General features: G+C 40.4%; 56 protein-coding genes and 1 rRNA gene (1 of these 57 running past the window's edge). 43 read left to right on the plus strand and 14 right to left on the minus strand.

The annotated features are described in order from the left end of the window. The first annotated feature begins 70 nt into the window (after positions 1-70). From rrf to hisC, 9 genes are all read left to right on the plus strand, one after another. Positions 71-185, plus strand: a 5S ribosomal RNA gene (rrf, locus tag B9T23_RS11860). Between the two features lie 177 nt (positions 186-362). After that, positions 363-803, plus strand: coding sequence for a hypothetical protein (locus B9T23_RS11865; RefSeq protein WP_086194231.1), 441 nt, complete (start codon positions 363-365; stop codon positions 801-803). Between the two features lie 601 nt (positions 804-1,404). Further along, on the plus strand, positions 1,405-2,859 hold the full coding sequence (locus B9T23_RS11870; RefSeq protein ID WP_086194232.1) for an RNA polymerase factor sigma-54: 1,455 nt from the start codon (positions 1,405-1,407) through the stop codon (positions 2,857-2,859). Positions 2,860-3,031: 172 nt separating this feature from the next. After that, on the plus strand, positions 3,032-3,364 hold the full coding sequence (gene hpf, locus B9T23_RS11875; protein WP_086194233.1) for a ribosome hibernation-promoting factor, HPF/YfiA family: 333 nt from the start codon (positions 3,032-3,034) through the stop codon (positions 3,362-3,364). Between the two features lie 138 nt (positions 3,365-3,502). Continuing rightward, positions 3,503-3,754, plus strand: a complete 252-nt coding sequence (ibaG, locus tag B9T23_RS11880) for a BolA family iron metabolism protein IbaG (protein ID WP_004650949.1) — start codon at positions 3,503-3,505, stop codon at positions 3,752-3,754. A gap of 6 nt (positions 3,755-3,760) precedes the next feature. Further along, positions 3,761-5,017: a UDP-N-acetylglucosamine 1-carboxyvinyltransferase gene (murA, locus tag B9T23_RS11885; RefSeq protein WP_086194234.1), complete on the plus strand. Its 1,257-nt coding sequence runs from the start codon at positions 3,761-3,763 to the stop codon at positions 5,015-5,017. Then, the gene (hisG, locus tag B9T23_RS11890) at positions 5,017-5,712 is read left to right on the plus strand and encodes an ATP phosphoribosyltransferase (protein ID WP_086194235.1); all 696 of its coding nucleotides are present in this window, start codon (positions 5,017-5,019) and stop codon (positions 5,710-5,712) included. The genes murA and hisG overlap by 1 nt, the downstream gene beginning before the upstream one ends. A gap of 194 nt (positions 5,713-5,906) precedes the next feature. After that, positions 5,907-7,208, plus strand: a complete 1,302-nt coding sequence (gene hisD / locus B9T23_RS11895; protein ID WP_086194236.1) for a histidinol dehydrogenase — start codon at positions 5,907-5,909, stop codon at positions 7,206-7,208. A 200-nt stretch (positions 7,209-7,408) separates the two neighbouring features. Then, positions 7,409-8,500: a histidinol-phosphate transaminase gene (gene hisC, locus B9T23_RS11900; protein WP_086194237.1), complete on the plus strand. Its 1,092-nt coding sequence runs from the start codon at positions 7,409-7,411 to the stop codon at positions 8,498-8,500. A 139-nt stretch (positions 8,501-8,639) separates the two neighbouring features. Here the strand turns inward: hisC and pabB are convergent, their stop codons facing one another. Beyond that, entirely contained in the window at positions 8,640-9,977 is a 1,338-nt protein-coding gene (gene pabB, locus B9T23_RS11905; RefSeq protein WP_086194238.1) for an aminodeoxychorismate synthase component I, read from the minus strand. A 259-nt stretch (positions 9,978-10,236) separates the two neighbouring features. Between pabB and filA the strand changes: the two genes are divergently transcribed. From filA to filF, 6 genes are all read left to right on the plus strand, one after another. Beyond that, entirely contained in the window at positions 10,237-11,181 is a 945-nt protein-coding gene (gene filA / locus B9T23_RS11910) for a putative pilus system protein FilA (RefSeq protein ID WP_086194239.1), read from the plus strand. 193 nt (positions 11,182-11,374) lie between these two features. After that, entirely contained in the window at positions 11,375-12,214 is an 840-nt protein-coding gene (filB, locus tag B9T23_RS11915; protein WP_086194240.1) for a putative pilus system C39 family peptidase FilB, read from the plus strand. A gap of 50 nt (positions 12,215-12,264) precedes the next feature. After that, positions 12,265-13,503, plus strand: a complete 1,239-nt coding sequence (gene filC / locus B9T23_RS11920; RefSeq protein ID WP_086194241.1) for a putative pilus system protein FilC — start codon at positions 12,265-12,267, stop codon at positions 13,501-13,503. Between the two features lie 12 nt (positions 13,504-13,515). After that, positions 13,516-15,180, plus strand: coding sequence for a putative pilus system OmpP1/FadL family transporter FilD (gene filD / locus B9T23_RS11925; protein ID WP_086194242.1), 1,665 nt, complete (start codon positions 13,516-13,518; stop codon positions 15,178-15,180). A 31-nt stretch (positions 15,181-15,211) separates the two neighbouring features. Further along, complete coding sequence (filE, locus tag B9T23_RS11930) at positions 15,212-16,429, plus strand: putative pilus assembly protein FilE (protein WP_265733412.1); 1,218 nt, start codon at positions 15,212-15,214, stop codon at positions 16,427-16,429. A 23-nt stretch (positions 16,430-16,452) separates the two neighbouring features. Beyond that, complete coding sequence (gene filF / locus B9T23_RS11935; protein WP_086194244.1) at positions 16,453-18,465, plus strand: putative pilus system protein FilF; 2,013 nt, start codon at positions 16,453-16,455, stop codon at positions 18,463-18,465. Positions 18,466-18,531: 66 nt separating this feature from the next. Here the strand turns inward: filF and B9T23_RS11940 are convergent, their stop codons facing one another. After that, positions 18,532-19,080, minus strand: a complete 549-nt coding sequence (locus B9T23_RS11940; RefSeq protein ID WP_086194329.1) for an NUDIX hydrolase — start codon at positions 19,078-19,080, stop codon at positions 18,532-18,534. 126 nt (positions 19,081-19,206) lie between these two features. On the opposite strand from B9T23_RS11940, the gene B9T23_RS11945 reads away from it, so the two are divergent. The 7 genes from B9T23_RS11945 to fghA all read left to right on the plus strand — a co-directional run bounded on the left by B9T23_RS11945 (position 19,207) and on the right by fghA (position 25,204). Continuing rightward, entirely contained in the window at positions 19,207-19,824 is a 618-nt protein-coding gene (locus B9T23_RS11945) for an NUDIX hydrolase (protein ID WP_086194245.1), read from the plus strand. Positions 19,825-19,842: 18 nt separating this feature from the next. Then, positions 19,843-20,373: a gamma carbonic anhydrase family protein gene (locus B9T23_RS11950; protein ID WP_086194246.1), complete on the plus strand. Its 531-nt coding sequence runs from the start codon at positions 19,843-19,845 to the stop codon at positions 20,371-20,373. 131 nt (positions 20,374-20,504) lie between these two features. Next, complete coding sequence (gene tsaB, locus B9T23_RS11955) at positions 20,505-21,170, plus strand: tRNA (adenosine(37)-N6)-threonylcarbamoyltransferase complex dimerization subunit type 1 TsaB (protein WP_086194247.1); 666 nt, start codon at positions 20,505-20,507, stop codon at positions 21,168-21,170. Between the two features lie 12 nt (positions 21,171-21,182). Next, the gene (locus B9T23_RS11960; protein ID WP_086194248.1) at positions 21,183-22,007 is read left to right on the plus strand and encodes an undecaprenyl-diphosphate phosphatase; all 825 of its coding nucleotides are present in this window, start codon (positions 21,183-21,185) and stop codon (positions 22,005-22,007) included. Next, positions 22,001-22,819 carry a class I SAM-dependent methyltransferase gene (locus B9T23_RS11965; protein WP_086194249.1) on the plus strand — a complete coding sequence of 273 codons (819 nt, stop codon included), beginning with the start codon at positions 22,001-22,003 and terminating at the stop codon, positions 22,817-22,819. Before B9T23_RS11960 ends, B9T23_RS11965 begins: the two co-directional genes overlap by 7 nt. 123 nt (positions 22,820-22,942) lie before the next feature. Further along, positions 22,943-24,355, plus strand: a complete 1,413-nt coding sequence (locus tag B9T23_RS11970; RefSeq protein ID WP_086194250.1) for a C13 family peptidase — start codon at positions 22,943-22,945, stop codon at positions 24,353-24,355. A gap of 12 nt (positions 24,356-24,367) precedes the next feature. Next, positions 24,368-25,204, plus strand: a complete 837-nt coding sequence (gene fghA / locus B9T23_RS11975; RefSeq protein ID WP_086194251.1) for an S-formylglutathione hydrolase — start codon at positions 24,368-24,370, stop codon at positions 25,202-25,204. A 41-nt stretch (positions 25,205-25,245) separates the two neighbouring features. On the opposite strand, the gene B9T23_RS11980 is transcribed toward fghA, so the two are convergent. Continuing rightward, entirely contained in the window at positions 25,246-25,521 is a 276-nt protein-coding gene (locus B9T23_RS11980) for a DUF2218 domain-containing protein (protein ID WP_086194252.1), read from the minus strand. Between the two features lie 189 nt (positions 25,522-25,710). On the opposite strand from B9T23_RS11980, the gene rpe reads away from it, so the two are divergent. The 7 genes from rpe (at position 25,711) to B9T23_RS12015 (ending at position 31,864) form a co-directional block, all read left to right on the plus strand. Further along, a complete protein-coding gene (rpe, locus tag B9T23_RS11985; RefSeq protein ID WP_086194253.1) occupies positions 25,711-26,397 on the plus strand; it encodes a ribulose-phosphate 3-epimerase in 687 nt (228 codons plus the stop codon). 396 nt (positions 26,398-26,793) lie between these two features. Next, positions 26,794-27,246, plus strand: coding sequence for a hypothetical protein (locus tag B9T23_RS11990; protein ID WP_086194254.1), 453 nt, complete (start codon positions 26,794-26,796; stop codon positions 27,244-27,246). 45 nt (positions 27,247-27,291) lie between these two features. Next, entirely contained in the window at positions 27,292-29,190 is a 1,899-nt protein-coding gene (locus tag B9T23_RS11995; RefSeq protein WP_086194255.1) for a copper resistance system multicopper oxidase, read from the plus strand. After that, positions 29,177-30,088 carry a copper resistance protein B gene (locus tag B9T23_RS12000; RefSeq protein ID WP_086194256.1) on the plus strand — a complete coding sequence of 304 codons (912 nt, stop codon included), beginning with the start codon at positions 29,177-29,179 and terminating at the stop codon, positions 30,086-30,088. The genes B9T23_RS11995 and B9T23_RS12000 overlap by 14 nt, the downstream gene beginning before the upstream one ends. A gap of 234 nt (positions 30,089-30,322) precedes the next feature. Next, positions 30,323-30,640, plus strand: a complete 318-nt coding sequence (gene sugE / locus B9T23_RS12005; RefSeq protein WP_086194257.1) for a quaternary ammonium compound efflux SMR transporter SugE — start codon at positions 30,323-30,325, stop codon at positions 30,638-30,640. Positions 30,641-30,675: 35 nt separating this feature from the next. Next, positions 30,676-31,155 carry a methylated-DNA--[protein]-cysteine S-methyltransferase gene (locus tag B9T23_RS12010; RefSeq protein WP_086194258.1) on the plus strand — a complete coding sequence of 160 codons (480 nt, stop codon included), beginning with the start codon at positions 30,676-30,678 and terminating at the stop codon, positions 31,153-31,155. Between the two features lie 55 nt (positions 31,156-31,210). After that, positions 31,211-31,864 carry a nuclease-related domain-containing protein gene (locus B9T23_RS12015; RefSeq protein ID WP_086194259.1) on the plus strand — a complete coding sequence of 218 codons (654 nt, stop codon included), beginning with the start codon at positions 31,211-31,213 and terminating at the stop codon, positions 31,862-31,864. A 36-nt stretch (positions 31,865-31,900) separates the two neighbouring features. Here B9T23_RS12015 and B9T23_RS12020 read toward each other — a convergent pair whose 3' ends face one another. From B9T23_RS12020 to B9T23_RS12035, 4 genes are all read right to left on the minus strand, one after another. Beyond that, positions 31,901-32,836, minus strand: coding sequence for a tRNA dihydrouridine synthase (locus B9T23_RS12020; RefSeq protein WP_213033040.1), 936 nt, complete (start codon positions 32,834-32,836; stop codon positions 31,901-31,903). A 551-nt stretch (positions 32,837-33,387) separates the two neighbouring features. Continuing rightward, positions 33,388-33,834: a hypothetical protein gene (locus B9T23_RS12025; protein WP_086194261.1), complete on the minus strand. Its 447-nt coding sequence runs from the start codon at positions 33,832-33,834 to the stop codon at positions 33,388-33,390. Positions 33,835-33,929: 95 nt separating this feature from the next. After that, on the minus strand, positions 33,930-34,172 hold the full coding sequence (locus B9T23_RS12030) for a DUF7946 domain-containing protein (protein ID WP_456049119.1): 243 nt from the start codon (positions 34,170-34,172) through the stop codon (positions 33,930-33,932). Positions 34,173-34,477: 305 nt separating this feature from the next. Then, positions 34,478-35,284, minus strand: coding sequence for a cytochrome C assembly family protein (locus B9T23_RS12035; protein WP_067726540.1), 807 nt, complete (start codon positions 35,282-35,284; stop codon positions 34,478-34,480). Between the two features lie 138 nt (positions 35,285-35,422). Here B9T23_RS12035 and ffh point away from each other — a divergent pair, with 138 nt between their 5' ends. From ffh to B9T23_RS12050, 3 genes are all read left to right on the plus strand, one after another. Beyond that, the gene (gene ffh / locus B9T23_RS12040; RefSeq protein ID WP_086194263.1) at positions 35,423-36,829 is read left to right on the plus strand and encodes a signal recognition particle protein; all 1,407 of its coding nucleotides are present in this window, start codon (positions 35,423-35,425) and stop codon (positions 36,827-36,829) included. A gap of 210 nt (positions 36,830-37,039) precedes the next feature. Continuing rightward, entirely contained in the window at positions 37,040-37,600 is a 561-nt protein-coding gene (locus B9T23_RS12045; RefSeq protein ID WP_228145926.1) for an RBBP9/YdeN family alpha/beta hydrolase, read from the plus strand. Positions 37,601-37,782: 182 nt separating this feature from the next. Continuing rightward, positions 37,783-38,349, plus strand: coding sequence for an RBBP9/YdeN family alpha/beta hydrolase (locus tag B9T23_RS12050; RefSeq protein ID WP_086194264.1), 567 nt, complete (start codon positions 37,783-37,785; stop codon positions 38,347-38,349). On the opposite strand, the gene B9T23_RS12055 is transcribed toward B9T23_RS12050, so the two are convergent. Together B9T23_RS12055 and B9T23_RS12060 are read right to left on the minus strand one after the other, a co-directional pair. Then, positions 38,331-39,071: a type III pantothenate kinase gene (locus B9T23_RS12055; protein ID WP_067726530.1), complete on the minus strand. Its 741-nt coding sequence runs from the start codon at positions 39,069-39,071 to the stop codon at positions 38,331-38,333. The two genes, B9T23_RS12050 and B9T23_RS12055, sit on opposite strands and share 19 nt — an antisense overlap. A 9-nt stretch (positions 39,072-39,080) precedes the next feature. Beyond that, complete coding sequence (locus tag B9T23_RS12060) at positions 39,081-39,839, minus strand: biotin--[acetyl-CoA-carboxylase] ligase (protein ID WP_067726528.1); 759 nt, start codon at positions 39,837-39,839, stop codon at positions 39,081-39,083. Between the two features lie 30 nt (positions 39,840-39,869). Between B9T23_RS12060 and B9T23_RS12065 the strand changes: the two genes are divergently transcribed. From B9T23_RS12065 to ligA, 5 genes are all read left to right on the plus strand, one after another. After that, complete coding sequence (locus B9T23_RS12065) at positions 39,870-40,679, plus strand: sulfite exporter TauE/SafE family protein (protein WP_086194265.1); 810 nt, start codon at positions 39,870-39,872, stop codon at positions 40,677-40,679. A 199-nt stretch (positions 40,680-40,878) separates the two neighbouring features. After that, on the plus strand, positions 40,879-41,574 hold the full coding sequence (locus B9T23_RS12070) for a GntR family transcriptional regulator (protein WP_086194266.1): 696 nt from the start codon (positions 40,879-40,881) through the stop codon (positions 41,572-41,574). Between the two features lie 10 nt (positions 41,575-41,584). Further along, positions 41,585-45,037, plus strand: coding sequence for a chromosome segregation protein SMC (smc, locus tag B9T23_RS12075; protein ID WP_086194267.1), 3,453 nt, complete (start codon positions 41,585-41,587; stop codon positions 45,035-45,037). A 1-nt stretch (position 45,038) separates the two neighbouring features. Further along, positions 45,039-45,986: a cell division protein ZipA C-terminal FtsZ-binding domain-containing protein gene (locus tag B9T23_RS12080; protein ID WP_086194268.1), complete on the plus strand. Its 948-nt coding sequence runs from the start codon at positions 45,039-45,041 to the stop codon at positions 45,984-45,986. A gap of 91 nt (positions 45,987-46,077) precedes the next feature. Beyond that, positions 46,078-48,117, plus strand: a complete 2,040-nt coding sequence (ligA, locus tag B9T23_RS12085) for an NAD-dependent DNA ligase LigA (protein ID WP_086194269.1) — start codon at positions 46,078-46,080, stop codon at positions 48,115-48,117. A 67-nt stretch (positions 48,118-48,184) separates the two neighbouring features. On the opposite strand, the gene B9T23_RS12090 is transcribed toward ligA, so the two are convergent. Then, entirely contained in the window at positions 48,185-49,252 is a 1,068-nt protein-coding gene (locus tag B9T23_RS12090) for an SDR family oxidoreductase (RefSeq protein WP_086194270.1), read from the minus strand. A 471-nt stretch (positions 49,253-49,723) separates the two neighbouring features. Between B9T23_RS12090 and ftn the strand changes: the two genes are divergently transcribed. Next, positions 49,724-50,188 carry a heteropolymeric bacterioferritin subunit Ftn gene (ftn, locus tag B9T23_RS12095; RefSeq protein WP_086194330.1) on the plus strand — a complete coding sequence of 155 codons (465 nt, stop codon included), beginning with the start codon at positions 49,724-49,726 and terminating at the stop codon, positions 50,186-50,188. A 108-nt stretch (positions 50,189-50,296) separates the two neighbouring features. Here the strand turns inward: ftn and B9T23_RS12100 are convergent, their stop codons facing one another. After that, positions 50,297-50,869 carry a peroxiredoxin gene (locus B9T23_RS12100; RefSeq protein ID WP_171263095.1) on the minus strand — a complete coding sequence of 191 codons (573 nt, stop codon included), beginning with the start codon at positions 50,867-50,869 and terminating at the stop codon, positions 50,297-50,299. 151 nt (positions 50,870-51,020) lie between these two features. On the opposite strand from B9T23_RS12100, the gene B9T23_RS12105 reads away from it, so the two are divergent. The 5 genes from B9T23_RS12105 (at position 51,021) to bioD (ending at position 55,718) form a co-directional block, all read left to right on the plus strand. Beyond that, positions 51,021-51,749, plus strand: a complete 729-nt coding sequence (locus B9T23_RS12105) for an alpha/beta hydrolase family protein (protein WP_086194271.1) — start codon at positions 51,021-51,023, stop codon at positions 51,747-51,749. Between the two features lie 86 nt (positions 51,750-51,835). Continuing rightward, the gene (gene bioA / locus B9T23_RS12110) at positions 51,836-53,146 is read left to right on the plus strand and encodes an adenosylmethionine--8-amino-7-oxononanoate transaminase (protein ID WP_086194272.1); all 1,311 of its coding nucleotides are present in this window, start codon (positions 51,836-51,838) and stop codon (positions 53,144-53,146) included. Then, the gene (locus B9T23_RS12115; RefSeq protein WP_086194273.1) at positions 53,143-54,300 is read left to right on the plus strand and encodes an 8-amino-7-oxononanoate synthase; all 1,158 of its coding nucleotides are present in this window, start codon (positions 53,143-53,145) and stop codon (positions 54,298-54,300) included. The genes bioA and B9T23_RS12115 overlap by 4 nt, the downstream gene beginning before the upstream one ends. A gap of 6 nt (positions 54,301-54,306) precedes the next feature. Beyond that, positions 54,307-55,080 (plus strand): malonyl-ACP O-methyltransferase BioC, encoded by a 774-nt coding sequence (bioC, locus tag B9T23_RS12120; RefSeq protein ID WP_086194274.1) that lies wholly within the window; start codon positions 54,307-54,309, stop codon positions 55,078-55,080. Then, a complete protein-coding gene (bioD, locus tag B9T23_RS12125) occupies positions 55,077-55,718 on the plus strand; it encodes a dethiobiotin synthase (protein ID WP_086194275.1) in 642 nt (213 codons plus the stop codon). Before bioC ends, bioD begins: the two co-directional genes overlap by 4 nt. 71 nt (positions 55,719-55,789) lie before the next feature. On the opposite strand, the gene rluB is transcribed toward bioD, so the two are convergent. The 3 genes in view from rluB to B9T23_RS12140 are tightly spaced (at most 41 nt apart) and all read right to left on the minus strand, a layout consistent with a single transcriptional unit that may run on beyond the window. Then, the gene (gene rluB, locus B9T23_RS12130; RefSeq protein ID WP_086194276.1) at positions 55,790-56,932 is read right to left on the minus strand and encodes a 23S rRNA pseudouridine(2605) synthase RluB; all 1,143 of its coding nucleotides are present in this window, start codon (positions 56,930-56,932) and stop codon (positions 55,790-55,792) included. 41 nt (positions 56,933-56,973) lie between these two features. Then, positions 56,974-57,564 carry an SMC-Scp complex subunit ScpB gene (gene scpB / locus B9T23_RS12135; protein ID WP_086194277.1) on the minus strand — a complete coding sequence of 197 codons (591 nt, stop codon included), beginning with the start codon at positions 57,562-57,564 and terminating at the stop codon, positions 56,974-56,976. Beyond that, on the minus strand, positions 57,561-57,671 hold the end of the coding sequence (locus tag B9T23_RS12140; RefSeq protein ID WP_086194278.1) for a segregation and condensation protein A. The gene runs 684 nt beyond the window's last position; 111 of the gene's 795 nt are visible here — the last part of the coding sequence; the start codon falls outside the window, past its right edge — the gene reads right to left on this strand; it ends in the stop codon at positions 57,561-57,563. The genes scpB and B9T23_RS12140 overlap by 4 nt, the downstream gene beginning before the upstream one ends.

The raw sequence follows: 57,671 nt of genomic DNA on the forward strand, positions 1-57,671 counted from the left end.
ACTCTTTTGACCAAAGCTAGGCATACACCCAGTGTAAATAAGACCATAGCGAGTAATCATAAACAGTTGTGCTGGCGACAATAGCAAGAGTGAACCACCTGATCCCTTCCCGAACTCAGAAGTGAAACCTCTTTGCGCTGATGGTAGTGTGGGGTTACCCATGTGAGAGTAAGTCATCGCCAGCTCATTATTCCGAAAATCCCCCTCCGCTATAAAGCAGAGGGGGTTTTTTATGCGCGGAATATTTATTTTGAAAATTTCTTTTGATGAATTTAAATTATTCTAATTAGTGATAAGAAATAAAATAAAAGTTTAAAGAATTTGCAGATTTAGAATATGAATCCATTGATGAAGTTAAGGATGTGAAATTCGAAGATCAAAAAGCAGATTATTTTGCTTTTGATAGAAATTGGATATTAGAAGTTAAACCTTTAGAGACTGATAGAGATGTAAAGGATAATGAGCGCATAAACGCATATGCTGATAACTACCCAAGTTTTCCAGAGTTTTATGGAACTATACATATTGAAGAATTGATCAGACAATATGGTGATCTACAGGGATTTAGGAATGAAATATGTGGTTATGGTGCTGGAAATTTAAAAGATATTTATTCAAAAGCAGATAAGCAAATTTATCAAACAAAAAAATCTCTGAATAATTATGATTGTGTTGGAATATTAGTATTATTAAACGAAAGGGTTGGAGTCTATGATAATGAATTTATCTTTCAAGAATTGGATAGATTATTAGAAAAAAAGAAAAATGGAAAACTTGAAAAGAACAATATTCAAGCCATATAGTTTATAAATGAATATGAGGAAAATGATAAAAAAACAGACTTGTTCTAATTTTTATATGGGTTCTGCAGCGGATATGAAATCAAGCAAATCGTTATTAAACTTTTTACATATGGATTGCTTACAATGGATATGCTTTTATCTCATCAGATTTAGATCCTTGGTGAATTTAGTGTCAAGTGTGAAATTTAATTCAATCTCCCTAATCCCTGAAGATGGAAAATAAAATTTCCTGAAACTTTTAAAGCTTAAATCTGCAAATATATTCATTCATTTTTTGCATTCTATAAAAATCAAAAAATAAATAGAAAATTAGATATAACGATCCTCCATTCATCATATTTTTATTAAAAAGTGCATTGTCTGACAAATTTATTTCAAATTTTAAAAATATTTTATAGTTTTTGATCTAAATAAAAAATCAGTAAATTTAATCTTTTTTATAATTAAATAAATGAATTGATTTAAAATTTATGAAAAATTGAGCTAAATAAAAAATAAATTAGGTTTGTTGATTGTATGAATTTTGATTTTTCTGTGTTATAAAATTTAAAAGCGGCATAAAAATTGCTTATAAGCCGCAGGATTATGAGGAATTCTAAGAATGAAGTTATCGGTTGGATTAAGAGTTGCGAACTCCTTGTCGTTGACACCGCAGTTGCAGCAGGCCATTCGTTTGCTTCAATTATCGAGTTTAGAGCTTGAGCAAGAAATTCAAATTCAACTCGATAGTAATCCTTTATTAGAAAAAATAGAAGAACAGTCGAATATTGAAAGTCTATCTTCTTTGGAAGAACAAGAACGTGACAATAAAGACTTAACCAATGAATTAAATGCCAATACTTTACCGGATGATTTACCAGTTGATACCGATTGGGATGATGTTTATACACATCAGCCAACGAGTCTAGGTACACCTGAATATGAAGAGCGTGAAGATAATCGTCAAGGTCATTTAGGCTTAAAAGAGCATATGCTTGAACAGATTAATTTATTGCATTTTTCACAGGTCGATAAACTGATTGCGCATTGTATTGTTGATTCTTTGGATGAAAAAGGCTTTTTGGATGCAGAAATTACAGAAATAACCACATCTGTTCAGCATTTATTGGAATCTATGGATTACGACGATGAAGTTGAAGATGATGAAGTGGTGGCAGTTTTAAAACATATTCAGCATCTTGATCCTCCCGGTGTGGCATCACGTAATTTAGCTGAATGTTTATTGGTGCAATTAGAAAGTTTAGCTGAGCAAACAGCCTATCGTCGTGAAGCCATAACGTTATTGAATCATTATGAATTATTGATTTCCAATGAATTACCGAAACTGGTTAAACAAACCGGTTTAAATCCAGATCAACTGAAGTGTGCGGTTGATTTGTTGAAAACGTTAAAAGCCTATCCGGGCATGGAGTTTGAGGAAAAAGATTCAGACTATCAAATTCCAGATGTGGTCGTAATGAAAAAAAATGACCATTGGCAAGTGCAGTTAAATCCCGACATCATGCCGAAATTACGGATTAATTCTTTTTATGCCAATATGATTAAGCGTGCTGATCAAAGCACTGATAATCAATATTTACGCAATCAAATGCTGGATGCCAAAAATTTTATTAAAAGTGTAGATGAGCGGCATAAGACTTTATTAAAAGTTGCAAGCTGTATTGTTGAACATCAAAAGATGTTTTTAGAAATTGGTGCAGAAGGGATGAGGCCTTTGGTGCTGCGTGATATTGCGGAAGAAGTAGAGTTACATGAATCTACGGTTTCACGTGTAACCACCAATAAATTTATGCTTACACCACGCGGTTTATTTGAGTTGAAATATTTCTTCTCAAGTCATGTGGCAACTACTTCTGGTGGGGAAGCATCTTCTATCGCCATTCGTGCCAAAATTAAAAAGTTGGTTTCTGAAGAAAATCCACGAAAACCGTTATCAGACAATATTATTGCCAATTTATTAAAAGAAGACGGGATCGATGTAGCCCGTCGAACTGTTGCTAAATATCGAGAGTCGTTACATATTCCGTCATCTTCTGAACGAAAAGTCTTGATCTAAATTTTAAAGTGTGGCTATTCTAGAGATTCATTATGACAACATAATGAATCTCTTTTTACTTAAGGAATAGTCTAAATGATTTAATGTTAAATTTGCAGGATTGTATTTTTGCTGTCATTAGGTCGGCTTGGCTATTCTTTTCTAATCCTAAAAGAAGGTGAGGGATAGAACTATGCAAATAACAATTCGTGGTCACCATTTAACGATTACCCCTGCAATTGAAGAAAATATTCGCCTTAGATTTTCGCAAATGATAAAAAATTTAGATCAAGTAAATAGTATGCAGGTTAAACTTTCAAAAGATCATCAAATAGATAAATTTTCTAAAAAAGGCAGTGATAATCATATTGCTGAAGCCATTATTCGTTTACCCGGGATAGAGATGTTTGCTCAAGCCAGTGCCGATGATATGTATACTTCAATTAAAAAATTAACAGAAAAGTTAAAAAGACAATTACATAAACATCGGAAAATGCAGATGGAGTATTCACCTTTGCTTGTATAGTTTGATTTTTAAACAAAAAGAGGTTTTTTAAAGACCTCTTTTTTTATGTATAAAATGTTATGCGTTAATGATTTATTTTTCATATTTATAGTAAAATGGCAGGTTTTTACACCGTTGGTCCTATAAGAGGTCTTTGTGATGAATAGTGAACAGCTCACTGAAATTTTAAAAGCTGCTTTTCCAGAGGCTGAAGTTGCAGTTAGTGGGCAAGGCGGTAAGTTTGATCTTCGAATCGTCGATGAACAATTCGAAGGCAAGCGTCCAGTCGCACGTCAACAAACGGTTTATGCTCCGTTAAATTCATATATTGCCAGCGGTGAAGTACACGCGGTAACTATTCGTGCAATGACCAAAGAAGAATGGCGTAAAGCAAGCTTATTCGGAGCTTAGAACTAAATGGATAAATTTTTAATTCAGGGCGGTGTTAAGCTCGAAGGTGAAGTGCGTATTTCTGGTGCAAAAAATGCAGCATTGCCTTTACTTGCAGCGATGATTCTTGCTGATACGCCGACCACATTAACCAATGTGCCCAACCTGAAAGACGTGAATACGCTCGTGCAATTGATTGGCGGTCTGGGTATTCAAATGTCTTATGAAGGCGACACGGTTAAAGCTGATACTTCTACATTGAACAATCAGTTTGCACCTTATGAACTCGTAAAAACCATGCGTGCTTCAATTTTGGTGCTTGGTCCATTACTTGCGCGCTATGGTAGTGCACAAGTATCGCTTCCAGGGGGTTGTGCCATTGGTTCACGTCCTGTCGATCAACACTTAAAAGCATTAGAGGCTTTGGGTGCTGAAATTGAAGTGGAAAATGGTTATGTGCATGCCAAGGTTAATGGTCGTCTAAAAGGTGGCGAAGTCATCTTTGATATGGTGACTGTCGGTGGTACTGAAAATATTCTCATGGCTGCAGTTTTAGCGGATGGCGTCACCACCATCCGCAATGCTGCGCGTGAACCAGAAATTACTGACCTTGCGCAAATGCTCATTAAAATGGGTGCAAAAATTGAAGGTCTAGATACGGATACATTGGTTGTGACTGGTGTTGAAAGCTTGCATGGCTGTGAATATGCCGTGGTTGCTGACCGTATTGAAACAGGTTCGTACTTGGCTGCGGCTGCAATCACTGGCGGTAAAATCAAAACCACACATACCGATCCATCATTACTCGAATCTGTTTTAGACAAGTTTGAAGAAATGGGTGCGGAAGTCACCCGTGGTGATGACTGGATTGAGCTCGACATGATGGGTAAACGTCCGAAAGCAGTTAGCTTCCAGACTTTGCCACATCCAGAGTTTCCTACAGATATGCAAGCGCAGATCATGGCGGTAAATGCCATTGGTCGTGGTTTTGCTACCATTTCTGAAACGATTTTTGAAAACCGTTTTATGCATGTGCCTGAGCTTTCTCGTATGGGAGCAAATATTCAGGTTGAAGGTAATGATGCTGTTGTGACGGGTGTAGAAAAACTTTCTGCAGCACCGGTCATGGCAACCGATTTACGCGCTTCATTCTCTTTGGTTCTTGCTGCTTTAGCTGCAGATGGGGAAACATTGATTGACCGTATTTATCATATTGACCGCGGTTATGAAGATATTGAAGCGAAGTTACAGGGTTTAGGTGCCCAAATTAAGCGAGTAAGTTAATGAGTGATATGAGAAACGATGATCCAAACTTTGACGTAATGGGCAATTTTGATCATGGTTTGACTTTAGCATTAAGCAAAGGGCGTATCTTAAAAGAAACTTTACCATTGCTTGAAACAGCAGGAATTAACTTACTGGAAGATCCAGATAAATCACGTAAGTTGATTTTCCCAACCACACATAAGCAAGTCCGTATTTTAATTTTACGTGCTTCGGATGTTCCGACTTATGTGGAAAATGGGGCGGCTGATTTAGGTGTTGCCGGTAAAGATGTGCTGATGGAACATGGCGCACAAAATGTGTATGAACCGCTCGATTTAAAAATTGCCAACTGTAAATTAATGACAGCCGGTAAAGTCGGGATGGAGCGTCCAAAAGGCCGTTTAAAAATTGCAACTAAATATGTGAACTTAACCCGTCAATATTATGCGAGCTTGGGTGAACAGGTTGACGTGATTAAACTTTATGGTTCGATGGAGCTTGCACCATTGGTTGGTTTGGGGGATTACATTGTCGACGTCGTTGATACCGGTAATACTTTACGTGCCAATGGTCTTGAGCCACTTGAAGAAATTTGCAAAGTTTCATCTCGCTTGATTGTGAATAAAGCCAGCTTTAAACGTAAGCAAACTTTATTGAACCCGATTCTTGCACAGCTTGAAAAAGCAGTTGAAGAACGCGAAAGCAAAAAATAAGCATCTCTGTATGCAAATTTGAAAAACCGTCACCCAGTGGCGGTTTTTTTATGCCTGAGAAAAACTGTAAACATTCAGTGTTTTCATCAATCTTGGCAAAAGTTAATTTCAATAAAACTGATACTGATACCGTATTATAGCTACCGACAAAGCGCATGAAAACAGGTAAACTAAAGCCTTCGAATTCAAACCTTATGGGTAAATTGATGCGACGTTTATCGACCCAAGATCAAAGCTTTAAGCAAGCATTTGCTGACTTGTTGGCTTTTGAGACTGTGAATGATCCTGAACTTTTAAAAACTGTAGACCAAATCATTGTTGATGTGCGTCAGCATGGTGATGCTCATGTTCTTAAACTCACTCAACAGTTCGATCGACATCCAGCGCATCAGTTTTCAGATCTCGAACTTACCCAAGAGCAACTCAAAGCGGCTTTTGAAGGGTTAGATAACGATGTTCGGGAAGCTTTAGAATTGGCTGCAAATCGAATTCGTGAATTCCACCAAGCACAAAAGCAAGATGGTTGGACTTATGTTGATGCTTTGGGCAATACACTCGGTCAAAAAATTACACCGCTTGATCGTGTTGGGATTTATGTGCCGGGTGGCTTGGCTTCTTATCCATCTTCAGTGTTGATGAATGCTGTACCTGCTCATGTTGCGGGTGTTGCTGAAATTATTATGGTGGTTCCGGCACCTAATGGTGAATTGAATCCATTGGTACTCGCTGCTGCGTATCTAGCAGGTGTGACTCGTGTATTTACCATTGGTGGAGCACAAGCGGTAGCAGCATTGGCTTACGGTACAGAAACTGTTCCAGGCGTAGATAAAATTACAGGTCCAGGGAATCGCTTTGTTGCAGCGGCAAAACGTGCGGTATTCGGTCAGGTTGGTATCGACATGATAGCCGGTCCTTCTGAAATTCTGGTTTATGCAGAAGGTGAAAATAACGCGAAATGGCTTGCGATGGATCTATTGTCTCAAGCTGAGCATGATACTGTGGCTCAAGCTGTGTTCATTACACCCGATGAACAGCTTTTAAATGAAGTTGAGCAAGCCATTGAGGAACATTTAGCGACATTGCCTAAAGCAGAAATTGCACGTACGTCTATTGCTAATCGTGGTGCTTTAGTTTTGGTGAAAGATCGTCAAGAAGCCATTGATTTAATTAATCAGGTTGCACCAGAACATTTAGAACTTTGCTTGGATGATGCTGAAGCAATGGCTGAAGATATTCGCCATGCAGGTGCGATCTTCATGGGACGTTATACCCCAGAAGCAATTGGTGACTACTGTGCAGGTCCAAATCATGTATTACCAACTTCAGGTACAGCACGTTTCTCATCACCACTTGGTGTCTATGATTTCCAAAAGCGTTCAAGCTTGATCATGTGTTCACAAGAAGGTGTGAAGACTTTAGCGAAAACTGCAGATGTATTGGCACAACAAGAAAACTTGGATGCCCATGCGAGATCAGCAAGATATCGTTATCAATAATATAAAGTGAAGAACTCTCCATTCAGTAATGAATGTTCCTCTCCGAACGAGCTTTAAAGCAAAGTGCAAGAGAGGTGAGGAGAGGGCAAAGAATTTAATATTCATTTCGGTTTGGGATTAAGTTTGACCTCTCCCAAACCCTCTCCTAAAAGGAGAGGGCTTACATGAAGTAAGTTGAGTGCATTAAAGAGATAAAAACAATGTCTACCATCACGACACAACAAATGCGTTTTTGGAGTCCTGAAGTACGTGAACTAGAACCCTACGTGCCAGGTGAACAACCCAAAATTCAAAATTTATTGAAGCTTAATACTAACGAAAACCCGTATCCACCCTCTCCGAAAGTGGTCGATGCGGTACAAGCGGTATTAGAAAATTCAGCAGACGTATTACGTTTATATCCAGATCCAGATGCTTCTGCATTAAAGCAAGCCATAGCCGCTCAACAAAATGTTGATACAAGCAATGTCTTTGTCGGAAATGGTTCAGATGAAGTGCTAGCACATATTTTTAAAGCATTTTTTGTTCAAGAATTACCTGTGCTTTATCCAGATATTACCTACAGTTTTTATCCGGTTTATAGTCAATTTTTTGGGGTGAAAACTAAAATTTTACCGCTCAATGATGACTTTGAAATTGTGGTGGATGATTATAAACAAGCCAATGGCGGCATCATTATCACCAACCCGAATGCACCAACCAGTATTGCATTAGGATTATCTGCAATTGAAGAAGTGCTGCAGTCAAATCCTGATTCAGTCGTGGTCATTGATGAAGCTTATGTTGATTTCGGTGCAGAATCAGCAGTGAGTTTAGTTGAAAAATACGAAAACTTAGTCGTGTGCCAAACCACATCTAAATCACGTTCATTGGCAGGTTTGCGGGTTGGTTTTGCCATTGCGCAGCCACATCTTATTGCTGCGTTGGAAGCGGTAAAAAATAGCTTTAACTCTTACCCAATGGATCGTTTTGCGATTGCTGCGGCAGTAGCTTCATTTGAAGATCAAGCTTACTTTGAAGCACAATGCCAAAAAGTCATTGACAGCCGTGAAAAGTTGGTTGTTGATTTAGCAGCTATTGGTTTTAAGGTTTTACCTTCGAAAGCCAACTTTATTTTTGCATCGCTGCCGAATAAAGATGCAGGTGAATTAGCGGCTGAATTACGTGAATGTGGCATTATTGTGCGATATTTCAATAAACCACGTATCAATCAGTATTTACGTATTACCATTGGTACAGATGAGCAAAATCAACGTCTTGTTGATACGTTAAAAAATGATATTTTGGCGTGATTTGAATCCACCCTAACCCTCCTTTAGTAAATGTGGGAACTCCTCCCTTTGAGAAAAGGGAGGTTGGGAGGGATTTGTATTTCTGTTTTGCGCTTCGTTAGAGTAGTGCTTTAACTTGCCCAGGACTCGCTTGTTTATTTTATTCAGGTATATACCAAGTATTCAGTAGATCTAGCATGGCAGAAACTTTATCAAAACATTCCTGATATTCTGCATCACAATCTGAGGCAATGGTGATTCCACCACCTGCCCATAGAGATATTTCATCTTGATATTTTTGGATGGAACGAATCAAGATATTCCAAGAACCTGTACCATCAAAATTAAAATAGCCCATCGATCCGCAATAAGCACCACGTGGCGCACCTTCAAGTTCATCAATAATTTGCATCGCGCGAATTTTTGGCGCACCCGTAATCGAACCTCCGGGTAGTGCAGACATTAAGACATCAAATGGATTGATATCTTCCTTTAATGTTGCAGTGACTTCGCTCACCATATGATGAACCTGATTAAAAGATTCAATTTCAAAAAGTTGCGGTGTTTTAACCGAACCTGTTTCCGCATAAACACTTAAATCATTGCGCAGTAAATCAACAATCATGACATTTTCAGCCTGATCCTTTTTAGAATGAATCAGGTTTTGTTTGGATTGTTCATCTTGTTTCGGATCCGCATAACGAGGCATTGTACCTTTGATTGGTCGAGTGACAATTTTTCGATTTACTTCAAAATTAATAAACAATTCAGGTGAACAACTTAATAGTTCAAAGTCATCAATCTTTAAATAACCTGAATAAGGGGCATCGGTGAGTTTCCAGAATTCTTCAGCTGTAGCTAATAAAGTGCCTTGAGCTTTTGCTGTAAATTCTTGAGTCAGATTAATTTGATAGCAATCACCGGCTTTAATATAGTCTTGAACTTTCTTAAAGGCAGTCACATATTCATTTTTATTCCAGCGCGCACTACAAGTTTGAGTGAGTGAAAGAGAGGGATGTTTTTTGTGTTGTATTGCATCCTGAATAACTTGAAAAATACTTTCAGCCTCATCTTCATCACTAAAAAAAGTCCAACCCTGTGGAGTGAGCTTGAGATAACTGCGATAAATACCCAAAAATAAAGCAGGTTGATTTTTTTGTTTAATCGAAACTTGTTGTTGTGCTGCATGGTCATAACTGACAAAGCCAATTAATCCACCGTTAAAATCAGAATGATAGTTTTGCATATTCTGTTTAAAAAAATGATTGAAATTAATAGATTGTGATTTTTCTTGATATTGATGCAGTGAAACACGAGTGAAATTTTCAGTGACTTGACCTTGTTTAAGCATATATTCAGATGCAAAAAAAGCGATCACAGGTTGATTTACATTTTTCAAGTAAACCAAATGAGTAAGGTGCGATAAAGCAGACAATATTTGAGCTGTGTTAAGCCATTGTTCAGTCAACAGTTTTTTAAAAATAACCGGATTATTCATGCGATGTTAAATTATAAAAGGCTATACATAGATAACGTATTCTATAACAATATTTATGCATAAAAACTGTAAATACCGTTTGTCGGTAACATATGGATTGCGACCAACAGCAGTTGAACAAAAAATGACACACATATAACTTTAGTAGGGCAAACAGGCTGCTCAAGGAAAGATTCCATTGTTGTCCAAAAACAAAAAACAACATGGAATATCGAGTGGTTGACAATCAAAAAAAATAATACTCTTGGGAGAGTACGAAATGAAAAAATTTACTAAACTTGCTTTAGTTTCTTCATTGGCAATTAGTGCAAATGCTATGGCAATGCAAGCAATGGATGATGCTTCATTGGGTGCTACAACAGGTCAAGATGGTTTAAACATCGGGATTGGTATTTCAAAAATTGAAATTGAAAAACTATTCATCCACGATAACGATGGTTATGGGGGTGCAGGTGGTACTGGCGAAGCAGGTGCAATCGTAATTTATGGAAATGGTACGGGCGTAACAGCGACTAACGGTATTGTGATTGGCGCTAACTACGATAATGGTGGTGCTTACTTACTGCCGTCACGTAACCTTGCTGATTTACAAATTGACTCTGATGCAAACGGTGGCAATCCATTTATCAACATTGCAGCTCAAGTATCTGGTTTAGATATTAACGTTGGTAAAATCGGTGTTGTTTCATCAGGTGCCGTACCTGCAGCAAATGCAACGACAATCCGTCGTGGTGGTACAGGTGTAACCAATGATATTTTAACCGGTTTTTCTGTTAAAACGGGTCCAATGTCTGCAAATATTCAATTAGGTGCTGCACCTCAAGGCGCAATGATTAAATTGAATGCAACCATGATCGGTGGTTTAACGATTAATGACTTGGGTATTTTAGATAACTCAACTAAAACTGCTACACGTGAGGCGGGTGAAATCTTCATTGATCAAATTCAATTGGCAGATGCAAACTCTCGTAACCTTGTATTGAACCAAAGCATCAGTGTGATTGGTGCGGAAACTGGTCATAATGGTTACATCCGTATTGTCAGCACCAGTGGTGCACACGATAACTATGTAAAAGGTATCCATTTGGGTAGTAAAACTGCTGCATCTATTGGTGATATGGAAGTTCAAGGTTTACAAACTTACTTCAGCCCAGCACAGGGTGTTTATATGCCAGGCGCGATTATTACAATTAGCGGTCACTAATTATTTGTTTAAAAAAGCGCGTGTTTACACGCGTTTTTTTTTACATAAATATTATTGAATTTTACAAAAAAAATAAAAAAATACTGTTTTTTTTTCGAAAAAAAGGTATCTTGCTAAAACAGGGAAGTAGAGTTTCTACTCTAAAATAATGAAAAATGGCACGTCATGCCGATAACTAGAAAAGTTAGATAATATGTTAGAGATCGCATTAGGCTCGGCATTGATGTATTACTTTGCCACAGAAGCTTTTGATATAAAGAAAAAACCAGCTGAGGCTGTGTACTATACCGAGACTTTAGACTCTCGTAATGATTCTTTCACCCGCATGCACCGTGAAACCGTACAGGTTAAGCCAGCAATCATCGATCAATTTCGTGGCATTGTTCATCAATCCTATGACTATAGTTGTGGTTCTGCTGCATTAACGACCCTCTTAAATGGCTATACTAATCTCAATGCGACTTTAACCGAACAGCAGGTTATGGACGGTCTGATGAAATTTGGTGAGACAGACAAGATTGTCGAACGCCGTAGCTTTTCACTGCTGGACATGAAACGTTTTGTTAGCGCGATTGGCTTTGAAAGTGGGGGGTATCGCGGGGAATTTAGTGATTTGGTAAAGCAAGGGCAACCTGCCATTGTGCCGATTTCCTATGCCGGCTTTAAACATTTTGTCGTATTTAAAGCATATAAAAATGGCCGTGTTTATGTCGCAGATCCTGCACTGGGGAATATTAGTTTCGATGAAGTACGTTTTAAAGAAATTTGGGAAAATAACACCTTATTCTTAATTAATGTTGCGCCAGAAAAACGTAAAAATTTATTAGCTTTACAAGATTCGGATATGCGTCATGTAGAAGATGCAACCGTGAATCGTTATGCCTTGGTGAATATGCAATACCCGCAATTTTATATGGACAAAATTGCCGACAAAGCATCAACGATTCGACTTGATAAAAATATGAATGAAGAATCAGATTCTTATGGGGACTTAAACTATAATTTCTTGCGTCTTTATTATAAAAATAAATAGCGTTTAAGAAAGATTGAGCTTAAAAAAATAAAAAACTGGTGGGATGGAATATGAACAGTAAATGGATGAACAAAACCCTATTAGCGATCAGTATTCAAATACTGATGGGTGCAGCTTATGCAGCTGAAGAGCAGCCAGGATTGGGGGAGTATGAAGTTGTAGATCAGCAAGAAGAGGTTGAATCAACAGCATCACAGTCTGCGGATGTTAACTCAGTAGGAGGGGATAATACTGCAGAAGAGCTATCATTGGGCGAGTATGAAACTGTAGATGAGCAGGAAACACAAGTTGAAGCAGTGGCGACACAGTCTGTAGATGCGAAGCCTATAGTAGAAACATCACCAGTAGATGAAAAATCGCAAGCATCTTCAGCTTTACAACAGCAAGAAGGCGACGTCAGTAAAGAAGCTAACTTACAAGAAGTTTTCACATCAAATGAAAGACAATATTCATTAATCAAAAAGGGTGATATCTCATCTTATTATGATATTGACTATACCTATTATCGGGATACACAACTTGATATGGAAATGGCATCGGGCCAGCTATACCAACTGCGTGTTCAAGAAAATGCAACACACTCAATTACTAATACTTTTACTGCACAGTACGGTATTTTAGATAATTTAACCTTTACTGCTTCATTACCATTGGTAGCAAAAACAGACTTATTAAAGGATACCTCTACCGCAGGTTTGGGTGATATTTCTTTGGGGGCACGTTGGGAGCCATTTCCCTTACAAGCGGGTCGTTTGCCACTGATTTTATTCGGTAATTTATCGACAAAAAGCGGTGACAGTCCATACGAAGTCAACTCTGCGACCGACTTAGCCACAGGTAAGGGGTATTATTCTGCTGGTATTGGCGCAAGTACACGTAAATATATCGACCCAGTGGTGTTGTTCGCTTCAGTTTCTGCAAACTATGGCTTTAAAGAAACTGACTTAAATCAACGCCGTGGTAGCCGTGTCATTGATGAGTTTGAACCGGGCATTAGTGGCGGTTTCTCTTTCGGTTTCGCATACTCATTTAACTATGACGTATCGATGACGATGTCGTATCAACAAAGCTTTAACACTGGTTCTGAATTTACCTATAGCAGTGGTGAGTCCTATTCACCAGCTGATCAAACCAGTTCAACTTTAGCAATTTCTCTTGGGGTGCGTGTATCTCCAGAGACGATTGTGAACGGTACGGTAGGCTTTGGTTTGACGGAAGATGCGCCAGATGTTTCATTGGGTTTGTCATTCCCACTTGATATTTTAGGCTTTGGTAAGAAAATTCGCTAAGAGGGCGGTCGTATGTATAAAATTCGACTCAGACCGCTCGTTAGCGCCATTCTCTTAACGGGCTGTTCAAGTGCTACATTTGCACAGTTAGGCACCAACCTTTCTGTAGATTTACGTTCCTTGAGTATGGGTAATGCGGTTACCGCAGATCCACCAGGGGTAAACGCTGTTCACTTTAACCCTGCGGGTTTAACCAAAATTGAAGGTCTGCAAACTGAGCAACAATTTATTGTTGCCAACTTTGACATTCAACGTGAATTTAGCGTACCACCAGGCTATAACGTGTTTGGTTATTCGGACGATCCAATGGTCTGTAATGATGGACCAGAAGTTGCATCTGATATTTGTACTGATTTTAAAGATAAAGTTAGTGGTGATGTTGAATATCCGAGTCTTTATGTTCCTATTTTGAAAAAGATGGTGGATTTAGGCGAAGGCATGCCATTGGTCGCACCTACTATGGGGATTGCCTATAACCCACCGGGTTCTAAAGCGACTTATGCGACCGCAGTGTATGCACCACTGGTTGCCGGGTTTGGTGCTGAAAATGGAAATGCCGGTAACTACATGGGACAACAGGTTGCCTTAGAGCGGATCACCTATTTATCTCCATCCGTGGGTTACCAGGTCAATGACCAACTTTCGATTGGTGGTGGTATTGGTATGTCTTACCAAGCCATGGGTCTAAAAACCGATTTACGCTTCCCTAATGAACTGATTGGTATGTTACGAATGATCGATGAGGTCGTTTGTACGCCATTTAAAGAAAATTCAGATATTATTACCGACATTCTATTACTTGGGATGTGTAATGCCGAAGAAGGTATGAACCCATTCGGTAAATTCGGTCAGATGCAATTGGCGGTTGAGCAATCCTTAAGTCCAAGTTTTAACTTGGGGGTACTGTGGGAGCCAACGGATGACTTTAGTTTCGGTATGGTCTATCAAAGTGCAGCAAAAATGCGCTTAAAAGGGAAATACCATATTGATAATGCCAAAGCACCACAAGAATTAATTAAAGGCTTGATGTCATCGCCAACCGGACAAATTCTTGCAGCTATTTTAGGCTTCCCGAACTACATTCCATCCAGTGAATCCGGTTTAGTGTCCATGGACTTTGAATATCCTGCGCATTTTCAAGCCGGGATTAAATACAAAGTCATGCCAGATCTACAGGTGAATTTTGATGTAGGCTGGACGGACTATAGCGCATGGGACAAATTTACCTTTGAGTTTGACCGACAAATTTCAGCTTTAAAAGTTGCAAAATTACTTTCTGAAAATGTTAGCGATAGCTCGTTATCCTTGCCGCTTGGTTTTACTTCACCGTGGAGCTTCGGTATTGGTATGGAATATTCAGCAACCGATCGTTTAAAACTACGAGCGGGTTATGAACCACGTTCAAGTGCCATTCCAGATGGTAAACGGAATACCATGATCCCAATCAATAATGCACAATTGTTTGGTATGGGCGTGGGCTATCGTTGGGATGCGGATACGGACTTAGATTTATCCATTGGTTTCTTGCGTAGTAAAGATAATATTCCAGCCAATACCAGTAGTTTAGCCAACCAAACAGGCGTAAATAACTTACTGCTTAACCCATACGCGGGCCTGAATGTGAAAACCAATACAAAAATAACCATTCTAGGATTGAACTATAGAACACGTTGGTAAACAAAGGAAAAGAATGAAAGGGAATTTATTGATGAAAACGATACTGACGCTAAGTTTAGCGCAAGTATCGTGGTCATATGCAGGAGAGTTTCATACTATTATTGGCCCTGACGGTCGTCCAATGGTCATTCAACGTGAACAGCCAAAAGTAGCTACTGAAAAAACGTATCCAAAACCCGTTATTGTACAACAACAGAGTCTACCTGTAGCGCCTGCTCATGAGCAAAAAGCGTCAGCTGCAACAAGTTCTGTGCAGAGTCCTATTGCTCAGATAATAGTTGCTGCACCTGAAAAATCAGTTAAAACGAGCAAAGTTGAATCGAGTGCTCAGACTGATCTTGACACAGTGAAAACTATAGAACCACCGACCAAAAGTGCTGTGAAGCTTCAGGTTGCAGAAAAAATGCAGCTACAATCAACACCAGTTTCTCCAGTTAATAGCCAACCCATTGCTACTGAAAACCAATTGGTGCTTCAACAGCCAACTGTAATTTCACAAAAAGTCTTAGAAGTAAAACCCGTGATTATTCAGGAAAACACAGAAAATACCGCTTTTGTGGATATTGATGGACAGCAATATGTCAAAAACGAATATTTAGAAGATAAAGAATTTAACTTAGAAGGCAAAAAGCGTTTTTACACTATGCCTGAAGGCATCATTGATCTTAAACATGGTGCAACGCGTTTACAAACGGTTGAACGTGAAAAGGGTGTGGGTAAATCTACAATGCAATCCCTGTTTAAACGTAATGTCGTGCAAGATACCGGCCCGATTACCCTGGCAAAGACTTATTACCGCATTTCACAAGCAGATGCGATTGATGGTTTGGGGCAACAATGTTTTTCTGAAAAAAAACTGAAAAAAGTCAAAAAACTTGATTTAAATAAAGAGGTCAACTTCTGGCCACGTGCACCGCTGAATGATGAGTTCGATTTTGAAGTTGCTGCACTGAATCCATCTGTGCAGAATATTCAGCTGAATTCGTATGCATCACGGCAGAATAACCCGACCTTTTACTGGCCTTTTGTGGTGTTTTTAGATGCAAAAGGTTGTGTCTTAGAAGGTGCCGGTGGATATAAAAATCAAGAGGGGGCATCTACCCTCATTCAGCACGAAAAAATAGAAGGGGTACTGCATGTACCTGCAAACAGCAAATATATATTGCTGACACCGTTGGCTTCAGCCATCGATGTTGAAGATCGTGCGTTAACCAATCACGGCCAAGTTAAACTCGTTGCAATCCGTTAGGGATAGAATAAAAGAGAGTCAGGATGAACATAAATAAATATAAATTACCTTTTGCAGTAACTGCATTAGTCATGGCTTTAAGTGGCTGTGGCGGAGAAAGTGCCAACGTGACCCCTGAAGTGTATGATGAAAGTACGGCCAACGGTTCATGTAAACCGAGGACATCAGGCTGTGTTGAATTTGCCTTAGATTATCCATTAAACGGATTAAATTTCACTTGTAGTAGTGATACCAAGAACCGCTTTACTATACTGTTTGATCCAAATGGAGGTGCGGCAACTGGTGCATGTAAGGATACCGATGAAATTACTTTCTTTTTACGCGGTGAAAAAGACAAGAAAATTGAATTAGGCAAAATGCCATTGCGTAATATTGCCCATGTCAGCGTAGCGCAATTACCGCGTTTAACCCTATTGGATATTGCAGCAGGAATTCAAGGCAGAGCTGCGCAAAAATTATCACCTGATGATGCAACGGTTAAAGTAGCCATTCGTTTGGTACGTTTGATTCAAGCAGTGGGCTTACAAAGTCAGCAAATTGTCAATGCACGTGATATTCAGCCGATCAGTATTAGTGATGCAGACCGTAAAAAATTAGAGCAAATCACCTCATTAATCACGACAGAGCAATTTAAAGGCTTCTCAGATAAAGATTTTACCGATGCAGTCAAACCTTGGGTGGATATTTCTAAAGTCTCTAATGTCGATGCTTTTGATGTCATTACTCAATTGATGCGTATCACGACTGCAGCAGTGTATCAGCCTGAATTTTCACTATTTTCTAGTAAGGAAGTCCTGGGTAGTGCTTTAAGTGGTACGGAAGGTTTGGTGGGCTGTAATAAGGAAGAATGCAAGGCTGAAGATAAATCAGCAACGCATTTATTGGGACACTTTATTGTGATGACAGATCGTCAAGGCAAAACCTTTGGTAGTGGTTTACAATGGCGTGGTAAAGCTGAGAACGATGTGACCAGTATTGGCGGTGTAAATGCACAATTGATCCGTAAAGTTAAACCTGTACAAATGACGGCACTGCCACAAGACAGCTGGATTAATCCAATTACCAAAGCGATTAACAACAATCCGGATTTAACCACGCAACCGGGTTTCCAATTTAATGTGGCTGATATCAATTCACAGCCACTGATCGTGACACAGGGTAAATTGTTCAATGACTATATGATTGCAGGTAAAGAGCGTTTTTATAAACTGTTGACAGGTAAAAAAGAAGTCAACGAAGAAGACAAGAAAAATTACGGTCTATGGCAACAACAGATCAACAGTGAAAGCTTTAAGGGCACCCTCGACCTTTATAAAATTTATCCAATCACCTATTTAGACAGCAAAGTGTTCAAATCGGAAAATAATGTCAGCAGGGGGGCGTATATCTTCCCACTGTATGCAGACTTGACCTTTAAATTTACCGATACTTCGGTGAATACCGTGAAACTGGGTATTGTGATTGACCAGAATGGCGATATTCGTACCAATATGAAAGACAAGCCTCCTACGGCTCCAGATTCCTCTAGCACAATTATCGATATGTCGACAGGCACAAATGGTTGTAGTGGTGCGGATGTACTGGGTAGTAGCATGATTGATGACAACAATGTGCAACAGTACCGCATTGGAACCACTGGTCGTGCATTTACTAGCTCTGGCACTGATGGCAATAAAATCTCAATTCGTATGATCTTGGCTGACAAAGTGTTCCAAAGCCTAGATGGTGCGCTCATTGGTATGAACTCGAGTATTCAGACCTCTCCAAATTCGGGTGATTCTATTGTGATTGGTGGTGCATTACTAAACTTAAATCGCTTATTGGCGATGAGGTCAGGTGGTAAACCCGCTGCGGATGACGTGCCTTTTAAAGATTCAGCGGATAGTGATGTAAAATGGGCAAACAGTTTTGCCAGCTTCCAAAGCATTTATAGCGCGGTTGATTCAGCCGACGAAGATGCGAAAAAGTGGGCAAAATTCACTGGTGGTAGCATTCAATTTAATCCTGCACCATGTTATGAAGTGAAAACCAAATAATGGCGATATAAAAAAGCCCATCAGATGAGGGGCTTTTTTATGGTCTATATTTTTTTATTTTATCGATTAACCGGTATGGTCAAGGCGTGAACCTAAGGTTTCTAGATGCATGTCAAATTGATTGGTTTTTCGGTCTTCAAAATAATGTCTTAAGGTGCGTTCTACGCTTGGGAAGGCCAGTTCCGACCAAGGAATCTCATCTTCGCTAAATAAGCGGCTTTCAATAGTTTCTTCACCCGAGCCAAATTGACCATCGACTAAATTGGCTTTGAACAACACATAAATTTGCCCGATCCGTGGAATATTGTACATACAGTAGAGCTGTTCAATATCGATTTCAGCTTCGGCTTCTTCACGGGTTTCACGTGCTGCACCTTGCTCCATGGTCTCAAATAATTCCATATAGCCGGCAGGCAGCGTCCATAAACCATAACGCGGTTCAATGGCACGGCGGCACATTAAAACTTTATTTTCCCAGAGAACCAGTGCCCCGCAAATGACTTTAGGATTGATGTAATGAATATTGCCACAATCTGTACAAACACGACGTAACTGATGGTCGCCGAGAGGGATTTTTTCCGTTGTTTTATGTCCACAAATTACACAGAAATTCATATTCATCGTCAATGATAAAGGTGTGATCAGCATAACTGAAAAATTGAACTTTGGCATCATTTCTATCTTTTAGAATAAAAATTCAGCTATGATGAAACCAAGAATAAATGATGGGAGAGTAGAGGTATGGATGACCATTCATTAATACAATCGTTACAGCAAAGATTACGTTTTTCCACACGGGTCAAACCGGCACACGCTGCTGTATTAATAGCGATTACAGATGAATCTGATCCAAAAGTTCTGCTTACCCGACGTTCTTTATATTTAAACAATCATGCTGGAGAGGTTTCATTTCCAGGAGGGAAAAGAGACCCACAAGATACCAGTAATATCGTGGTTGCATTACGTGAAGCTTATGAAGAGACAGCATTAAATCCATTTGATGTGCAATTAATGGGTGATTTACCCATGCAAAAAGCACGCAGTGGTATGTTGGTGAAACCTGTCGTTGGGTTGATTCCAGCCGAAGTCAAATTGATTGCTCAACCGACTGAAATTGATCGTATTTTCTTTGCATCCCTCAGTAGTCTAATGAAGGCACCGCCCATTCCTTATGAAGTGCGTTATGCACAGCAGTCTTTATATTTTCCCAGTATGCGTGTGGAAAACGAAATCGTTTGGGGCTTAACTGCACGGATGCTGGTTTCACTGTTTCAGTATGGTTTGGATTATCAAAAGGAATGGCCATTTTTAGTAAATTCTCCAGCATTTCATATGAATAAGATTAAACGTAATAAATAGATCAAGGAATATCACCACATGATGTACAAATTTAATGGATATGCACCTCAAGCAACACACCAGCCCTGGGATGGCTGGGTAGCGGAAAATGCGACGGTGATTGGTCAAGTTGAAATGGGGGAACAGGTCAGTGTCTGGTTTGGTGCAGTGATCCGTGGTGATAACAGCAAAATCAAAATTGGTGATTTTAGCAATGTTCAGGAAAATGCAGTTTTACATACCGATGCTGGAATCGATATGCATATTGGCAGCTATGTCACGATTGGGCATCAAGCGATTTTGCATGGTTGTACCGTTGGGGATAACACTTTAATTGGCATTAACTCGGTCATTTTAAATCATGCGGTGATTGGTAAAAATTGCATCATCGGGGCGAATGCGTTAATTCCTGAAAGCAAAGTTATTCCAGATAATTCTGTAGTGATGGGTTCACCCGGGAAAATAGTGAAAACCTTAGATGAGGCTGCTGAAGTTAAATTAAAAATGAGTGCCATGCACTACGCAGAACATTTTAAGAATTTTCAGAACCTGGAAGCAGTTGAACTGTAATTTGAACGGATTTATTCAGCCCAGCTGGCGATAGGCTTTTTTGTATTCCTCAGATGGAAAATCTCGCCTAGCGCGGATGAGTGGAGTATGATATGCGTCGTTTTTTACATTTAAATTAATTAAGGTTGTGCATGAAATTGCTGGCATTGGAAACTGCCAATGAGCAGTGTTCCGTCTCTATTGTAGATGAAACCCAAGAATTATTTTTCCAATTAGATGCGCGAGCAAAAGCACAAACGCAAACGATTCTCCCAATGATTGAGCAGGCATTTACACAGCTTGGTCTATCTGCATCTGAATTAACTGCAATCGCATTTAGCCGTGGTCCCGGTTCTTTTAGTGGCGTACGGATTAATGCAGCGGTGACTCAAGCCTTGGCATGGGCAAATGACCTTCCCGTTGTTCCTGTTTCAAGCTTACAAGCTTTGGCTCAGGCAGCATATCGTGTTGCAGGTTTAACCGCCGTGACAGCGGTACTCGATGCACGGATGAAAGAAGTTTACATTGCGAGTTTTGAGTTAAATTCACAGGACATTATGCAGGCTGTGGATGAAGAGCAACTGTTAAATTACGATGATGCCAGCCAAGTGGTTAAATTTGAACTTGTGGGTTCTGGTTCAGCTTTGCTTAAGCCTGAACAAATACAATACAAAGACTTAAGTGCGACTGCGCAAGATATTGCTACCATTGCGCGCGCAGATGTCGAGCAAAAAAAATGGGTCAGTGCTGAACAGGCATTACCTGTATATTTACGTGATAACGCTTGGAAAAAAATTCCAGAACAAGGCAAATCATAATTAGGATTTTGTATGGATCTTTTACTGCTGCTGAAAGCGGCAATTATGGGTATTGTTGAAGGTATTACCGAATTTCTACCTATTTCAAGTACCGGACATTTAATTCTCGCTTCCGAATTAATGAATTTCTGGACCAAAGAAAAAAGTGATGTATTCGTGATCGCCATTCAAATGGGCGCGATTGCAGCAGTGATTTATGAATACTGGGCGCGTCTGTGGGGTGCAGCTACGGGTATGTTTACCGGTGAACCCAAAGGTCGCCGTTTGGGGTTTAGCCTGATTATGGCTTCAATTCCAATCGTACTGATTGGTCTCACCTTTGGACAAGCAGTCAAAGAATTGTTATTTAATGATATTGCGGTTGCGATTGGCTTGATCGTGGGTGGTTTCATTATTATCTGGATTGAAAAAAATCCACCTCAAGTGAATGCCGAAGAAGTCGAGAATATCAGCTATAAAGAAGCAATGTGGATTGGTTTAATCCAAGTGCTGTCGTTAATTCCGGGAACCTCACGTTCTGGTGCAACCATTATTGGTGCAATGTTCTTGGGGATATCACGTAAAGCGGCCACTGAATTTTCTTTCTTCCTCGGGATACCGGTGATTATTGGTGCAGGTCTTTTAGATCTTTATCAGAGCTATCATGTATTCCAAAGTACTGAAGATTGGACTGTCCTTGCAGCAGGGATTCTGGTTTCATTTGTTTCGGCTTTGATTCTAATTCGAGTATTGGTTGCCTATGTCGCAAAACGTGATTTTATGGTCTTTGCTTGGTATCGTATTGCCTCGGGTCTTTTAATCTTACTCTTTGCATTTACAGGCTGGAAATTATGGTAAGCGACATCCGCTTATTTGTAGAACAAGAATTTCAACAGAAAGCACAGCAGTATTCTGCTGTGCTTTCTTCTCGTGGAGTGAAGGTAAATCTTGAAATCATTGAAAAGCTCAATGCCCGATTTTTGCGTTTTAATCCAGAGTTGGCTTTATGTGTAGATGAGTCCGGACTTTGGCTGTGTGCCAATGGCATGAAGATGCAACCGGACTGGAAAGCGGAAGTTCCACGTTTAAAAAGATCGTCATTAAAATCTGAAATGATTGCACGAGCATGTAATCTCGGTGAAAAGCCCAGCTTGATCGATGCGACTGCTGGTCTGGGGCATGACAGTTTGTTGATGGCGCATTTAGGTGCTAATGTCACCTTGGTTGAGCGACATCCGATTTTATTTACCTTGCTTGAAGATACCAAAAGCAATGCTGAAAGCGATCCGTTTTTAAGTTCGGTTGTAGCCCGGATTGATCTGATTTTTTCCGATTCTGCCGACTATTTAATTCATCAAGCTGAAAAAAATGCTGTGGTTGATGTCGTCTATCTCGACCCGATGTTTCCACAACGTGATCAAAACCAGCAAGCCATCAAAAAGCAGGCCCAAGTCAAAAAGCAGATGCAATTGTTGCATATGTTATTACCTGAAGATGGTGAAATGGATCTGGGTGATAATTTATTGATTTTGGCACAAAAAGTAGCAAAACGAGTTGTAGTAAAACGTCCTCGTTTAGCCGTATATTTGGCTGATCAGGAACCCAATCATCAATGGCAAGGCGATGCTTGTCGTTTTGATGCCTACTTTCAGCATCATCTTGTAGAGTAGTTTGGTAATTGCTTCAATATTGTGCATTAATTTGTTATATAGTGCCAAAGCAGCATTGATAAAACTTCCATCAAGCATAAACTTACACAGTGAATCAGCGAGCTACAGCTAACCCTAAATCCTATGATCGACTTTAAACCCTCCATCAATTTTTGGCATGATTTTAAAAGCAACCAAACTGCAGGGATGTGGCTCTTTTTGGGATCACGTCGGTCTTTACAAATTGTTCGCCCTTCAATTTTACAACTGATTTTTTGGGGAATTTTAGGCGGCAGTGCCAACAGTTTATTTAGTTGGTTAAGTTCAGGGGAAGTGGGGGAGTTTAATCCTCAAGGCTTGATCAGTTATGCCTTATGGCCTTTTATTGCGCTGATTGTCGGTATTTTCCTTTCGCAACGTATTAATAATCCCCGTTTGATGTTGGTGCCGGCCTTATTGTGGCTGGTACTGGATACGCATATCGCCTTATTACAAAGTCTGATTCAGTATTTGGGTTATATCGATGTATTGCCTTACATCTTCTATGACTATTTACCGATGATATTCATGGTGCTGTTTGTTTGGCAAAGTTTGGCCGTAGTCTGGGTTTTTTCACGTGAATTAAAGTGGCCTTGGTGGGAGCGTGGACTGATTGTTGCAGCAACGCTTTTTACCCTGGTGGTCTGGCAAATGTCGGTCAAAAGCCAGCCGATCTGGAAAGTTGAAGAAACACCACCAACGTTTGCCGAAGATGCCTTTTATGCGCAAAGCCGTGTCCTGAATAAATCTCTGGAAGATGTTCAGTATGGTGAATTTACACAATCGCATTGGTATTTTTTAGGGGTAGCAGGCGCAGGTTATCAAGACGTGTTTAAGTCGGAAGTCGAGCGGATTAAGGAACAGTTTGATACACGCTTTGGAACCTTTGGTCGTTCACTCATCTTGGTGAATAATCCTGAGACCCGTACAAAAACTCCGATTGCTTCGCGTACCAGTATGGAGATGGCTTTACGTCGAATAGGTCAGCAGATGAACCGTGAAAGTGATGTGTTATTTTTATACATGACCTCACATGGTTTACCGAATCAGTTTGAGATGGAAAATGCACCGATAGATCTAAACGATGTCGATCCAAAATGGCTAAAAGAGACTTTGGACAAGTCGGGGATTCGCTGGCGCGTGATTGTGATTTCTGCATGTTATTCAGGCAGTTTTGTTCCAGCCTTACAAGATGACAATACTTTAATTATTACCGCATCTGCCGCAGATCGAGCATCTTTCGGTTGTTCAAATGAAGCGGATTATACGTATTTTGGGCGTGCATTCTTTGATCAGGCTATGCGTGAACAGACCTCTGTGAGTGCCGCATTTGAGCAAACCAAAGACACCGTGGCGCAATGGGAAAAGGCGCAGGGTTTTGAAGCGTCCGAACCCCAATGGTCGATTGGTAAGAATATGGAATTTATGTTGCCGCAATTGGAACAACGATTATTTCCAGTGACCTCAAAAACAGAGACGAAGATAGAAATACCCCAATTAAGTGTTCAAACACAATAAGGAAAAATAGACATGGAATTAATCCAACATAATCGATGCTTTGATGGTGAACAGCGAATTTATGCTTTTAATTCTAATGTTCTCAAAGGACAAACCAAATTTGGCATTTTCTTGCCCCCTCAGGCTTTAACCGGTCAAGCATGTCCAGCACTTTTTTATTTAGCCGGTCTGACCTGTACAGAAGAAACCTTCGCGATTAAAGCGCATGCGCAACGTTTGGCAGCTCAACTGGGTTTGATCCTGATTAGTCCTGATACTTCGCCAAGAGGTGAGCATGTTGCGCAAGGCGATTCTTGGGATATCGGTCAAGGTGCAGGCTTTTATATTAATGCCACCCAAGCGCCGTGGGCTGAACATTATCAAATGGAAAGCTTTATTGTTGATGAGCTTTATGATTTAGTCATTCAGAACTTTCCAGTACAAGCGGATGCAGTGGGAATCTTCGGACATTCCATGGGCGGACATGGTGCATTGACACTGGCACTGAAATATCCTGAAAAATTTAAATCAGTTTCTGCTTTTGCGCCAATTTGTGCACCTAGCCAATGCCCATGGGGTGAAAAAGCCTTTTCGAATTATTTTGGTGAAGATCGAAATGAATGGTTAAAGCATGATGCGACTGCCTTGATTCAAGAAAAAGGGGCATTGTTTACAGAGATTTTGATTGATCAAGGATCGAAAGATCAATTCTACGCGCAATTGAATCCGGCATTATTTAAACAGACTTGTGCCCAAGTGGGACAGTCACTGACCTTGCGTGAACACGCAGGCTATGATCATGGTTATTATTTTATTCAAAGTTTTATCGATGATCATTTGCAATTTCATGCTGTGCAACTTGAAGCATGATGCTTAAGTAGAAATAAAGGGAGAACATGATTCTCCCTTTTTTATTGATGCTGCCATGTTGCGGTAAATTCTTGCTCTGCCATACGGCTTAAATGATCGAGAACGACTTTTTCTAAAGTACTCAAGTCTTCTAGCGAGCTATCAATCGAGACCAATAATGCTTCTGACTGTGGCATCAGCTTCACGGTTGCATCCGGCATAAAAATACTAAAATCGCCGTCAGTTTCAGCAACGTCAAATTTATGTTTCCAATGATTGAGTAAACGCTTGGCGATACGGGCGGCTTCTGATGTGGTAATTTGGGTATTGCTTTTCATTCTCATTTACCTTGTGGTGTGATATCAACATAACAGATTAAAAAAATAGCTAAAGTTAAAAATTGGAACGTAATGTTGCAGATTTGGAATGCCGAATAAATAGAATCGAATCAGGATTGAATCACAGCAGCAAGGTTCAATTTGTTATAATGCGAAAAATCAATTCGAATACATAGCCAGGTTCTCCCCATGTCCAAGCCATATTTAATTGCACCATCAATTTTATCTGCTGACTTTGCTCGTTTAGGCGAAGAAGTTGAAAATGTGCTCGCTGCTGGCGCAGATGTCGTACATTTTGACGTGATGGATAACCATTATGTCCCTAACCTGACGTTTGGTGCAGCTGTGTGTAAAGCATTAAAAAAATATGGGATTAAAGCACCGATTGACGTGCATTTGATGGTTTCACCAGTCGATCGTATGATTGGCGATTTCTTGGAAGCGGGTGCGGACATTATTACGTTCCACCCAGAAGCAACCGACCATATTGACCGTTCTTTACAGTTGATTAAAGCCGGTGGTGCGAAAGCAGGTTTAGTGTTTAACCCGGCAACACCTTTGCATTATCTGGATTATGTTTTGGATAAAGTCGATCAAGTGTTATTGATGAGTGTCAACCCAGGGTTTGGCGGTCAAAAATTTATTCCAATGACTTTAGACAAACTTCGTCAAGCACGCAAAATCATTGATGCTTCAGGTCGTGACATCCGTTTGGAAGTGGATGGGGGCGTAACACCTGCCAATATTCGTGAAATTGCAGAAGCGGGTGCAGATATGTTTGTTGCTGGTTCAGCGATTTTCGGTAAACCGGATTATCAAGCTGTGATTAATGAAATGCGTGCAGAACTTGCAAAAGTAGGCGCTGTAAATCTCTAATATTCTCTAATTAATCGCTCCTAAGTTGTGGATAACTTTATGGATAACCATATGGATATCTGTGTAGATAACTGTATGGATAACTTGATTAGTTTGTAAACGATTGTAGAGCAATAGTTTAATAATTAGACATTAAATGTATAAAAAGGACTCAATTGAGTCCTTTTTTAATGGGTTAAGGTATTAAAATATATGGTTGTTTATTAATCTGTGCTTATAAGTAAGCCTGTTTAAAAAATAACTTTATTGTTTTAATGTGCATGAAAATAGCGAACGATGCATTGTTGAGTATAAATTTAAAGAATTGTGTATAACTTTGTTCTTGGTTATGCTGTTAGATATAAATCGAAGTAAAATGATTTATATTTTATTCTGGACTGGCGAAAGGATGATTCTTTGCTGACTTCATTACGCAAACAGGTTTGGTTTGTGTTCCTGATGGTTTTTGCCATCGGGTGGAGTAGTGTTGCCTTTGCATCAGCAAAACCTATGCATCAGCAAATGATGAATGAAGCGAGTGTTGATCATCGTCACAATGCAGAAATGACCGCAATGTCGGGTTGCCATGATTCGGTGAGTGTTGAACCTCATATGCAACATTCTTCAGAACATGTAAAAGCAGCGCATAATCAAGATTGTCATCAAGCCATGACCGATCAGCAACAGCATTTTAGTTGTAATGATTGCGTACAGTTGCATTGTCAGAGTTTAACGGTCTGGCTGGATTCACAAATATCCGATTTAGTACATTTAGAAGAAGTTCAAGAACATCCACAGCGCAATTTTGATTATTCAGCCCAGCATTTAACCGGCTTCTGGCAACAAATCTTACGTCCTCCTAAAGCTTAATCTTGATTTAAAAAACATTTTTATTTTTAAATTACAGGTTAACTCATGTCAATTAAATTAACTCAAAGCCTCTTAGTTGGGGTGTGTTTAGTGTCATCATCGTGGGCATTTGCTGCGGTCAAAGAATATCATCTGAACATTGATGAACAGATGGTGAATATCACCGGCAAGCCCTTAAAACGCATCACGGTCAATGGTCAGTTTCCGGCACCGCTTCTAGAATTTGAAGAAGGTGATGACGCCGTTATTCATGTGCATAACAATCTTAAAACCCAGGATTCCTCCCTTCATTGGCATGGTCTATTGCTACCTGGCTTGATGGATGGCGTGCCGGGGTTTAACCAGTTCAAGGGCATTAAGCCACAGGCGGATTTTGTCTATCGTTTCAAGGTACGTCAAAACGGAACCTATTGGTATCACGCACATTCCAAAGGACAGGAACAGGATGGTTTATATGGCGCACTGGTGATTTATCCCAAAGATAAAAAGCCAGTTGCAGCGCATGAACAAGCCGAGCGTGATTATGTGGTGATGTTGTCCGATTTTCACCAGTCGAGGGGTGAACAGATCCTGAAGAACCTGAAAAAGTCAGCAGAATACTATCAGGATCAACGTGAAACTGTGGCCGACGTGTTGAAGCAAGTTAAGCGTGATGGACTAAAAAATACCTGGCAAGATCGTTCCATGTGGAATCAAATGCGCATGCTGAAAACCGATTTGTCCGATGTTACCGGTTATACCTTTTTGATTAATGGCAAAACACCTGAACAAAACTGGACCGGCATGTTTAAGCCGAATGAAAAAGTCCGTTTACGTTTTATTAATGCCTCCGCCATGTCATTTTATGATGTCAGTATTCCCAACTTGAAAATGACCGTAGTGAGTGCTGACGGGCAGCCAGTTAAACCAGTGCCAGTCGATGAGTTTCGAATCGGTACTGCAGAAACCTATGATGTTGTAGTCGAGCCGAAAGCTGATCATTATCAAATTGAGGCCGAGTCAATCGATCGTAGCGGTTTTGCGATTGGCACATTGCACAATGAATTGGCTACAACAAAACATGGCGTTACTCTGCCCAAACCGCGTCCACGTGCCTTGCTGACAATGGAAGATATGGGACATGGCTCATCATCGGGTGATCATGCTGATATGAATCACGCTCAGATGAACACCAGTCAAGAAAGTGCTCATCCACCAAGCTCAAGTCAAATAAATCATCAAGCCATGGATCATTCAAAGATGGATCATTCCAAGATGAAACATGATTCAGCGACGATGGATCATTCGCAAATGAACCACACTAAGACGAATGACCATTCACAACATCAAGCAAAGTCTGATTCAAAACCACAACAAGGAATGAATCATTCTGCACATGCAGTAGCGGAACCATTAGTGGAGAGCAATAAACCTGTTGAAGGCTGGGCAAATGCGTCCACTCCGGCAGGACATAAGGCACTGCAATATAGTGATTTGAAATCGCTCACTCCACAACCCGATAGCCGTCCTGCAGAACGTGAATTGGAAGTCCGTTTGGGTGGCACCATGGAGCGTTATATTTGGACCATTAACGGCAAGAAATTTACCGAAGTTGAACCCTTGCAGGTCAAGTATGGTGAACGCATTCGCTTGAAATTTATCAATGACAGCATGATGGCGCATCCGATGCATTTGCATGGCATGTTTATGCAACTGGAAAATGGACAGGCATTATCAGACCTGCCCAACAAGCATACCTTGATTGTGCCACCGGGTAAGACAGTTACTGCACTGCTCACTGCGGATGAGGTGGGGGAATGGGCAATCCATTGCCATCTGCTTTATCACATGTCATCTGGGATGATGAGTAAACTGGTTGTTGCGAATGTGGATGGAGGTAAAACATCAATTCCAACATCTACTCCAAGTCCAGCTCAGCAAGGAGATTCACATGCACATCATTAATTTATTTGCCATGAGCACATTGAGTGCCTCATTACTGTTGTTGAGCGGGCAAAGTGTTGCGCAGGAACAGCACCATTCTATGCCGATGCCACAGCAGTCTGGACAATCTACTGAAGTGCATGACGATTATTCACAGCATCAAACAGAGTCAGCAGTAGCAACGACTGCGGTTAAAGAAAAACCGATGCAATCCCTACAACAGGAGCAATCCAGTTCAGATGAGGCGGATCATGCTGCGCATATCAAAGAGCATGGTGGACAGATTTATCAGCAAACCACGGTTGAAAGTAAATGGTTACGCAATGATGATGGCAAAGGTATTTTAAAGTCGGAACTGGAAACCCGAATTGGCACGGATGAAAACAAGGTTTTTATCAAAGTCCATGCAGATCGGGCTGAATCAGAGCAAGCCGAATATGATGCCAAAGTGTTATATAGTCGTATGGTGAGTGATTTTTGGGATGTACAAGCTGGTCTACGTTATTTGAATAACCAGAATCGTGAAGTGGATCAGGAGCAGGTGGGTGCCATAGTCGGTATTGATGGCTTGGCGCCCTATTTCTTTGAAACTGATGCCTATTTATTTGTGGGACAGGATCAGCAAGTGTCATTCACGTTGGAAACCGAGCGAGATTTGCTGCTGACCCAAAAACTGATTCTTAAACCTTATCTGGATCTGAATGTCATTTTCAGTGATGACTCAAACTATGCCAAAAAGTCGGGTTTAAATACCGCGCAACTGGGTCTGGAAACGCGGTATGAAATCAATAAAAAGGTCATGCCTTTTGTTGATGTTGCATATGGCTATAACAAGGGGAATGAAGAAACAGCTTTGCAGCAACAATCATCTTCTAAAGATGAATGGCTCTATGGCGCAGGTATTCGTTTTAAATTTTAGATGAGTATTGTGATCAAAAAAATACGATTGGTGAGCACCAGTCGTATTTTTATTTGGGTGTTTTTAGCGCGATAGATTGGTCAAAAAATGTAAAATCCGCACTAATTTAAAGCAATCATTTATATAATAATGAATTAAAGGAGGAACGACCTCCCTTGGTGCAATCTTATTGATATCTATACCAAGACAATTCGTCAGGACGACCTGACCCTAATCAGGTGGAGCATAGTCGTCATGGCTTGGATGGTTTTAATTTTAGCCGGTATTTTTGAAATTGTATGGGCGTATGCAATGAAACTTTCAGAAGGTTTCACACGTCTAACGCCGAGTATTATTACCTTGGTGTTTATGATTTTAAGTTTTACTTTGCTGGCTTATGCTATGCGAACCTTGCCGCTCGGTACAGCCTATACGATTTGGACAGGCATTGGTGCAGTGGGTTCGTTCTTGATCGGAATCTTTATTTTAGGTGAGCCAGCGTCAGCAATGCGTATGTTGGCAGCGGTACTGATTATTTCTGGATTAGTGTTGATGAAACTGTCATCATCATAAAATCTGGACCATTTATTTCACTGCAGGAGAAGACGATGAAACTGGCATTTATGGAAATGGCTTCTCCTGTCGGTACTTTAAAACTGGTCGCTCATGAAACGGCTTTAGTCGCGGTACTTTGGGAAAATGAAAATCCCAAACGTGTCCGTTTAGCCGAATTGATCGAACAAACGCATCATCCGATTTTGTTGGAAACCCAAAAGCAGTTAACTGAATATTTTGCTGGAAAACGACAGCAATTTGATTTGCCTTTGGATTTTGAAGGAACCGAGTTTCAACAGAAAGTATGGCAAGCTTTGTTGACCATTCCATTTGGAGAAACCCGAAGTTACCGAGATATTGCCGAACAGATTGGCAATGTAAAAGCGGTTCGTGCTGTGGGTGCCGCGAATGGAAAAAATCCAATTTCGATTATTGCACCGTGCCATCGGGTAGTAGGTGCAAATGGCAAACTGGTGGGTTTTGCAGGTGGTTTGGATAATAAGGATATTTTACTCCGTTTAGAGAAACAATAATTTAAATAGAAAAAACTGTTATTGTTCCTTATAAATTTTAATAAGTTATAAAATTATGGAAACAATATTAAGTCAGTTATTTTCAACTTTTTGGTGGGTCATTCTTGCTTTTGTTGCAATAGCTATCATCAAAGCCTTTAAACCCTTTATTAAGGGAAAAGTTGGTGAATTGGCGGTAGCTCTACAGGTCAAACTCTATTTGAAAGACCCTCAATATATTTTATTAAATGATTGTACTTTGCCGGATGAACAAGCGGGAACGACCCAAATTGATCATATTTTATTAAGTCCCTACGGCATCTTTATTATTGAAACTAAAAATTATAAAGGCTGGGTTTTCGGTAGTGAACGCCAGAAAATGTGGACGCAGAAAATCTTTAAAAAGAGCTATAAATTTCAAAATCCATTGCATCAAAATTATAAACACCAAAAGGTGTTAGAACAGGTATTGGCAGATATTATTGGCCCTGAATATTTGCATTCAATCGTTGTATTTATGCCTGATTGTGAGTTTAAAACCGATATGCCAGCTAATGTATTTCGTGGTGCAGCATGGGTGGATTATGTGAAAAACTTTAAAGAGGAGGTCATTCCTGCGATGAAACTGAAACGGATTCAATTACGAATCGAAAAAGAAGTTTTAGAAAAGTCTTGGAAAACTAATCGAATACATGTGGAAAATTTAAAACAGCGTAAACAAAATAGCTAAATAAAAAAAGCCTTTGAATATTCAAAGGCTTTTTATTTACTGCTTTAAGACATTTAATTTTTCAATAATTTCAATCAAAGCTTTGATGCGTTTCACTTCATTCCACAATTCTTTAGCTTCAGGATAATGTTTAGACATCATGCCGAGCCACTGCTTATAGCGTCCGACCATATTAATTTCTTTTTTATAGGGACCATTTAAAAAGCGGATTTGTAAGTCTAAAAGCTCATCCCAGTTAATAAGTGGTTCATCGGTATTTTTGCGGATACATTGTGTGATATCGGGTGTAGTCACAGCAGCTCGACCAATCATCAAATCTTCACAGCCTGATTCTAGGCGGCATAGTTTTGCATCTGCATTGGTCCAAATTTCACCATTGGCAATCACATTAATTTTCAGTGCTTCACGAATGGGTTGTAACTGATCCCAAAATGCAGGGGGCGTATAACCTTCAGCTTTGGTGCGAGCATGGACGGTAACCCAAGCTGCACCGGCATCTTCAATGGCGTGGGCATTTTCCAGGGTGAAATTCCGATCCATATAACCTAAACGCATTTTGGCAGATACTGGAATATGACTCGGTACGGCATCTCGAACGGCTTTGACCAGCATATGTACTACGTCAGGTTCATCCAATAATACTGAGCCACCACGATGACGGTTTACCGTTTTTGCAGGACAACCGAAATTCATATCAATGGCAGGGGCACCCAGTTCCACCGCACGAATGGCATTGGCTGCCAGCATTTCAGGGTTATTTCCCAAAAACTGCACATGGACAGGTGTACCAGCAGCGGTTTTGCCATCATTCAGTAATTCAGGGCAGTAATTATGATAGACATGGTCGGGAAGCACAGAGTCGGTCACACGAATGAACTCGGTTACACACCAGTCAAAGCTGCCGACATGAGTGAGTACATCACGCATGATGGGATCAGTTAAACCTTCCATGGGTGCAAGAACAAGTTTCAAAGTGTTAGACCTGTATAAAGAAAAACAGGGTTATACGTTTTTTTAGGCAGGATGTCTAGCTTAGGTCTTGAATTGCAATGGTCTACGCTTGTGATTTAAGGATTTATATTTTAAATCTGTTTAACAATTTTTTTCCAAGTGGTTTTTATCATTCAATCATGAGCAGATGTAATAAATACTTAATTTATTCATTAAAATTAATTTAATTAATTTGCGCCATTGTATTGGCATTAACAGGATGCACGTCTGGCTAAAAACTATTCCTGTTTTATCCGCAGAAATTGCGGATAATTTTTACCCTGGGAATGTAGGGAACATTGAACTAAGTTTCAATTTGATTGAATAACGATCAGTTTAATTGGCAAAAAATATTAGAACTGTTTAAAAAAATCCGACTTGTTTCCAAGCCGGAATTTTGCTGATCTTTCAACTTTTTATCTTAACTTGTTGATATTAAAATATTATTTCAATTGCGTTTCGTATAAGCACCATTATGTTAAATAGACTTAATATTCGTAAGGTATTCTCAACAGAAAAATACAATTTATCGTTTAAGCTTTTTCTATATCTACAAAATCATATCTTTTGAGTTTTCCTGTAACCGTTTTTATTGGTATTGCTGAAATTTTCAACTTTCCTTTATTTATATCTTTATTTGATTCATGAAGTGACCATGTTAGTAGTTCTTGCTCATATTTAGATAAGGCTTCTGAATGGAAGGGAATCGTTTTATCTAAATCCTCATCATAATATCTACCTATATGGCTGATATTATTATATTTAGTTACATTTCCTATTTTACCATCTTCGATTTTATCTGATCTTTTTTCAGATATTACTTTTAATGTTGAATCATCGAAGTTGATAGTTCCTTGTTTACGTCCGCAAGAAACTTCCACAGTTAGATCTTTATCATTTGTTATTGGGCGATGTGCTTCTTGTAAAGGAGTTTCCAGAGCTTGGTGTAATTCTCCTAAAATTGGTTCAATTCTATCCATTATTTTTTGTGATGGCTTTGGCTGAACTTGGTTTAATAGCCCACCCCAGACAAATTTAATACCATCCCATAGAGCAGAACCTGATGTTCCTAAAATTACTGTAGCGATAGTATTAGTGGGTTTTCAATAATGATAGTAACGAGCTGTTCAAAAATTCCTTTTTTGGATGTTTCTAAATAGACTTTAATGCCACCGGTGTTATTACCTTTGACTTTAACTTGCTTATTAAGTATTGCTCCAATTGTAATATTTAGTGCTTTAGCAAAACCTAAATAAGATATAGCAGCATCGTACATATCAAGATGGTGTTGATCAGCGATACCATGTTGATATGCAATTTAAAATTTAAGCGTTGTAGTTTTTGAAGTCATACTGCTATAAATATCGTAAATAAAACAAGATTAATCAATATATTACTTTTAGGTTAGACTGTCACAAAATCAAATCTTTTATTTTAATTTGGTTAAAATTAACATAATACACGTTATACGAAATTATCAATTTATTCTTTTTAAATCATTGGTTTATTGTGTGGGAAAAAGCCCAAATCATAAAGATTGAGCTTTTTGTTGATTTGTCATATTTCGCACTAACTATCTGATTATTGTTCCGTGTCTGGTATTAAGCAAATGAAAAAAGGTGCTTATTTCCCCAAAATCATTTCCAGTACAAACTTGGAACCAATAAAACCAATCGCCAGCAGCATAAAACCAATCAAGGTAAAGCGAATCGCTTTCTGACCACGCCAGCCAAATTTATAATGACCAATCAGCAGCGATCCATAGACAAACCAGGAAATAATACTAAAGGCAGTTTTATGGGCTAAATGTTGGGCAAAAAAGTCTTCAATAGTGAAAAAACCAAAACCTAAAGCTAATGTCAGCAAGATAAAACCGGTAATAATGAGATCAAACAGCAAAGATTCCATGGCTTGGAATGAAGGCAGTAAATTGACCCAAATTCTTTTTTGCTTGTTCTTTAATTCACGATCTTGGAACCACAGAATCACTGCTTGTATGGTTGCCATCAACAGAACGGCATAGGCCGATAAAGACAAAATAATATGAATGTCTAAGCCTAATGAGTGTTGTTCAATCACCTGATTGGGTTTGCTTAAGGCAAAACCTAAAATTAAGCCGGTCGCAGCAACTGGAATACCTAGTAAATTCAATGCCAAAATGGGGCGGTAAGTACTAAAGATTAAACTCAGCAATAACATCAGACCCGATGTAAATGACACTAAGAGAAATACGTCATAATTTACACCTAAAGGTGTCAGCATATCGTTATACAAAACACCCGCATGTAGCAATAACCCTAAACCGAGTACAAGCCCTACAAACCAATGGTTCGGATCACGTTTTGACATTAAGTGAATAAACAAATACCAGAAAGATGTGGTATAAGAAATTAATGCTAAGATCGTGTAAACCAAGGGGAGACTGATCATGTCAAACCTTTTTCAGGATGTTGAATATTCATTTATATAAATTCTACGTGAACTACAGTATCCTATAGCATCTTATGCATAAATTTTCTATTTTAAGAAAGATTTTTTTGCAACTGGCAATTTTAAGCGGATTTTGCAATGTTTGATACCTTAACAGAACGACTCACGCAGAGTTTAAGAAATGTTACTGGCTCAGGGCAGCTAACCGAAGACAATATTAAAGATACGTTACGTGAAGTACGTATGGCACTTCTTGAAGCCGATGTTGCGTTACCTGTAACTCGTGAATTCATCGCGAAAGTTAAGGAAGAAGCATTGGGTCAGGAAGTGATGACTCAGTTATCACCGGGCCAGGCATTCGTAAAAATCGTCCATGACGAACTCACAAAAATGATGGGTGAGGCCAATGAAAGCCTCGACCTCGCAGCAAAACCACCCGTGGTTATACTGCTTGCAGGTTTGCAAGGTGCGGGTAAAACCACCACTGCCGCAAAACTTGCACGTTTCTTACAAGAACGCCAAAAGAAAAAAGTAGCCATGGTTTCTGCCGACGTTTACCGTCCAGCGGCAATCAAACAGCTACAAACTGTTGCAGGCGAAGTGGGCGCAATTTTCTTTGAATCGAGCGCTGACGAAAAACCAATTACCATTGCCAAGCGTGCCATTGAACAAGCAAAAATTCAGTTCGCTGATGTGCTGATTGTCGATACAGCAGGTCGTTTGCATGTCGATGACGACATGATGGACGAAATTAAAGAGCTTCACGCAGCCATTAACCCAACTGAAACCTTGTTTGTAGTCGATGCTATGACCGGTCAGGATGCGGCAAATACTGCAAAAGCCTTTAACGATGCGCTACCTTTAACCGGTGTGATCCTGACCAAAACCGATGGTGATGCGCGCGGTGGTGCGGCACTTTCTGTTCGTGCCATTACTGGTAAGCCAATCAAATTCTTGGGTATGGGTGAAAAACTCGATGCCCTAGAGCCATTCCATCCTGAGCGTATTGCACAACGTATCCTGGGTATGGGGGACGTGCTTTCTTTAGTCGAAGAAGTTGAACGCAAGATCGACAAAGAACAAGCCGAAAAAATGGCGAAAAAATTGCAAAAAGGCGGCAGCTTCAACTTTGAAGATATGCTGATGCAATTTGAGCAAATGAACAAAATGGGCGGCATGATGGGCTTCTTGGACAAGTTGCCTGGCATGAGCAATTCAGGTATTCAAGATGCGATTGCGCAAGCCAATCCTGAAAAGCAAGTGAAAAAAATGGAAGCGATTATCCAGTCGATGACCATTAAAGAACGCCGTAATCCAGACCTGATGAACCCGAGCCGTAAAAAACGTATCGCAGCGGGTTGTGGTATGGAAGTTGTTGAAGTCAATAAACTGATTAAACAACATGCGCAAATGGCGAAAATGATGAAGAAATTTGCTAATCCATCGGGTATGGCAAAAATGATGAAATCATTGAGCGGTATGCAAAATAAATTCGGCGGTGGTGGCGGTATGGGACCATTGTTCGGTGGAAACGATAAGAAGTAAGATTGTACTTCTCATCGTAAAAAAGGCGCTATAGGCGCCTTTTTTGTTTTTTATCAGATCATTTAGTGCTTTCTAAACTTGAAAATAATGTTTGTGAATTTGTAGGTTAAATAAAATTAAAATGAGAAATACAAAACAACTCTACCTATTATTATGAAATAGGATAAATATAAAACCATAATAAAATTGTCCATAACAAGAAGAAAAGACATGTCACAACTTCAGAAGAAAGTTTATATCGTGCATGGTGATCAGGAATCGCCGAATGATCATTGGTTTCCATGGCTCAGCCAGCAGGTCCAACATTCAGGTCATCTTGCAAGACGTTTGACACTACCCGATGCAAACGCGCCTAATTTTCAAATATGGCAACAAGCGTTACAGATGCAAATGCCAAAATTAGATCCGGAAAGCATTATTGTCGCGCATAGTCTGGGGTGTCTTGCGAGCTTGCATTTTTTAACTCAGGAACTCAGCCAGACTCAAATTAAAGGGCTGATTTTGGTTGCCGGTTTTAAAGATAAATTAACCGCATTGCCCGAACTGGATGGTTTTATTCGGCAGGCAAAGTTAGACATGGCCATTTTGCAAAAACAGATTGCGACCCGGTTTTTACTATTTTCCTGCAATGATCCTTATGTGTCTCCGCCTAAAGCTGTCCTGTTAGGGCACTTTATTAATGCCCAGATGCAAGAGGTGAAGCATGCGGGGCATTTTATGTTATGCAAAGTGATGGTTTTAATGATTTTAAAGAAGTCTGGGATGTCCTGAAACCTTTGTTACATCATTAATGCACTTGAAAAGCCATTTGTATTTTTAAGTAAGTGATTGAATTATGGAGGGCAAGACCTTCTGTAATTTGTATTTTAATAAAAAAAGACCAACAAATGAATCACTTTATTCAGGCTGAGCTTGTTGCACACTAAACGGCATAATTAGAGGGGAGAATAATAATGGCTCAAGTGAACGTGATACATGGCTATACTGCCAGCCCAGAAGAAAACTGGTATCCCTGGATTCAGCAGACTGCAGATCAGCAGCATTACAGTTTAAAAGTATTGCGTTTGGATCCTTCAACACATCCAGAATTGTCTGTTTGGGAATCACAAATTGATGAGCAGATAGAAGAACTTGATGAAAATAGTATTGTGATTGCGCATAGTTTGGGGACTGTGGCGGCATTACATTATTTGTCCAAACATTTAAATCATCAGCGTATTAAACAGCTGGTTTTGGTTGCCGGTTTTAATGGACATCTGGGGCGTTTAGAAGAAGTCTATCCTTTTATCGATGCCGCCCAGATTGATTTTGAATTGCTGAAACGCCAGATTGAAAATCGTGTAGTGATCTATTCAGAAGGGGATAATCACGTTCCGCCAAAACTTAGTATTGAACAGGCTCAAAGTTTAGATGCTGAGCTGATTTCTGCTCAATGTCAGGGACACTTTATTGATTCTGAAGGTTGTACGGAACTGCCTGAAGTTTGGCAGGCCATACAACCTTATCTCATTTCAGCATAATGCTGAATATAGCGCTGTAGACCTTTCAATAATAAATCGGTCTCTATAATCGGATGGTATTTTTGTAAAAAAATGGCGAATAAAGGCGCATCACCACCCGTTAAAATCAGTTGTCGAGGTGATTGCTCTAGCACCTTTTCAATGCTACTCACCAACCCCAATAAAATGCCATGATGTACCGCATCTATGGTATTGCGTCCAGGTGTTAATGCATCAAAGGCTGCATCAGGAATCTTAATTCCCTTGGTGTTTTGAATCAGAGAATCTCGCTGTAAATACAGATTCGGTAGAATATAACCGCCCAAATGCTGTAAGCCATCTACAAGATCAATGGTTAAAGCCGTCCCGCAGCTAATCACACAATAATTTTGCTCTGGATCACGTGCTACAGCCAAAACCTGTAACCAGCGATCAATACCGAGTTGGCTGGTATTATCATAACCACAACTTAAACCGGCATATTCGGCCTGCACTTGGGCAAACACCACTTGAATACCAAGACTTTTTAAGATGTATTGAATACGGTCGTTGTTTTTCTTGTCTTGTACCGAAGAGACACCCACATTATTCAAGTTTAAACTTTTAAAGTGCTGAATCAGACCTAAAAGTAGATCGGCAGGCGACTGTAGATGCATTTCTGCAGTATGTTCGATGACTTGATTGTTATCGGTAATCCAATATTTTAGACGGGTATTCCCAATATCTAACCATAAATTCTTCATTACATTTCTCTAAAGAGAGGTTTCTAAGCGACGTAAGCGCCCTTGATAAAATTGTTTTAAGCCTTCGCTGGTTTCAATGTTGACCGCACCATCATCCTGAATCCCTAAAAAGATACCTGAACATAGCCCCGAATGATGCTCAAATTCAACCGCCTGATTTTTAAAAGCCGCATAGTGATTGAAACGGGCAGCCAGGTTATAACAATGATGATCAAACCATTCACTGGCCTGTTGAATCGCCATATATAACTCTGCAACAAGCTGAATACGAGAAATATGGGTCAAGCCCAATTCACTCAATGAGGTTGCATGTTGATCAATGTGTTCTTTGGGCACAGGTTCAAGATTGATCCCTACACCAACAATCACCTGATGCGGGGAAAGCGGTTCAACCAGAATTCCACCCCATTTGCCTTGGGTACTATAAAGATCATTCGGCCATTTTACTTGCAAATCCAGGTTCTTCAGACTTGGCATTTGCAAAATATTTAATGCAATTTCAAGGGCAAGCCGGCCATCAATGGGTGTTCGCGTATTCAGCAATGTGCTTAAATAGATGTTCCCTTCAGGTGAGACCCATTGTCGTTGACGTTGTCCACGACCTTGAGTTTGCCTCGTACTACAGACTAAAACGCTCTGAACGCCTTTGAGTGCAATTTCCCGTACATCATCATTGGTTGAAGTCGTGACTGGTTTCAGTATTAAAACTTCAGGGAGCTGATGAGCTTCGTCGAGGATTTTTTGCAGTTGTCGAGTCTCTAAATCCATTTAAATCTAAGCAACAGTGGAATGTGAATAATGGAGTTAATCATATATTTATTGATTGGTGCAATGGCTGGTTTTGCCGCTGGACTATTTGGTGTCGGTGGCGGGCTGATTATTGTGCCAATTTTATATATTGTGTTCACGCAGCTGCATTATGATCCTTCAGTCATTATGCATTTGGCTGTCGGCACCTCATTGGCAACCATTATTGTGACCTCAATCAGCTCTGTCTCAGCGCATCATAAACGCGGTGCAGTAATGTGGGATGTATTCCGTAATTTGGCACCGGGTCTGGCTTTCGGTTCATTTTTAGGTGCCGGTATTGCTGATTATATATCAGGTCAGGGCTTGCAGTTGCTGATTGGATTCTTTGCGGTTTGGGTTGCATATGGCATGTTTAACGGTGCAAGTAAACCCGTTGATCCTTCGCATCATTTACCATCTAAAGCAATGCAACTGCTTGCAGGTGGCGGTATCGGGATTGCATCGGCTATTTTCGGTATCGGTGGTGGCAGTCTTACGGTACCGTATTTAATCCGTCATGGTGTGGTGATCCAAAAAGCGGTAGCAACTTCTGCAGCAGGTGGCTTACCCATTGCGATTGCCGGGGCATTAGGTTTTATGTGGTTTGGTTCAAATACTCAAGTTGAAGTACCGCATAGTATTGGTTATGTTCATATTTATGCCTTTATTGGCATTAGTGTGATGAGTTTCATTACTGCAAAACTTGGGGCAAAAGTGGCACATAAGTTATCGCCAGCCATGCTGAAAAGATGTTTTGCCTGCCTTTTAAGTGTTGTCGGTTTATATTTTATATATCAAGGATTTTCGAGCTATTTTTAATTTTAAATAAGAGAAAAATAGAATGAAAAGGTGTGCTACAGTTCAAGTGTTCACACCTTTTTATATTGGCTTTAAAGACTCAAGAATTGTCTGACAATGTCATATTTTTTTGCTGATAAAACGTAGTAAAAATAACAGGGTCAATCCAAACGTGTGAAAATTTTTCGATTGCATCTTATAAAAACAAGATAGGACGAGTATGCAAGAACAAGAAAAGAACAGTTTGTCCGAACAAATTGCGAAGCATATTAGTGAGCAAATTATTCGTGGCGAATTGGTTGAAGGTGAACGCATTCAAGAGTTGCGAATCTCGGCTGAACTTGATGTCAGTCGTGGCTCCGTGCGTGAAGCATTATTGCTGTTAGAACGCACGCAACTGATTGAAATTTACCCACGCCGTGGTGCGGTTGTGTCAGAAATGTCTGCGCAACAAGTCCGCGCTTTATTTGATATGAGCGCGTTGCTATTGGGGCAAATTGTGCATCGTGTGGCGGAAACTTGGCGCACCCATGAAGCTGAAAGAATTCAGGCATTATTGCAGCAATTGCATGAAGAAACGCGTCAGGGACATACTGAAAAATTCTACGATTTAATCTTTCAAGGTATGGCGCGCCAACACGAAATGGTGAGTAATCCTTATTTGATGAAGTTCTATAAAGAGCTATTACCATCAATGCGCCGCAGCTATTTTTTAACCTTAAATATCTCTCGTCGCGAGCTAGAAGAATCATTTGAACTGTTTAAGTTGGTGACTGATGCAGTTTTGATCCGAAAATCACAACAAGCTACTTTATTTATGGATGATTTTTGTCGACACTTGCGCAACCTTGTGTTGGAATCTCTAACACGGATGAAACAAATCGAACTTGCATGGGCAAGACGTTCACGACGTTGATCAGGACATTATGCGTTTAAGCAGCTTAAAACTTTCCGGCTTTAAATCTTTTGCCGATAGTACGACTTTACATTTCAAGGCGAATCGTACCGCTGTCGTTGGGCCAAACGGTTGTGGTAAATCTAACGTGATTGATGCCATCCGTTGGGTGATGGGGGAATCAAGTGCGCGCCAACTCCGTGGTGGCAGCATGCAAGATGTCATTTTTACCGGTACAGCCAAACGTAAACCTGTAGGCGTAGCCAGTGTTGAACTGCGTTTTGATAATACCTATGGCAAGCTCGGCGGTGCATACAATGCCTATAATGAATTGGCCGTGCGTCGTCAGGTCAACCGCGATGGCAAGTCTGAATATTTTCTGAATGGCACCAAGTGCCGTCGTCGTGATATCACCGATATTTTCTTAGGCACCGGTCTTGGGCCACGTTCATATGCGATTATTGAACAGGGCATGATTAACCGTCTAGTCGATGCCAAACCTGAAGAAATGCGGGTGTATATTGAAGAAGCTGCGGGTGTTTCACGTTATCAGGCACGTCGTCGTGAAACCTTGTTGCATCTCGATCACACTACGCAAAATTTATCGCGTCTGGAAGATATTGCATCGGAACTCAAGTCACAGCTGAAAACCCTGAAACGTCAGTCTGAAACTGCTGTGCAATATAAAGAACTGGAAACCCAGATTCGCAGCATTAAAGTTGAAGTGCTGTCTTTTCAATGCGAGCAAAGCAGCCGCTTGCAGCAAGAATATACCCTGCAAATGAATGAATTAGGCGATACTTTTAAGCTAGTTCGTTCGGAATTAAGCACTTTGGAACATGACTTAACCGCGACCAGTGAACTGTTCCAGCGCCTGATTCAGCAGTCCACACCATTGCAAAATGAGTGGCAACAGGCTGAGAAAAAACTCTCTGAATTGAAAATGACCCTGGAACAGAAACAGTCTTTGTTCCAGCAAAATACTTCAACTTTAAGTCAGTTAGAACAACAAAAATTACAGACCAAAGAACGACTACAACTGATTGAACTGCAAATTGAAACTCTGCAATCGCAACATGAGCAACAGACTGAACAGTTACAGCAGCAAGAAAGTCAAAACCAAGATCAGACGCAAAGTTTTAGTGATTTAAAAGCACAGCAGCAGCAAGCGCAGCAACAGTTTGAACTGGTCAAAGTACAGGTTGAGAAACAGCAACAGCAAAAAATGCAGATGCTGGTGCAAAGTGAACAATTAGCCAAAAATATTGCCCGGATCGAGCAGCAAAAGCAGACTCTGCAACAGCAAACGGTACAAATTCAAAATCAAGATCAGCAAGATGATATTGCACAGCTGGAAAGTGAAAAAGTTCAACTTACCCAGCAGATTGAACAGTTAGAACAAGAGATTCAAACGCAGAAACAAACATTAGAGTCAATGCAAGCACAGTATGCGCAGCAGAAAAATGATGTCGCAACATTGAAGTCTGCGATTCAGGTGTTGCAATCGGAACAGAAAAATCTCAATCAGTTGCTGATCAAGAACAGTCCGAAAGTACAAAATGATGCTGTGCAATTGATGCAGGTACTCAAGCTGAAAGATCAGGCCAAAGCGCATGCCAACCTGATTGAAAAGTTTTTGGCAAAATGGCTTTCTGCCCACGTATTAGATGCAAATGCTGATTTCGCTGAAAGTATTGCCCGTCAGATTAAAAACAATGGTTCGCAAGATTTTATTCAATTAGCTGGTTTGCCTTGCTTGGCTGACTGGATTGAGTCGCCACAGCATTCAATCTGGCAGCAGGTTGCGGTTGCGGACAATCTTAACCAAGCCTTGTCTTTGCAATCACAGTTAGGCATAGGTCAGTCCATTCTAAGTTTGGACGGCTATCATGTTGCTGCGGATTGGGTGATTGGCCTGTTTTATGATGAAGCAAGCCAAGCCGGACAAGGGGCACTCAGCCATCGCATTCGTTTAGATGAAATTGAAACCGAACTGGCACAGCAGTTACCACAGCTTGAAGCCGCGGAACAGCAATTGCCGGAAGTAGTACAACAGATTCAAATCCTACAAAAAAACATTCAAGATCAGCAAGAGGCTTTAAAGCAACAACAAAAGGCGTTGCAGCAGCTCGATGTGAATATTGCGAAAGTACAAAGTACGGTTCAGGCCTTTTCAGTGCAAAAGCAACAATTGCAAAATCAGTTACAACAACTGGATGCACAGCTTGAAGAAGATGCAATGCAAAAAGATGATCTGGAAATCGATTTGCATGCTTTAAATCTGAAACTTGAGCAGGCTTTACCGAATTATAAAACCATGCAATTTCAGGTTGAAGAACTGACCGAACAGCTTGAAAATACCCAGCATACGTGGCAGCAAGCTCAACAAGAGTTAGAATTGCTACGTCGTCAAGCTACACAAACCCAGCAGCAAGTTGAATTGCTGGAAAAAGATGCTTCCTTCTCAAAAGCACAATATCAGCAGATTATTGCGCAAATGGAACAGGCGAAAAAGTTTGTCGATCCTGTACAGTTAGAATTGCCAGCGCTGGAATCACAATTCAGTGAACAATCGCAAGTCACAGAGAAGTTGCAAAAGACCTGGAATGAATGGCAAGTTGAACTGAATAATATTCAAGAAAAACAACAGAATTTGACCGAACAACGTCATCAGCATCAACAGCAAGATGAGAGATTACGCGGTCAACTGGAAGAAAAACGTCTGGCTTGGCAAGTCGCCAAATCGGATTTTCAGCATTATTCAGAACAACTTAATGCGTTGAATAGTGAAGTGATTACTGGTTTAAATATTGATATCGTTGCCCATCAGCAACAACTGGAAAAAGCCCAACAGCGCTTTGAAAAATTAGGTGCAGTTAACTTGGCGGCTTCTGAAGAATATGAAGAAGTCTCCACGCGTTTTGAAGAGCTGAGCCATCAAATTGAAGACCTGGAAAAAACGGTTGATCAATTACAAGGCGCCATGAAAAGTATTGATCAGGAAACTCGCAAGCTGTTTATGACCACCTTCGATCAGGTCAATCTCGAGCTACAGGATTTGTTCCCTAAGGTATTTAATGGTGGGGAAGCGAGTTTAAGTCTTGAAGATGACTGGCAATCGGGTGTAAAACTAATGGCTCGACCACCAGGTAAACGCAATAGCTCTTTAGCCCTATTGTCTGGTGGTGAAAAAGCATTAACAGCATTGGCATTGGTGTTTGCAATCTTCCGTTTAAATCCGGCACCATTTTGTGTTCTGGATGAGGTCGATGCCCCTTTGGATGATGCAAACGTGGGTCGGTTTTGTAATTTGGTCAAAGAGCTTTCTGAACAAGTTCAATTCATTTACATTACCCATAATAAAGTTGCAATGACGATGGCAACCGATTTGTTAGGTGTTACCATGCCAGAACCTGGTACATCAAAATTAGTCACTGTCGATTTGGAACAGGCAAAAGAATACGGTTTAGTCGCGGAGTCATAGTATGGAAATCACCACCGTCGTTGGTATTGTTATCGCCGTTATCATTATGTTATTCGGTTTAAGAATACTGTTTAAAAAACCTGCTAATGCAGCACCTTCATTAGATTCAGAACTTCATGTAGACACAGATAGCCAGCAACCCGTGATTCCTCGCCATGTCCGTGATCAATTACAAAGTGCCAATGAGCCATCAAGTATAGAACGTGTTGAACCCAAGTTAGCGGAATCGGCTGTTGAGCTGGCTCAAGATGTAAAAAAAGCACAAGTAAAATCTGAATATACTGAAGCGAAAGCCCTAGTGGTAGCAGCTGCAGCAGAAACAGCGAATCAAGTTGAATCAAAAACAGAGGCTGTAAAAGACCAAGCGATTCAAGCTGAACCAACTGTAGCAAAAGATTCAGCAGAACATAGCGTAAATGCCAATATCGAAAAAGCTGAAATTTCAGAATTTGAAGATGAAAGCAGTATTTTGGATGAACATTTACATGAACAGCAACGCGTTGATGAAGAAAGTGCCTTATCCACTGCAGTTGAGTTTATTGCGTTAAATGTTTACCCGGAACGCCGCGTACTTTCAGGTGAAAAAACTTTAAAAGTATTGCTTAAGTATGGTCTACGTTTTGGTGAAATGGCGTGTTTCCATCGTTACAGCCAAGATGACAGTAAATTACTCTTTTCGGTCTTGCAAATTACCGATGAAGGTGCAGCCGGTTTTGACCTTGAAACCTTGTCCACTGAACAAGTGAAAGGTTTGGCATTCTTCCTGGCCTTGCCACATAGTGATGTGCAAAATGCCTTTGATACCATGGACAGTCTTTCACGTCTGATTGCGCGTGAAATTGATGGTACCGTCTATGATCAGAACAATCAGGAATTCACACCTCAGTTGCGTGAGCAATGGCGTCATCATGCAATCGACTATCGTGCAGGACAAACTGCAGAAGTTTAGTTTGAAACTGACGGACTCGATTTCTATAATAGCGAGTAGATAAAATATTTTTTAAGGGCGGAAATCAACCGCCCTTTTTTATGGTGAGTGTATGACCCAAGATTCAACTATCAAAGCGCAAATGCGTCAATTGATTCAAATTTTAGCCAAGCATAACCACGCCTATTATGTGATGGATCAACCAAGCATTGAAGATAGTGAATATGATCAACTCTTTCATCAGCTCAAAGCTTTAGAAGAGCAATATCCAGAATGTGTACAGCCGGATACCCCGACCAATAAGGTCGGAGGCAAAGCACTCCATAAATTTGCAAGCGTGACCCATAAGGTACCGATGCTGTCATTGGGGAATGTATTTAACCAAGAAGACCTGTTTGCTTTTGCCCGCCGTGTAGAAGAGCGTTTGCCCAATCAAAAAATTCAATATGATGTCGAATTGAAGTTCGACGGCTTGGCCATTTCCCTATGGTATGAAAATGGGGTGCTGGTGCGTGGGGTCACTCGCGGTGATGGCGAAACAGGTGAAGATATTACCCATAATGTCAAAACCATTCGTAACTTACCCAAAGTGCTTTCATCTGCTCAAGGTCCAGTTCCAACGCTATTAGAAGTGCGTGGTGAAGTGCTTATACCAAAAGCGGGCTTTGAAAAACTCAATGCTGAAAATGAAGCCAAAGGTGAAAAGACCTTTGCCAATCCGCGTAATGCAGCTGCAGGCAGTTTACGTCAGCTGGATCCAGCTATTGCAGCATCACGACCTTTAGCATTTTATGCCTATGGCATTGCGCAGTGCGAACCACATCATGGTCAAACTACCATGTTTGCCAGTCTTGAATGGCTCACTCAATTTGGCTTTGCGGTGGGTGAATGTCATTTTATTTGTGACAGCATTCAGGAAGTGCAGCAATGCTATGAAGAAATCAATGCGAAACGCGCGAATTTGAGTGTTGAAATTGATGGCCTGGTCATTAAAGTGGACAGCTTAAAGCAGCAAAAACAATTGGGTTTCTTAAGTCGTGAACCACGTTGGGCAACAGCGTATAAGTTCCCCGCAGTTGCTGCTTTAACCATGGTTGAAAATATTGACTGGCAAGTGGGTCGTACAGGAATTTTAACACCGGTTGCACGTTTAAATCCTGTGGCTGTAGGTGGTGTAACTGTATCCAATGTCACCTTGCATAATATCGGAGAAATCCACCGTTTAGATGTGCGTATTGGCGATACCGTCAGCGTGTACCGTAGTGGCGATGTGATTCCCAAAGTGGAAAAAGTCTGGCCAGAATTCCGCCCAGTGGAGGCCCAGGAGATCCATCTTCCAGCGCAATGTCCAGTCTGTGATTCGCCAGTGGTAATGCCAGAAGGTGAAGCTTTGGCGCGCTGTTCAGGCGGTTTGTACTGTGCTGCACAACGTATTGAAGCGATTCGTCATTTTGTTTCGCGTAAAGCCATGGATATTGAAGGTCTGGGTGATCGTTGGGTGGAATCTTTATTGCACCTTGATTTGTTGAAAAATGTCGCTGATATTTATTGCTTGCATGAACATCGGGAACAGTTGCTGACGATTGAAAAAATGGGGGAGAAGTCTGTTCAGAACCTGTTTGATGCGATTGAAAATAGCAAGAAAACCACACTGGCTTCCTTTATTTATGCCTTGGGTATTCGCGGTGTCGGTGAAACTACAGCACGTATGCTGGCCAATACCTTTCAGACTTTTGATGCCCTTAAAGCCGCTGATATTGAAGCCTTAAAGAAAACGCCAGATGTCGGTGACATTACCGCTGAATGGATTATCGATTTTTTCCAGGCTGAACATAACTTGGAAGTGGTGAATCGTTTGCTTGAAGCCGGGATTCACTGGGATGCACCGATTGCACCTACACGTCAGCCTCTTAATGGTGAGAGCTGGGTGGTTACTGGTACGCTCAGCAGTATGGGACGTGATGAAGCGACACAGTTACTGCAAGCCTTAGGCGCGCGTGTCAGCGGTAGCGTGTCGAGTAAAACCAAATGCGTGGTTGCGGGTGAAAAAGCGGGTTCTAAACTAGAAAAAGCCGAAAAGCTGGGCGTACAAGTGATGAATGAAACCGACTTTTTAAACTTGATGGCTGAATACGGTCAAGTACCAGCTTAATACCTGCTTAAAGTTTCAATCAGCGCAGTTAAAACCACATGTCAGATGCATGTGGTTTTTTTATACGTTAAGGAATGTACTTTTTCACCACCCCGTCATCCAGTAATTGCTGGAAATGCTCAATCAAACTGGTTTCAATGTTGCGGTATTGCATGCCGAGTTCTTGCTGACTTTTATTGGCATTAAAGTAGATCGGATAGCCCATATTCAGTTCAACAAATGACTTGGAGAAACCTGCCAAAGGACCAAGCAGTTTGAAAGCCGCTTTAGGGAGTTTATTACGTGGGAAAGGGAACTTGGGACCAAAGTTCTGACGTAAAATCTTCCCCATTTCCAGTAAGCTCAAAGTGCCGCCACTAATAATATAGCGCCCTTCGGCATCAGGATTAAATGCAGCTTGAACGTGTGCCTCTGCAACATCACGGACATTGACGATCCCATTCCACATAGGTGGTACACCGAGCAAGGTCATGCCGTTAGCAAATTGTTGTAGAACTTCCACACTGCCTGACTGGGTATTTGCGGTTAATGAGGGACCGAGAACCAGTGCCGGGTTAATGCACACCAAGTTCCAACGTTGTTGTGCTTTTTGCATCTCCCATGCTTTACGTTCCGCAATGACTTTGGAGTAAGGATACGGTTGATGCGTTTCTGAACTCGTGGTATTCCAATGCGATTCATCAAATTCATTCTTTGCGGTGTGTTGAATATCAATGGCATCGCCATAAGTCGCGGCAATACTTGATGTCACGATCACACGTTTCACTGACTCGGTTTTATTGACACTGTTCAGCACATTTTCAGTGCCTAAAACAGCAGGTTCAATAATGTCTTTTAGCGCATCTTTAAAGTTGCTCACTACAAAAGGTGATGCCATATGCAACACGATTTCACAGCCTTGCATGGCTTCATCAAATGAATGGGGTTCAAGCAGATTGGCTTTAAAAAGTTTAAGTGTGCCCGTGGTTTCCGCGGCAATTTTATTCAAATGTGCAAAGCTTGGCTTTTTGTTTAGATCACGAACTGTGGCATGTACGGTATGACCTTGCTCCAGTAAATTTTTAATCACCCAACTGGCAATGTAGCCTGTCGCACCTGTCACAAGAACGGGTGCGGTATGTTGTGGATTTGTCATAGCTAAACCATTGTTGTTTTTAAATTTGTATCTATCTTAGAGTGAAATCGCAGGGTTGTCTTTGACCGATTGATGCTTACTTCAGCTAAAATTTGTATGTGACAGCATTCTACTTGTTATTAGTCGCAGCTGAACTTGCATTTAATTCGTTTAAATGAGATTCAATTGCTACCGAATGATGTGCTAAGACATGCATCACAAGGTTAAATTCCTTTATTCGTTGATGGAATAAGAACCATTTGTAACCGTTACAAATCTTAAAAATATACTTTTATAGTTTAAATCAGCCTTGCTGAAATTGCTTCAATTACGCAAAGGCTTATTTTTTATATGGAAAGTTTTGTTAAATACACTGCAAATGCGTATGTTTCTCATTTTAATTTTATAAAAATCATAAACTTACATAATTTTTATTTTGCATTGATGGGCGGTTTTGTCCATAATATTAGAAAAGGGTATGGAGTAATTGAAATGCGTGGCAATCCAGAAGTCGTAGACTATCTAAATATGTTGATCGGTGGCGAACTGGCTGCTCGTGATCAATACCTTATTCATTCTCGTATGTATGAAGATTGGGGTTTAACGAAGATTTTTGAACGTATCGATCATGAAATGCAAGAAGAAGCAGCGCATGCCGATTCGCTTATTCGCCGTGTATTATTCCTGGAAGGTACACCGAATATGAACCGTGATGACATCGAAACAGGTGAAGATGTGGTGACGTGTTTAAAAGCAGATTTAAAACTCGAATATCATGTACGTGAAAAATTGGCGCAAGGTGTAAAACTTTGCGAAGAAAAAGGCGATTACGTGACCCGCGAGATGCTTCGTCAGCAAATGTCTGATACTGAAGAAGATCATACTTACTGGTTGGAAAAACAAATTCGTTTGATTGAATTGATTGGTTTGCAAAACTATATTCAATCGCAAATGTAAGATTGCATATTTAGACAGAGAAAGCCTGACAAGAGTCGGGCTTTTTTATGTGTTAAATTTTATCATTTGAACCGAATCATAATATCTATATTTTGAATAATCGAAGATCTATTTTGAAAACTTTTGAATGTCTGCCAAGACCTGAGCGGCATGCGACTGCGTATCTACACTGTTGTAGTGATAAACGATGGTACCTTGAGGATCAATCAAAAAGCTTTCTCGCTTGGCGATTTTAGTAATACCTAGATTACGGACAATCCCGAATTGATCTGCCAGTTGGTGATGATTGTCAGCCAAGATAGGAAAAGGTAAACCCAACTTTTCTGAAAATTTTTGATGAGATTTAACATCATCCAAACTCACGCCCAACACCACAGCATTATTTTTTAAAAACTGTGGATAAAGTGCTTTGAATTGATTGGCTTCTTGAGTGCAACCCGGTGAATTGTCTTTGGGATAAAAATACAGAACGATCCATTTACCTTTATATTGGCTTAATGAGTGCCATTTGCTGTTTTGATCCTGTAATTTAAACGCAGGTGCAGATTTTCCGACCCATTGTTTTTGAGAAGTTTCAGACTTTGAAAAAATGGAACTTTCCGCAGATGCGGGTTGAGTAAGACTTAAGCTTACACTGATACAGAGCAAAGTGATTTTGCATATTTTAGAAGCGTTCATCATATTCTGCATATTCTTTTTGTTAGGGTCTCTCCAAATACTAACAAAATAATATTCATCAAACGTACATTATTTTTGATGGATTTTGTGCAGTTTAAAATCAATAAAATTTTATATACTGTAGTCAGTCAGAGCACGGATTTAAGGATTAACCTTGCAGCAACGTATTTTACTTATCACAGGTTGGGGTGGTGGCACCAAACTGCTTAATTCTTTAAAACAGGCCTTGCAACAACAAGGTGATCAAGTTGAATTGATCAATATCTTTAATGCCTTTGATGAGCAGATATTGCAACAACACGTTGAACTGGCTAAACAGTTTGATATCATTCTGGGCTGGTCTTTAGGTGGGCAGCTGGCCGCTTTGGTGGTGGATCAAATTGAACAACAATATGCAGAAAGAAAAGTCCTGATCACCCTCGCGTCTAATCCTTGTTTTGTTGCCAATGATTCATGGCAAACGGCAATGGCTCAGCATACATTTCAACAATTTAAACAGTCCTTTGAACAGGATGCAATTACAACCTTAAAGAAATTTGGCTATATGGTTTGTCAGGGTGTGGAAAGTACCAAGGCGGATTTCATCATTTTGCAAAGTTTAATTCAGCCACAGCAAATTCAGCTATTAAAGCAAGGTTTAATTTTACTGGAGCAATTAAATGTTGCAGATATATTAAAAAAATATCAGGGAAAGCAATATCATTTGCTTGCACAGCAGGATGCTTTAGTTAGTTGCAAAGTTATAGATAATCTTCAAAATTTAAATGCAAAGTTTTTAGATGTTGATCTGATTGCTAGCTCACATGGTTTCCCTATCATCCATGCAGAAGAAACAAGTGACAAAATCTTCCAGTATTTAAAGAAAATAAAACAAACATCTTGAGAAATGGCTTATATCGCAATTCCTTTTTATTCTGTGTCAGTTTAAGATCTAAAAATTAGGATTTTTATGTACTGCTAGAGGTAAGGATGACCGAGTTAACTGATCTGGAATTTGATCTTGAACATATCTGGCATCCTTATACCTCCATGACGCAACCATTGCCGACTTTTAAAGTGAAAAAGGCCTATGGTGCAATCATCGAACTGGAAGATGGGCGACAACTGATTGATGGCATGTCATCTTGGTGGTGTGCCATTCATGGTTATAACCATCCTGAGCTGAACAAGGCAGTAACTGATCAATTACAAAAGATGTCGCACATCATGTTTGGTGGGTTTACCCATGATCCTGCGATTGAACTCGGCAAACTTCTGTTAAAAATAACACCGCCCAGTCTTGATAAAATTTTTTATGCCGATTCGGGTTCGGTCGCTGTTGAAGTGGCGCTGAAAATGGCAGTGCAGTACTGGTCTTCAAAAAATGGGTCTGCACAAGGTCAGACTCAGAAGACCAATTTCGTGACACCGCGTTCTGGCTATCACGGCGATACCTGGAATGCCATGTCAGTCTGTGACCCAGTCACAGGCATGCATCAGATTTTTGGTTCCAGTCTGCCGAATCGTTTCTTTGTTCCGGCACCACAAGTCGGTTTTTATGATGAATGGAATCAAGCGGATATTGTTGAATTAGAACAAGTCCTAAAAAATCATCACTACACTATTGCTGGTTTGATTTTAGAGCCCATTGTACAGGGTGCAGGAGGGATGCGGTTTTATCATCCTGAATATTTACGCCAAGCCAAATTGCTCTGTGAAAAATACCATGTGCTGTTGATTTTTGATGAAATTGCCACCGGTTTTGGGCGTACTGGCAAGCTGTTTGCATGGGAGCATGCACAAGTTGAACCTGACATTATGTGCATTGGTAAAGGTTTGACTGGAGGCTATATGACGCTTTCGGCAACCTTAACCACCAAGCATGTTGCGGAAACCATTAGCCAAGGTGAGGCAGGCGTCTTTATGCATGGTCCAACCTTTATGGCGAATCCACTGGCATGTGCTGTTGCATTGAAAAGCACCGAAGTTTTATTGGCGCAGGATTGGCAAGCGAATATTCAGCGTATCGAAAAACAGTTAGTACAACATTTACAACCCTTGTCACAGCTGGATTATGTACAGGATGTGCGGGTACTGGGTGCCATTGGCGTGGTTGAACTGAGCTTTAATGTCGATATGAAAACCTTGCAACAACAGTTTGTTAAACGCGGCATCTGGATTCGTCCCTTTGGAAAACTGGTCTATGTGATGCCACCGTACGTGATTAGTGAGCAAGAACTGAATACCTTGTTGCAACAACTGGTTGAGGTGGTTGAGCAGATGCAAGAGGTTTCAGTATGAACCTGTTGAATGACTATGCAGTAAAGCTGGATGAATTAAAGCAGCAGGGTAATCTGCGTCAATTTACTTCCAATGTTCAGCAAGGTCGGATTATCGAAATTAAGAATCATAAGATGCTCAATCTTTCATCTAATGATTATTTGGGTTTGGCATCAGATTTAACTTTGCGTGAACAGTTTTTTGATGAAACCCCAAATGAACTGCGAATCATGAGTTCATCTTCTTCACGTTTATTGACTGGGAACTTCCCTGAATATGAACAACTTGAAGACAGTTTAAGTCAGGCTTTTCATGGTCGTGCTGTACTATTATTTAATAGCGGCTATCACATGAATATTGGGATTTTACCTGCGCTAAGTGACAGTCGAACACTCATCCTAGCGGATAAACTGGTGCATGCCAGCATGATTGATGGCATCCGTTTATCAACAGCGAAGTATGTGCGATATCGACATAATGACCTGAATCATCTGACTCAACTTTTGCAAAAATACCATGCAGATGAAGCTTTTGATCGCATCATTGTGGTGACTGAATCCATTTTTAGTATGGATGGTGATGAGACCGATTTGGCTGAACTGGTTCGGATTAAAAAGCAATTTTCTAAAGTGATGCTTTATGTTGATGAAGCGCATGCCATGGGGGTACGTGGTGAGCAGGGGTTGGGTTGCGCAGAGCAATATGGCGTGATTGATGATATTGATTTGCTGGTCGGTACATTTGGTAAAGCACTGGCATCGGTCGGCGGTTATCTGATTTGCCATCCGATCATTCGTGAATATCTGATTAATAGCATGCGCCCGCTGATTTTTAGTACCGCACAGCCACCGATGTGTATGGCTTGGACTGATTTTATTTTTCAAAAAGTTTTAACTTTAAAAAATGAGCGACAGCATTTAAGCAATATTAGTAGGTATCTACAGCAAGCCGTTATACGTAAAGGCTTTGATTGTCCTTCAACATCGCATATTGTGCCGGTGATTATCGGAGAGTCGCAAAAGACTGTGGCTAAAGCAAAGCAGCTTCAGCAGGCCGGTTTTTATATCATGCCAGTGCGTCCACCGACTGTGCCAAAACACAGTTCAAGATTGCGTATTTCACTGACCACGCAGGTGAGCCAAACTGATCTCGATCAGCTTGTGGCATTGTTGTGAGTTTGCATGGTGAATATTGATAAATCACAAGTCGCGCAGCGTTTTGAGAAAGCAGCACAAAGTTATACTCAACATGCGGTGGTGCAAAAACAGATTTGCCAGAATTTAATTGGGTTGATGCAAGAACACTTATCCAAAAACAGTTTAGATCGTGTTTTTGAAATCGGTTGTGGTTCGGGTAATTTAAGCCATTTGCTGATGCAAAATTTTCAAATCAAACAACTGTTTTTAAATGATCTGTATCCTGAAGTTCAGCAGCATTTTTCTAAATCTAAAAAAATAGAATGGCTGATTGGAGATATTGAACAACTAGATTTTCCACAATCCCTTGACCTGATTGCATCCAGTTCAGCTTTGCAATGGATCTGTGATTTAGATGCAATATTTAAAAAATGTTCTAATGCTTTAACACCGCAAGGCTATTTGTGTTTTTCGACCTTTGGTCAGCGGAATCTAAAAGAAATTAAGGCATTGACTGGACAGGGTTTGGATTATCTGAGTATTAAAGAGATTCAGGAAAAGTTGATGCAGCAGGATTTTGAAATCCTGCATCTTTCAGAAAATATTGAAACTTTAACTTTTCAACATCCTAAACAAATACTGCAACATTTAAAGGCTACAGGTGTGACTGCAACCGCATCGCAGCATCGTTGGACCAAGCAGTCTTTACAGCAGTTTTATCAAGATTATCAGCAATTTTCAGAAATTGATCAGCGTGGTCAGCGCCATTATCAGCTGAGCTATCATCCTATTTATTGCATTGCACGGAGCAAGTCATGACAGCACCCGTTTATTTTATCAGTGGTATTGATACCGGTATTGGCAAGACTTATACCACGGGTTATTTGGCAAAGTTATGGAATGAGCAGGGCAAGAAAACCATTACCCAAAAGCTGATTCAAACCGGCAATACCGATATTTCTGAAGATATCGAACAGCATCGTAAAATGATGCAGATGGGCTGGTTTCCGGAAGATGAAACTAAACTCACCATGCCAGAAATTTTTACTTATCCAGCCTCACCGCATTTGGCGACTAAAATTGATGGTCGTGAAATTGATTTTCAGAAAATTGAAGATGCAACTCAGCAGCTCGCTAATAAATATGATGTGGTTTTACTCGAAGGTGCAGGTGGTTTGATGGTGCCTTTAACCACAGAATTGCTGACGATTGATTATTTAGCTGAAAAGAAGTTTCCTGTGATTTTGGTCAGTTCAGGACGTTTAGGCAGTATTAATCATACTTTGCTGAGCTTGGAAGCTTTGAAAAGTCGTGAGTTAGAATTGTATGCGTTAGCTTATAACTTAAATGATGAATCGCAAGATCAGCTTATTTCTAAAGACACTTCGGATTATTTAAAAGCGTATTTGGCGAAACATTTTCCTCAGGCACAGTGGATGGATATTCCAGTGCTTTAAAGCTTTCTCTTTCTAGAAGAGGAAAAAAAGCCACTCAAATGAGTGGCTTTCCTTTTAAAGGTATTTAAGAATTAAAATTTCTTAAAGCCTTTATTCAAACCAAATGGTTTGCGTTGTGCAAATTTATCTGTAGGGCGGTTTTGGTTTTCAAACGTATTGCCATTACGCTCAGTAGGCGCACGGTTGCCACGATCATCGCCACGTTGTTCTGAACGATCATTACGAGTGTTAAAACGGTTATCGCTAGTGCCTTCTGTACGAACAGGACGATTATTGAAACGGTTGTCGCTGCGGTTATCAGCACGGCCATTTTCAGGACTAGCTTGACGTTGGTCACGACGCTGTTCCGGTTGAGCTTCGCCTTCGTTATCACGACGTTGCTGACGTAAATAACCACCACGACGTGCAGCCATTGGTTTTTCTTGCATACGTTCGTTACGACGTTTTGCCATACCAAACAAGCCAGTACCTTGACGCGGTTTTAACTCAACAGATTTAGTCAAGTTGTCGATATCACCTTTATCAAGCTCAATCCAACGACCCGTACGAAGTTCGCGAGGTAGAATTACCGTGCCATAACGGGTACGAAGCAAGCGGCTGACTTTAAGACCTTGCGATTCGAAAATACGACGAACTTCGCGGTTACGACCTTCTTTTACAACCACTTGATACCAGCGGTTAATCCCTTCACCACCAATTTCAGAGAATGATTCAAATTTTGCCGGACCATCATCCAGAACAACACCTTCAGTCATGTTCTTTTTGAGTTGTGGTGTTACTTCACCCATCACACGCACAGCATATTCACGTTCAATTTCATTTGAAGGGTGCATTAAGCGATTCGCCAATTCACCATCGTTCGTGAACAATAAAAGACCAGTCGAGTTAATATCCAGACGACCCACCATCACCCAACGATCGCCCGGAATAGACGGCAATTGTTCAAATACGGTTGGACGGTTTTCAGGGTCGCTGCGTGAGCAAATTTCGCCTTCAGGCTTATAATAAATAATCACACGACGACGAATTTCGTCTTCAATTTGGAATGCAACTTTACGACCATCGATGCGAAGCTCATCACCTGGTTCAATGCGTTCACCCACTTGGGCAACACGTCCGTTGATACTTACACGACCAGCGGCAATGACTTCTTCCATATAACGGCGAGAACCCAAACCAACGCGTGCAAGCACCTTTTGTAATTTTTCACTCATGACAGCATAACCTTAGAAATTATCATCAACAGTTCACCTATCTATGACTTCGGTGCGTGAGCATCGAGGGCCATAAAAGCTTCCTTGGCATCCTGCAGGGGAGGCAATTGACCCAGTGAAGACAGGCCAAATGCATTTAAAAATTGTGGCGTTGTAACTAACAACGCGGGTCTTCCAGGGAGTTCTCTGAATCCGGACTCTTTAATCCAGTTCCAGTCAAACAAAGATCTTAGTATTTGACTATTGTTTGAAACCCCACGAATCTGTTCAATATCTGCTCGGGTTACTGGTTGATGGTAAGCAATCACAGCAATGGTTTCGAGCAGGGTTGGTGATAAGCGAGTTGGTCGCTCTGGCCAAACCTGAGTAATGATATTGCGATATTTAGCACGAACCTGAAAACGGAAACCTTGTGCTGTTTCCACCAGTTCGATCGATCTGCCATGTTGTAGCATAGCAAGCTGTTGTAAGAATTGACGCAATTCTGGTTTGGTATATTGATTTTGGAATGCTTCTTTTAAACGTGCAAGCGAAACTGCTGCTTCACTGGTAAAAATAATCGCTTCCAGTTGCATCAAAACTTCATGTTGGTTATCCGCAACAGATAGAGGTATCGCTTGATCATCAATCATGCTTGTACTCCTTGAATCGCAAGTGGCGCTTCAATACCTGTTGCAATAATATTCACTTTTTGTTGGCGTGTAAGTTCTAAAATGGCCATAAAGGTAACCACCATACC

Origin of the sequence: Acinetobacter terrae (assembly GCF_002135195.1) — a bacterium.
GTDB classification, from domain to species: domain Bacteria; phylum Pseudomonadota; class Gammaproteobacteria; order Pseudomonadales; family Moraxellaceae; genus Acinetobacter; species Acinetobacter terrae.

Coding starts and splice junctions, on each gene's coding strand:
- filD (WP_086194242.1), top strand. CDS start 13,516: ATGTATAAAATTCGACTCAGACCGCTCGTTAGCGCCATTCTCTTAACG.
- B9T23_RS11995 (WP_086194255.1), top strand. CDS start 27,292: ATGTCAATTAAATTAACTCAAAGCCTCTTAGTTGGGGTGTGTTTAGTG.
- rpe (WP_086194253.1), top strand. CDS start 25,711: ATGTCCAAGCCATATTTAATTGCACCATCAATTTTATCTGCTGACTTT.
- filE (WP_265733412.1), top strand. CDS start 15,212: ATGAAAACGATACTGACGCTAAGTTTAGCGCAAGTATCGTGGTCATAT.
- B9T23_RS11980 (WP_086194252.1), bottom strand. CDS start 25,521: ATGAAAAGCAATACCCAAATTACCACATCAGAAGCCGCCCGTATCGCC.
- fghA (WP_086194251.1), top strand. CDS start 24,368: ATGGAATTAATCCAACATAATCGATGCTTTGATGGTGAACAGCGAATT.
- hisC (WP_086194237.1), top strand. CDS start 7,409: ATGTCTACCATCACGACACAACAAATGCGTTTTTGGAGTCCTGAAGTA.
- filB (WP_086194240.1), top strand. CDS start 11,375: ATGTTAGAGATCGCATTAGGCTCGGCATTGATGTATTACTTTGCCACA.
- B9T23_RS11870 (WP_086194232.1), top strand. CDS start 1,405: ATGAAGTTATCGGTTGGATTAAGAGTTGCGAACTCCTTGTCGTTGACA.
- sugE (WP_086194257.1), top strand. CDS start 30,323: ATGGCTTGGATGGTTTTAATTTTAGCCGGTATTTTTGAAATTGTATGG.
- hpf (WP_086194233.1), top strand. CDS start 3,032: ATGCAAATAACAATTCGTGGTCACCATTTAACGATTACCCCTGCAATT.
- B9T23_RS12115 (WP_086194273.1), top strand. CDS start 53,143: ATGAACCTGTTGAATGACTATGCAGTAAAGCTGGATGAATTAAAGCAG.
- B9T23_RS12010 (WP_086194258.1), top strand. CDS start 30,676: ATGAAACTGGCATTTATGGAAATGGCTTCTCCTGTCGGTACTTTAAAA.
- B9T23_RS12000 (WP_086194256.1), top strand. CDS start 29,177: ATGCACATCATTAATTTATTTGCCATGAGCACATTGAGTGCCTCATTA.
- tsaB (WP_086194247.1), top strand. CDS start 20,505: ATGAAATTGCTGGCATTGGAAACTGCCAATGAGCAGTGTTCCGTCTCT.
- bioC (WP_086194274.1), top strand. CDS start 54,307: ATGGTGAATATTGATAAATCACAAGTCGCGCAGCGTTTTGAGAAAGCA.
- B9T23_RS12100 (WP_171263095.1), bottom strand. CDS start 50,869: ATGATGAACGCTTCTAAAATATGCAAAATCACTTTGCTCTGTATCAGT.
- ffh (WP_086194263.1), top strand. CDS start 35,423: ATGTTTGATACCTTAACAGAACGACTCACGCAGAGTTTAAGAAATGTT.
- bioA (WP_086194272.1), top strand. CDS start 51,836: ATGACCGAGTTAACTGATCTGGAATTTGATCTTGAACATATCTGGCAT.
- bioD (WP_086194275.1), top strand. CDS start 55,077: ATGACAGCACCCGTTTATTTTATCAGTGGTATTGATACCGGTATTGGC.
- smc (WP_086194267.1), top strand. CDS start 41,585: ATGCGTTTAAGCAGCTTAAAACTTTCCGGCTTTAAATCTTTTGCCGAT.
- ftn (WP_086194330.1), top strand. CDS start 49,724: ATGCGTGGCAATCCAGAAGTCGTAGACTATCTAAATATGTTGATCGGT.
- B9T23_RS12045 (WP_228145926.1), top strand. CDS start 37,040: ATGTCACAACTTCAGAAGAAAGTTTATATCGTGCATGGTGATCAGGAA.
- B9T23_RS12025 (WP_086194261.1), bottom strand. CDS start 33,834: ATGGATAGAATTGAACCAATTTTAGGAGAATTACACCAAGCTCTGGAA.
- B9T23_RS12080 (WP_086194268.1), top strand. CDS start 45,039: ATGGAAATCACCACCGTCGTTGGTATTGTTATCGCCGTTATCATTATG.
- B9T23_RS12015 (WP_086194259.1), top strand. CDS start 31,211: ATGGAAACAATATTAAGTCAGTTATTTTCAACTTTTTGGTGGGTCATT.
- B9T23_RS11960 (WP_086194248.1), top strand. CDS start 21,183: ATGGATCTTTTACTGCTGCTGAAAGCGGCAATTATGGGTATTGTTGAA.
- B9T23_RS11965 (WP_086194249.1), top strand. CDS start 22,001: ATGGTAAGCGACATCCGCTTATTTGTAGAACAAGAATTTCAACAGAAA.
- B9T23_RS11970 (WP_086194250.1), top strand. CDS start 22,943: ATGATCGACTTTAAACCCTCCATCAATTTTTGGCATGATTTTAAAAGC.
- ligA (WP_086194269.1), top strand. CDS start 46,078: ATGACCCAAGATTCAACTATCAAAGCGCAAATGCGTCAATTGATTCAA.
- rluB (WP_086194276.1), bottom strand. CDS start 56,932: ATGAGTGAAAAATTACAAAAGGTGCTTGCACGCGTTGGTTTGGGTTCT.
- hisG (WP_086194235.1), top strand. CDS start 5,017: ATGAGTGATATGAGAAACGATGATCCAAACTTTGACGTAATGGGCAAT.
- B9T23_RS12050 (WP_086194264.1), top strand. CDS start 37,783: ATGGCTCAAGTGAACGTGATACATGGCTATACTGCCAGCCCAGAAGAA.
- B9T23_RS12060 (WP_067726528.1), bottom strand. CDS start 39,839: ATGGATTTAGAGACTCGACAACTGCAAAAAATCCTCGACGAAGCTCAT.
- filA (WP_086194239.1), top strand. CDS start 10,237: ATGAAAAAATTTACTAAACTTGCTTTAGTTTCTTCATTGGCAATTAGT.
- scpB (WP_086194277.1), bottom strand. CDS start 57,564: ATGATTGATGATCAAGCGATACCTCTATCTGTTGCGGATAACCAACAT.
- B9T23_RS12090 (WP_086194270.1), bottom strand. CDS start 49,252: ATGACAAATCCACAACATACCGCACCCGTTCTTGTGACAGGTGCGACA.
- ibaG (WP_004650949.1), top strand. CDS start 3,503: ATGAATAGTGAACAGCTCACTGAAATTTTAAAAGCTGCTTTTCCAGAG.
- B9T23_RS11940 (WP_086194329.1), bottom strand. CDS start 19,080: ATGAATTTCTGTGTAATTTGTGGACATAAAACAACGGAAAAAATCCCT.
- filF (WP_086194244.1), top strand. CDS start 16,453: ATGAACATAAATAAATATAAATTACCTTTTGCAGTAACTGCATTAGTC.
- filC (WP_086194241.1), top strand. CDS start 12,265: ATGAACAGTAAATGGATGAACAAAACCCTATTAGCGATCAGTATTCAA.
- hisD (WP_086194236.1), top strand. CDS start 5,907: ATGGGTAAATTGATGCGACGTTTATCGACCCAAGATCAAAGCTTTAAG.
- B9T23_RS12035 (WP_067726540.1), bottom strand. CDS start 35,284: ATGATCAGTCTCCCCTTGGTTTACACGATCTTAGCATTAATTTCTTAT.
- B9T23_RS11945 (WP_086194245.1), top strand. CDS start 19,207: ATGGATGACCATTCATTAATACAATCGTTACAGCAAAGATTACGTTTT.
- pabB (WP_086194238.1), bottom strand. CDS start 9,977: ATGAATAATCCGGTTATTTTTAAAAAACTGTTGACTGAACAATGGCTT.
- B9T23_RS12065 (WP_086194265.1), top strand. CDS start 39,870: ATGGAGTTAATCATATATTTATTGATTGGTGCAATGGCTGGTTTTGCC.
- B9T23_RS12055 (WP_067726530.1), bottom strand. CDS start 39,071: ATGAAGAATTTATGGTTAGATATTGGGAATACCCGTCTAAAATATTGG.
- B9T23_RS12070 (WP_086194266.1), top strand. CDS start 40,879: ATGCAAGAACAAGAAAAGAACAGTTTGTCCGAACAAATTGCGAAGCAT.
- murA (WP_086194234.1), top strand. CDS start 3,761: ATGGATAAATTTTTAATTCAGGGCGGTGTTAAGCTCGAAGGTGAAGTG.
- B9T23_RS11950 (WP_086194246.1), top strand. CDS start 19,843: ATGATGTACAAATTTAATGGATATGCACCTCAAGCAACACACCAGCCC.